This window comes from Phenylobacterium sp. (assembly GCF_041919955.1).
Lineage (GTDB): Bacteria > Pseudomonadota > Alphaproteobacteria > Caulobacterales > Caulobacteraceae > Phenylobacterium.
Map to the genome: position 1 here is coordinate 54023 of NZ_JAYRSU010000010.1, position 55205 is coordinate 109227.

Sequence of the window (55205 nt, forward strand, 5' to 3'; positions counted from 1 at the left end):
ACCTTCGGCGCCGCGGCCCTCTGGATCGCCGCGGCGGCCATGGCCAGCCTCGCCGCCGCGGCCTTCGGCCTGCGCATCGGCGGGGCCGCGGCCGCCTGACCCGGCCCTAGGTCCGCGGGACCAGGCCGTAGGCGACGACGTCGCAGACCGCTTCGGCGATCTGGCGCGGGCTCTGGGCGGCGTCGCGCGGCAGCCACTTGGGCAGCCACAGGAAGATCCCCGCCGAGACCTGGCCGACGAACACCGTGTCGCAAGGGCTTACCGAGCCGTCGGCCATGCCTTGGCGCAGGCTGCGGTTGGATGTCATGCGCAGCCGCTGGCTGGCGCGCTCGAAGGCCGCGCGGTCGTGGTCCGCCAGGGCGAGGCGTCCGGGCTGCAGCATCAGCGGCGAGGAAGGCCCGGCCTGGGCCTGGACGTTCAGATGCAGGGCGATCATCGCCCGCTCGAACCCGTCGCGCCCCTGGGCGACGGCGGTGTCCATGATCAGGTCGAACAGCTCGAAGGCGCGGCGGTAGCAGCGGGTGACCAGGTCGGCCTTGTCGTCGAAATAGTGATAGACCGCGCCCTTGGTCGCCCCGACCTCGGCTCCGATGTCGTCCAGCGAGGCGCCGTCGATGCCGCGCTGGTTGAACAGCCGCGAGGCCGCCGCGATCAGCTGGCCGATCTTGACCTCGTTGGTCTGGGCCCGGTCGAACGGATTGTAGGACCGCGCGGTCAGCGCCTCCATGTCGAGCGCGCAGAGCGGGACGTCGCGCGGGCCGGTCGAAAAGCCGTGCAGCATCAGGCCGTTGATCGCCGCGGCGATCCGGCGGCGGGCCGCGCGCCCGTCGCGATAGCCCAGCCACCCGGCCGACAGCCGGCCCCAGGAGATCATGCCCAGCAGCGACTGGGCGGTGATCTCGGCGTCGCACGCGCGGAAGGCGCCGCTTTGCGCGCCTGCCTCCAGCCAGCCGCGCAGGATCGCCACGTTGCGGCCCTGCATCTCGCGGATCACCGCGCGCTGCGCGTCGGGGAGGAAGTCGACGTCGCTCAGCACCGCCTGGGGCGGGCGCTCATAGGCGAGCTGGGCCTCCACGAAAGCCGTCAGCTTTACGGCCGGATCTGCGCTCGTCTCGTCGGCGGCGACCAGGTCGTCGGTCATCGCCTCGCAGGCGCGCTGATAGGCCCCGAACACCAGGTCCGTGCGGTCGGCGACGTAGTAGTACAGGGCGTTGCGCGACAGCCCGACCCGCTCGGCCACGTCGTTGATGACGATGCCGCCGGCGCCCATGGCGTTGATCTCGCGGGCGGCCTCCGCAAACAGCAGGTCGCGCTTGGCCGCGCGCTTGCGCGCCGGCTTGCCGCCAGCCCGCTCCCCGCTCGTCTGCTCCCCGCTCGCCGCCATCGGTCCTCCGCGCGTCCTCGCGCCTTATCGCGCCTTATCGCGAGTTATCGTCGTTCAGTACACCGCGCATACGCAAGTGTCGAAGTTTCTTGACGGCCTGGCTTGGTCGTGTCGTTATCCACGCAAACTCAAATGTCGAAAAACGGCGCGCAACGACGCCGCGACGAGAACGGGGAGCGAAACGATGCGGACTTCGATGCGGCCCAAGCATTTTCAGCCGACGTGGACGCCGGTTCGGCGAAGAAAATGCGTTGAACTCAAGGAATCCGGAGCGAAGTCCGATTCAATCGGATCGCGCTTCGCTCTAAGCCTGATGTGCGGCGCTGGGGCGGCAAGCCTGGTGCTGTGCGGCGGCGCGGCATGGGCGGCCGACACGGCCACGGTGGAGATCGAGGCGATCACCGTCACCGCCCAGAAGCGGACCCAGGACACGCTCGACGTCGGCCTGAACGTCGCCGTGGTCGGCGCCCAGGACCTTCAGGACCGCCGGGTCGGCCAGGTCAGCGACCTCGTCGCCTTCACGCCCAATGTCGACATCAAGGAAAACATGCCGGGGATCCTGCCGGTGGTGACCATCCGCGGCGTCGGCCTCAACGACTTCTCGGCGACCAACAATCCCAGCGCCGGGGTCTATGTCGACGAGGTCTATCTCAGCTCGCTGGCTCTGATGAACTTCGACCTCTTCGACCTGGAGCGGATGGAGGCGCTGAAGGGTCCGCAGGGTACGCTCTACGGCCGCAACTCAACGGCCGGCGCCATCAACATCGTCACCGCCAAGCCGAGCTTCGGCGGGCTCCAGGGCCGACTGGCCGCCGGCTATGGGAACTACAGGACCTCCGAGCTGGAGGGGATGATCAACATCCCCGTCTCCGACACCCTGGCCCTGCGTTTCGCCGGCAAGGGCGTGAAGCAGAGCGAGGGCTTCTTCGACAATCGCCTGATCGGCCGCGATATCGGCCGGCGCGAGGTCGGGCTGGTCCGCGGCCAGGCCCTCTGGGCGCCGACCGACAAGTTCGAGGCCCTGGTCAAGCTGGAGGTCCAGAAGTCGCGCTCCGAGGTCGGCGGGCCGGAATTCTTCGGCCTGCTGAAACCGCCCGGCGCCCCGGCCGGCCTGGTCTGCCCGGGCTCCTCCGGCTGCATGGACTTCAAGGGTTACACCGACACCGACGGCGACCCCTTCGCCGGCGAATGGTCGGTCGATCCGACCTATGACGTCGACCAGCGCGCGGCCACCGTGCGCCTGACCTACGACCTCGGCTGGGCCGATCTGACCTCGGTGACCGGCTATGTCGACTTCAAGCGCCAGTGGGGCGCCGACACCGACGGCGGCCCCTACCGCCAGACCGACTTCGTCGAGCGCGACAAGATCTCCCAGATCTCGCAGGAGCTGCGGCTCTCGGGTGCGACCGAGGCGACGGACTGGATCGTCGGCGTCTTCGCCTCCCGCGATCGGGTGCGGATGACCTATGACGGCTCGCTGCAGGACCTCTTCAACACCAAGCTCCTGACCTTCACCGACCAGACCTCCAAGTCGGCGGCGGTGTTCGGCAACCTCGAATGGCGCTTCGCCCCAACCCTCAGCCTGGTCACCGGCCTGCGCTACACCTGGGAGAAGAAGGCCAATGTCGGCGGCGACCTGGACCTGGTCAGCAATTGCCCCGCCAGCTTCCTCTCGCTGGTCCCCTGCGGCGCCGGTCCGGTGACGCTGGCCTATATCGACACCACCATCGACGACACCAACTGGTCCTGGAAGCTCGGCCTCAACTGGAAGCCCAACCCGACCACCCTGGTCTACGGTTCGATCAGCCAGGGGGTGAAGAGCGGCGGCTTCTTCTCGGGCGTGGCCACCACCACCGCCCAGCTCCAGCCCTACCAGCCCGAGACCCTGATCGACTACGAGGTCGGGGTGAAGCAGCGGCTCTCCAGCCTCGGCCTCTCCTGGTCGGGCAGCGTCTTCTACTACGACTATTCCGACGTGCAGACCTTCATCCGCGACACCTCGGGCGGCCTGCCGATCCAGCGCCTGGGCAATGTCGACGAGGCCAAGATCTACGGCCTCGACCTCGACGCCATGTGGTCGCCGCCCGACCTGCCGGGTCTCGAGCTGACCGCGGGCCTGGGTCTGCTGAAGACCGAGCTGGGCGCCTTCGCCTCCTCGAACGGTCCGGTGGCGAAGGGCAACAAGATGCCCGACGCCCCGGAGGTCAGCTTCATGGTCTCGGCCGCCTACAGCGTCGAGCTCGGGGAGAACACCACCGGCCGCTTCCAGATCGACGGCCGCTATGCCGACGATATGTTCAAGGACGCCATCAACGACCCGCTGATCGCCACGGCCAGCTATTGGGTCTGGAATGCTCGGGCGAGCCTCGCCCTGCCCAACGACTGGGAAGTGGCCGTCTGGGGCAAGAACCTCGCCGACGAGCAATACGTCACCCAGGGCGTCAACAACCTCCCCCTCGGCGTTGGCTTCCGCGTCTACGGCGCGCCGCGCACCTTCGGCTTCACCGTCTCCAAGGCTTTCCAATGAGCGTCTCGATCCACGGCTCGGCCGATCCGGCCTTCTCGGCCCTGGCCGACGCCTTCGCCGACAACTTCGCCGAGCGCGGCGACGTCGGAGCCTCGCTCGCCCTGGTGATCGACGGCCAAAGCGTCCTCGACCTGCACGGCGGCTGGCGCGACGCCGCCCGCACCCAGGCCTGGGCGGCGGACTCGGTGGTCAATGTCTGGTCGACCACCAAGGCGGTGAACGCCCTCTGCTTCTCCATGCTCGTCGACCGCGGCCTCTGCGCCTACGACGACCTCGTGGCCCGCTGGTGGCCCGAGTTCGGCGTCCACGGCAAGGACGGCGTCACCATCGCCATGCTGCTCTCCCATCAGGCGGGCCTGTGCAGTTTCCGCGATCCGGCGGTGGTGGAGGACTTCTACGACCTGCCCAGGGCCGCCGCGCGCCTGGCCGCCAGCGAGCCGCTCTGGCCGCCCGGTTCGCGCTCGGGCTACCACGCCATCTCGATCGGGGTGCTGGCCGGCGAGCTCTTCCGCCGCATCGAGGGGCGCAGCCTGACCGACTTCGTGGCCGCCGAACTGACGGGGCCGCTGGGCCTGCACCTCACCCTCGGCCTGCCGGTCTCGGAAGAGGGGCGTCGCGCCGAGATGATCGCCCCGCCGGAGCTGGCGACCTCGAACATGACCACCGACCTCAACCCTTCGCAGGCGGCGGCCTATCTCAACCCGGTGATCGAGCCGCTGCTGCCGAACACTGCGGCCTGGCGCGCCTGCGAGCTGGTCTCGGCCAACGGCTTTTCCAACGCCGCCTCCCTGGCGCGGCTGTTCGGCGCCTATGCGCGCGGCGACCTGGTTTCGCCGGCGACCCTCGCCCAGGCGACGGCGCAGCGGATCAGCGGCCTGGACGAGGTGCTGGGCGTTCCGGCCCGCTGGGCGGCCGGTTTCCTGCTCAACACCGACGGGCTCTACGGGCCTTCGCCGCGCGCCTTCGGCCATTCGGGCTGGGGTGGATCGTTCGTGGTGGTCGATCCCGACCGGCGCGCGGCGCTCGCCTATACGATGAACCGGATGGGAACCGACCTGGTCGGCGACCCGCGCGACGTCGCCCTGATCGCCGCCGCCTATGAAGGACTGGTCGCTCACGCGTGACCGATTGGGCGCCTTTCTGAAGCCTATCGGCAGGTTTTCGCCGGCCTGCCGATAGGCTCAACCGGCAGGTTTCGCGGGGCTTTTCGCCGTGGAGCCCGGGCGCGCCCGGAAAACGCCTTCGGGCCGGCCGCAACGCAAGAGCGACCACAGCCGGCAATTGCAGCTAACTCCCTTGAAAAAATTGACGGTTTCCGGCCGTGAGCGTAAGCTCCGCTGAAAAGTTCAGGGAGCGGAACGTGCTGGTCGGGTCACAGACTCGCCGCCTCATCCTCAGCCGGTTGGCGGCCGGCGGATTCCTCGTATCCGCGCCCGGATTGGCCTTCGGGCAGGTTCCTGAAAGTCCGGCTGCAGAACCTGACGATAGCCCGACGTCCGTCGCGCTTTCGCGGCAGGTCTTCGACCAGATCAGCGCCCCGGTGATGATCAACGGCAAGGGCCCCTTCCGCTTCATGGTCGACACCGGCGCCAACGTCTCCTGCGTCTCGCAAGGCCTGGCCGACGCGCTCGACCTGCCCCGCGGCCGCGACCTCCAGGTCCACACCATCGTCGGCAAGCGCAGCCGCCCCAGCGTGACCATCGACCAGCTCGACATCGGCACGCGCACCCGTCGCAAGGTCGAAGCGCCGGTCCTGCCGATGCAGGCCTTCGAGATCGACGGCGTGCTCGGGATCGACTGGCTGAAGGGGCAGCGGCTGGTGATGGGATTCGCTGGCGCCACCTTGGAAATCACCAAGTCCAGGCGCGAGGACAGCGCCAAGGGGCGGGTGGTGGTGCCGGCCCGCCGCAAGTCCGGTCAGCTGACCATCGTCGACGCCGATCTCAGCGGCCGCGATGTCAGCGCGATGATCGATTCCGGCTCGCAGTTCTCGCTCGGCAACGGCGCCCTGCGCCGCCTGATCGAGCAGGCCGACCCCTCGTCCCGCGGACGCGCGACCAAGGTGGGCCTGGTCTCCATCGCCGGCGAATCCTTCCAGGGCGACCAGCTCTATCTGCCGTTCCTGCGCCTCGGCGGCCTGACCCTGGGAAACGTGCCGGTGGTGTTCGCCGACATGCCGATCTTCAAGCTCTGGGAGCTGCACGAGACCCCGACCATCATGCTCGGCATCGACCTCCTGACCCAGTTCGAGACGGTGGCCGTCGACTTCGGCCGCTCCGCCGTGCGCTTCGATATCGCCAACGCCTAGAAGGGTTTGCGCGCGATCCCCGGATTGATGGTTTCGCCCCCTTTAACGCGGCGGCTTTTCGGCTAATGTCCCTAGTCCCTCCGGCGTAGGGGGCGGCGGCGCAAGTCAGCGTCGGCGCATGGAGAGATTCGGACCGGAACATGAAGCTTACGATCGAACGGGCGGCGCTGCTGAAGGCGCTGGGGCATGTGCAGAGCGCGGTGGAGCGCCGGAACACCATCCCGATCCTCTCGAACGTCCTGCTCTCCGCCGAGCGCGATCGCCTGACCTTCTCGGCCACCGATCTCGACATGGAGATCATCGACGAGGCCATGGCCCAGGTCGATCAGCCCGGCCAGATCACCGCGCCCGCTCACACCCTCTACGAGATCGTCCGCAAGCTGCCCGAGGGCGCGGACGTGTCGCTGTCCTTCACCGGCGAGGATCCGCGCCTGACGGTCGCGGCCGGCCGCTCGCGGTTCAACCTGCCGGTCCTGCCGGCGGGCGACTTCCCGGTGATGTCGTCCGAGGGGCTCTCCAGCCGCATCGGCGTCGACGTCAATGACCTGATCCGCCTGATCGACAAGACCCGGTTCGCGATCTCCACCGAGGAGACGCGCTACTATCTGAACGGCCTCTACCTGCACACCGTGGTCGAGGGTGGCGTCCAGAAGCTGCGCGCCGTGGCCACCGACGGCCACCGCCTGGCCCTGGCCGAGATGGCCGCGCCGGAAGGCGCCGCCGGCGCTCCGGGCGTCATCGTGCCGCGCAAGACCATCGGCGAGGCCCGCCGCCTGCTCGAGGACGCCGGCGAGAACGTCGACCTGCAGGTCAGCGCCCAGAAGATCCGCCTCGACTTCAACGGCGCGGCCCTGACCTCGAAGGTCATCGACGGCTCGTTCCCCGACTACAGCCGGGTGATCCCCAAGGACAACGACCGGGTCATGCTGGTCGACAACAAGCTGTTCGCCCAGGCCGTCGACCGCGTCGCCACGATCTCGGCCGAGAAGAGCCGCTCGGTCCGCGTGGCCATCGAGCCGGGCCGGATCATCCTGACGGTGCGCAACATGGAGGCGGGTCAAGCCGTCGAGGAGCTCGAGGTCGACTACGCCGGCGAGGCGTTCGAGCTCAGCTTCAACGCCCGCTACCTGCTGGACGTGACCGACCAGATCGCCGGCGGCACCGCCGAGTTCCGCTTCGGCGGCCCCAACGACCCGGCCCTGGTCCTCGACCCCGTCGACGCCGACGTCCAGTACGTGCTGATGCCGCTGCGGGTCTAGCGATCCGCAGGGTTAGGCGCCGGCCGGCGAAACCCGCTATGACGCGCCGGTGACGACCGCCTTCGCCCGCCTTTCGCTGACGGACTTCCGCTCGTACGAGCGGGCCGAGCTCGCCCTTGATGGGCGGCCGGTGTTCCTGGTCGGGCCGAACGGGGCGGGCAAGACCAACCTCCTAGAGGCGATCAGCCTGCTGACGCCTGGCCGCGGCCTGCGGGGAGCGGCGAGCGCCGAGCTCGGCCGTCGCCTGCCGGGCGAGGTTCAGGGGCGCGCCTGGGCGGTCGCCGCCGTGGTCGAGCGGGACGGCGAGCCGACCCGCATCGGCACGGGCGTCGAGACCCCGGGCGCGGCGCGGCGCAGCGTGCGCCTGGAGGGCGAGGCCGTGCCGCCCGGCCGTCTGGCCGACCACCAGCGCCAGGTCTGGCTGACCCCGGCCCAGGACCGGCTGTTCCTGGAGGGCGCCGGCGACCGGCGGCGGTTCTTCGACCGGCTGGTGTTCGCCGCCGAACCGGGCCACGCGGCCCACGCCAGCGCCTACGAGAAGTCCCAGCGCGAGCGCCTGCGGCTGCTGACCGACGGTCCGCCCGATCCGGCCTGGCTATCGGCCCTGGAGGCGCGCATGGCCGAGGCTGGGACCCTGCTGGCCGAGGCCCGCGCGCGCACCCTGGCGGCGCTGCAGGAGGAGATTGACGGGCGCGGCGACCGGCCGTTCCCCCTGGCGAAACTCTCGCTGACCGGCGACTGGGAGAGAATGGCGGCTCAAGGGGTCGAACTGGCCGAAATCGAGGCCCGGCTGGCCCGCGCTCTGCTCGCCGCGCGCGAGCGCGACGCCGCCGCCGGACGCTCCCTGACCGGCCCGCACAGGGGCGATCTGGCGGTGATCCACGCCGAAAAGGACCGTCCGGCCGCCGAATGTTCCACGGGCGAGCAGAAAGCCCTGATTTTGAACCTGGTTTTGGGCCAGGCGGCGCGTCTTTCGCGTGCAGAATCGGCGCCAAACCCTATATTATTGCTGGATGAAGTCGCAGCGCATCTGGACCGTCGCAGGCGGGCCGCGCTCTTCGACGAAATCGAGGCGCTCAAGCTGCAGGCGTTCCTGACCGGCACCGACGAGCATCTCTTCGAGGATTTGAAGGGCCGCGCCCAGGGCGTCCATGTGGACGCCTCGGGCCTGGCGATTCTGGACACCGAATGACCGACGAGACCCAAGGCGAGAACACCGGCCCGGAAACCAATGGCCAAGCCGAGTACGGCGCGGAATCCATCAAGGTCCTGAAGGGCCTCGACGCCGTGCGCAAGCGCCCCGGCATGTACATCGGCGACACCGACGACGGCTCGGGCCTGCACCACATGGTCTACGAGGTGGTCGACAACGCCATCGACGAGACCCTGGCCGGCTACGCCAGCCGCGTCGAGGTGATCCTGAACGCCGACGGCTCCTGCACCGTCACCGACGACGGGCGCGGCATTCCCGTCGGCATCCACGAGGGCGAAGGCGTGTCCGCTGCCGAGGTCATCATGACCCAGCTGCACGCCGGCGGTAAGTTCGACCAGAATTCCTACAAAGTGTCGGGCGGTCTGCACGGCGTGGGCGTCTCGGTGGTCAACGCGCTCTCGGATTGGCTGCGTCTGAAGATCTATCGCGACGGCAAGGCCCACGAGATGGAGTTCCGCCGCGGCGATGCGGTCTCGCCGCTGGTGATCACCGGCGATGCGCCCCTGCGTGCGAACGGCGAGCCGCTGTCCGGCACCGAGGTGACCTTCCTGCCCTCGACCGAGACGTTCTCGTTCATCGAATTCGACCGCAAGACGCTCGAGCACCGCCTGCGCGAGCTGGCCTTTCTGAACTCGGGCGTGACCATCTGGCTTAAGGATTTCCGCGAGGCCGAGCCGTTCGAGGAAGTGATGTCCTACGAGGGCGGCATCGAGGCCTTCGTGCGCCATCTCGACAAGGCCAAGACCCCGCTGGTCAAGACGCCGATCGTAGTCCGCGGCAAGAAGGACAACGTCGAGCTGGACCTGGCCCTGTGGTGGAACGACGGCTACCACGAGAACGTCCTCTGCTTCACGAACAACATCCCGCAGAAGGACGGCGGCACCCACCTGGCCGCGTTCCGCTCGGCCCTGACCCGCATCATCACCGGCTATGCCGAGAGCTCAGGGGCGACCAAGCGCGAGAAGGTCTCGCTGTCGGGCGAGGACGCCCGCGAAGGCCTGACCTGCGTGCTCTCCGTCAAGGTGCCGGACCCGAAGTTCTCGTCGCAGACCAAGGACAAGCTGGTCTCGTCCGAAGTGCGGCCGGCCGTCGAAAGCCTGGTCTCGGAAGGCATCTCGACCTGGTTCGAGGAGCACCCGAACGAAGCCAAGATGGTCGTCCAGAAGATCGCCGAGGCCGCCGCCGCCCGCGAGGCCGCGCGCAAGGCCCGCGAACTGACGCGCCGCAAGTCGGCGCTCGACATCACCTCTCTGCCCGGCAAGCTCGCCGACTGCTCCGAGAAGGATCCAGCCAAGTCCGAGATATTCCTGGTCGAGGGCGACTCCGCCGGCGGCTCGGCCAAGCAGGCGCGCAACCGTGAGAACCAGGCGATCCTGCCCCTGCGCGGCAAGATCCTGAACGTCGAGCGGGCCCGCTTCGACAAGATGCTGTCGTCCGACCAGGTCGGCACCCTGATCACCGCGCTCGGCGCCGGCATCGGCCGCGACGACTTCAACATCGACAAGCTGCGCTACCACAAGATCGTCATCATGACGGACGCCGACGTCGACGGCGCGCACATCCGGACCCTGCTGCTGACCTTCTTCTATCGGCAGATGCCGGAGGTGATCGAGCGCGGCTATCTCTATATCGCCCAGCCGCCGCTCTATAAGGCGACCAAGAACCGCCAGTCCCGGTACCTGAAGGACGATGCGGAGCTGGAAAGCTACCTGATGGACGAGGGCGTCGACGGCGCGGCCCTGGACCTCTCCAGCGGCGAGCGGCTGATCGGCGCGGACCTGCTGGCCCTGGTGCAGAGCGCTCGCGGGGCCAAGGCCAATATCGAGCGCCTCGCCACCCGCGCCCCGGCCTTCGCCATCGAGCAGGCGGCCATGGCTGGCCTGCTGCAGGATGGCGGCGGGGATCTGGCCAAGGCCGCGGCGCGGCTCGACCTCTATGCCGAGGAGGGCGACGGCGCCTGGGCCGGCGAGACCGCCGCCACCGGCGGCTACGCCTTCTCGCGCACCAAGCGCGGGGTGTCCGAACGCATCGTGCTGGACGACCTGCTGCTGCATGCGGCCGACGCCCGGCGTCTGTCGGAACGCGCGGCAGCCATGGCCGAGACCTTCGCCGGCATCGCCACCTTTACCCGCAAGGACAAGACCGCCACCGTGCGCGGCCCGCTGGACCTGTTCAACGCGGTGATGGAATCAGGCCGCCGGGGCCTGTCGATCCAGCGCTATAAGGGCCTGGGCGAAATGAACCCGGACCAGCTCTGGGAAACCACCCTCGACGCCGACGCCCGCACCCTGCTGCAGGTCAAGGTGACCCACGCCGACGACGCCGACGACATGTTCACCCGCCTGATGGGCGACCTGGTCGAGCCGCGCCGCGAGTTCATCCAGGAAAACGCCCTGGACGCCGAAGTCGACGTCTAAGGCGTCGAGGCAGGAAGCAGCGCCCCCGGGTCCGGCCCGGAGGCGCGCCAGCTTCAGGATGAGGCCTCAGGCGCCGGCAGGGCCCGCCATGCGACGACGCGAGCGGATCGCGCCGCCGGCCAGGCCGAAGCCCATGATCATCATCGCCCAGGTCGCCGGCTCCGGCACGCCGGTGCCGGTGATGGTCTTGTAGTAGCCGACCGTGTGGTTGTCGCTTTCATAGCCGCCCACTTCCGGCGACTCGCGGAAGACAACCTTGTCGAAGGTCGTTCCGTTCGTGCCGAAGAAGTTCACGAACACGTAGGGCTGGCCCGAGTTCTGGCCTTGGTAGGGCGCGTCAGGCTTGCCGAAATAGGCCGAGTTGCCGGAGACGGCGTTCAGCACGGTCTGCTGGCTGAAGGTGAAGATCTTCGAGGCGCCCGACCACAGCTCCAGAACGTTGCCGCCATCGAGCGCGGGCAGATAGTAGCCGAAATAGGTGACGCCGGCGGGGTTCTGGGTGCTGGTCAGCGCCAGGGAATAGCCGGATGAGCTGAAGGTCACGGCGTAGTTGCTGCCGCCCTGACCGCCGTACTGGCTGCCCGGGAGCACCTGGGTCGTGGCGCTGTAGACGCCGCTGACGACGCCGTTGCCGCCGAAGGTGGAGTTGAACCCGCCCGTGCCGGTGGCCCGGGAATCGAAGGTCTCGACCCCGCTGCCGCCGTCGAACGTTGCGGTGGTGTTGGTGACGCCGGGGGCTTCATAGGTGACCGTCACGCCGGCTTGGGCGCTTCCGGACATGAGAGCGGCCGCAGCGACGCCTGCGGCAAGTAGACCGAGCTTCATACCATCCTCGATAGCTGCTGGACGCGGCCACCCCCGCGTTCGTTGAACTCGGTTACCAAGATCTTTCCGGCCCAGCCGTCCACCAGAATCGTTCCGGAGGCGAAATTGGTTACAATCGCCGCCTTGCGGCGGGTCGCCGATGGGCGTTCAGCGCGTCGATCCAGCTTCCGCAGCAGCGGGGTCCGCCGCCGCGGTCGGCCGCGGGAACACGAAGGCGAGCGTCGCCAGCGCCGCCAGCGACATGGCGAGCGCCGCGCCGGGGATCGCCGGCACGCCGTAGGTGGCGAGCGCCAGACCGCCCATGGCCGAGCCCAGAGCCTGGCCGACCGAGATCACAGAGCCGTTGAGGGCCAGCGCCACCGGCGCGCCCTCCGTCATGGCGATCAGCCGCGCCTGAACGACCGGCGTGATCGAGAACAGCGCCGTGGCCGCCACGAAGATCCCCAGGGCGACCAGGGCCGCGCTCGGCCAGCCAGCGGGGACGACCTGATGGGTGGCGGCGAAATGGATGCTCATGGCGCTGGCCTGGATGGCGAAGCCGATCAGAATCCAGTTGCGCCCGAGGTCGAGGTTCGCCGCCCGCGCGCCCAGCCAGAGGCCCGCGATCGAGCCGAAGCCGATCATCGACTGGAATGCGCCGACACCGGCCCCGGTGACCCCCGCCCCGACGCGCACGATCGGTGCGATGTAGAGGTTCAGGGTCATGTTGGCGGCGAAGGCGAGAAAAGTGGTCAGGTAGAGCGGCCAGATCGCGCCGAACGACACCCTGCCGCCGGCTCGCGGCGGCGGAGCTGGCACGCGCGGCAGGAAGGCCAGCACGCCGGCCAGCGCGATCCCCGACAGGGTTGCGGCGGTCAGGAAGGTCGCGCGCCAGCCGAACAGGTCGCCGACTACGCTGCCGACCGGAATGCCGATGACGAAAGCCAGCGTCATGCCGCCCGACACCATGGCCAGGGCCGATCCGCGCTTCTCCGGCGGCGCCAGGGATGCGGCTGCGACGCTGGCCGCCGGACCCGATAGCGCTCCAGCCAGGCCCGCCAGGGCGCGCAGCACCAGCAGCACCTCGAAGTTGGGCGTGAGCGCGCAGGCCAGGTGCAGGGCCAGGCTGAGGCTCAGGCCCGCGATCACCATGATCCGCCGGTCGACGCGCCCGAACAGCCAGGCCGCCAGCGGCCCGAGCACGGCCGAGGTCAGGACGAAGGCGGTCTGGAGCTGTCCGGCGACCGCCGTGGCGACGCCCAGGTCGGCCGCAAGCGTCTCCAGCAGCCCGGCGAAGATGAAGGCGCCGGACCCGAACGCGAACGTCACCATGGTCAGGACATAGATGCGCGGGTTCATGCCGCACAGCTTAGCGGCGTGAGCATACCGCCTGCCAGAGACATTGACCGGAGTTTTTCTGGAGCGGCGCCCGGCCTTTCTGGAATCGCAGGTCAGATGCGTACTTGCGCACATCGGCTCCTTCCGCTGGGGAAGGGGGGCGGCATGGCGAGATAAAGAGAAGCTTCAGCGCGTCCGCTTCGCCTGCCGCGCGGCTATGGCGTCCAGCGCCGGCGAGCCGGCGGGCGCCGGCGCCGCGCCGCCGGAACCGACCGCGAGCAGCATATCGGCCTTGGCGTCATAGGCCGGCCATTGCGCGCGGCCCGCGCCGTTGGGATCGCCGGTGCGCGCGAAGGCGACCCAGTAGTCGCCGACCAAGCGGGCGGCGGCGGTGTCGGCCGGGCTGGGCGCAATCTCCGCCGCCGGCAGGGTGTCGAACACGAAGGGCAGGTCGCTGGCGTGTCCCGCGCCGGTCTGAGGCTTGCGCTTGGCCTCGGCCACATAGCCGAAACTGTAGAGCCAGGCCCTTTGCCCGGCGGCGGCGTGCAGCCGGGCCAGCTCGCGGGCCGGCTCGACGAAGGTGACGTCGCTGGCCAGCCGCGCCTCCAGGGCAGATTTCGAGCCATAGGCCGAGGTCAGGTCCTCGCCCGGCCCGCCGAGGTCCTTCAGCGGACCGGCGGCCATGGCCCCGCGCAGGAAGCCGGGGACCATGCCGAACTCGTCGCTGTTGGCCCCGACCAGATAGGGGACGTGGGCCTGCCGGCCGGCGGCGAAACCCTGGTCGGCGTCCTCCTTGACCAGCACGCCGTCGATCATCGGTCCGGAATAGGTCCCGGCCTCCATGTTCAGAAGGTCGAGCTTGCCCAGCAGCTTCTCGGCCGGGATGGCGCGCAGCGCCGCGGCGGTGGCGTCCTTGACGCCGGCCTTCTCGGTGAAAGCGACGCCGGAGGCCTCCGCCGATGGCTTGCCGGCGCGCTCGGCGGAGAGCGCGGGCAGCATGTCGCGGCCGCCGCCGGACTGGACGATCGCCTTATGGAACAGGCCACGGGCGGGGGCGGCCAGCATCAGCTGGTTCACCGATCCGCCGCCGGCCGACTCGCCGAAGAGGGTGACGTTGGCCGGATCGCCGCCGAAGGCCGCGATGTTGCGCTTCACCCATTCCAGGACGGCGATCTGGTCCATGAAGCCATAGTTGCCGGTGGGCGCGCCAGCCGCTTCCTGCGTCAGGGCCGGATGGGCGAAGAAGCCGAACCGTCCAAGGCGATAGTTGAAGGTAACCACCACGACGCCGCGCGCCGCCAGCTTCGATCCGTCGAAGATCGGCTGGCCGCCGGAGCCCATGACGAAGCCGCCGCCGTGGATCCAGACCATGACCGGGGCCTTGGCGGCCGTGCGCGGCGCCCAGACATTGAGGGTCAGGCAGTCCTCGCTGGTCGGCAGGGTGGACTGGGTCTTGTCCCAGGAGGGGCGGTTCTGGATGCAGTCGGAGCCGAACCGGTCGGCCTCACGCGCGCCGGTCCAGGGCGCCGGGGCGGCGGGCGGACGCCAGCGCAGGTCGCCGACCGGCGCGGCGGCGTAGGGCACGCCCTTGAAGCTGCGGATATCGCCGTCGAGCCGCCCGCGCAGCAGGCCGGAGTCGATGCGGGCTTCGGTCGCCTCGCCGGGGCTGGGGGTCTGGCCGACAGCCGGCTGCGCGCAGGCGCCGAGCAGGCTCGCCGCCATGAGGGCGCAAATCGCCCCCGACCTGTTTCGGCCAGCCTTCATCGGTGTTCTCCCTGCGATGCGAGTGCGGGATGCTACACGAGCGCCGGATGAAATCGAGATCGATTTTGAGCGATTATGAGCTGATTGCGCCATCGACGGCCGGGACGGTCCGGCCCGGGCCGCGCCGGCGGCGCTTCTGGGTCTTGGGATTGGCCCAGAACGTCCAGACCGCCAGCGAGCCGAGCAAGGCGAGCGACAGCCCCGAGGCGGTCATCACCAGACGGTAGGGCAGGCCGCCGACCTTGGCCGCGTGCAGCGGATACTCGAGGTTGGCGATGCGCAGCCCCAGCGGCAGGGCCTGGGCGTCGCGATGCTCGACCAGGGCGCCGGTGGCCGGATCGAACCATAGCATGGTGCGGCCGTTCGGCAGCCATTCGGCATGCTGGCGCAGGCGCACGGTGATCAGCCCGCCTGGCTTGCCGGGCAGGCCGATGGTGCGGATCTCCGCGTCCGGATAGAGCGCGCGGGCCTTGCCGAGCAGTGCAGCCCAGTCGAGGCCGGCCGTCAGCGGTCCGCCCTTGGCTTCCGGCGGCTTCTGGGCGGCGGTCATCTCGGCCGGCCGCGAGACGGGCGCCAGCAGTAGGTCCTCGACGGCCGGCAGGGTCATCATCGCGCCGGTCAGCATCGAGAGAAACAGGATCGGGGCGGCGATGACGCCCAGGTCGCGGTGCTGGCGGACAACGGCGTTGCGAGACAGATTCGCCGGCCAGAGGCGGAAGGCGAACAGCCGCCGCGCCGACCACCAGAGGATGACGCCGGTGATCACGAACACCAGTCCCGCCATGGCGAAAACCCCGGCCGCGATCGCGCCGGGATCGCCGCTGAGCAGGTAGTGGTGCAGGTCGAACAGCCAGACCTCCGGCCGCTCCCACTTGGACGACCAGGCGACGACGATCTCGCCAGCCTGGTCGGCATAGGCGCCGCCCGGGGCGTCCTTGCCGTAGTTCAGCCGGTGCAGGCCCATCCGCTCGCCGGCCAAGATGATCGAGCGCGGCGGGGCGGGCAGGGCGAAGATCGTCTCGACGGCGCGGGCGATGCTGGCCACGTCCTGGCGCTGGGCGTCGGCCGCGTGCGGCAGGGTCGCGCGCAGGAAGTCGTCCTTGTGGACCAGCAGGGCGCCGCTCAGGCCCAGCACCGCCAGGAAGAGGCCGACCAGGCCCCCGGCCCAGCGGTGCAGGACGCGCAGCAGGCCCATCAGAACTTCCGCTCGAGCCCGAGGGTGAAGGCCCGGCCACGGCCGGCGAAATAGCGCAGGTTGTCGGTCGCGTTGCCGGTGTCGGAGGCGTAGCTCACATAGGCCTCGTCCATCAGGTTCTGCACGCTGAAGAAAATGTCGGCGAAGCTCGCCTGATAGCGCACGGAGGCGTCGACCAGGGTGTAGCCCTCGAAGCTGTTGCGCGGGTCGGCGCCCTCGAAGCTGCGCTCCAGATAGGATTGAACCTGCAGGCGCGCGGCCAGTGGACCCTCCTGATAGGTCAGGGCGAAATTGATGCGGTCGGGCGAGATGTTCGCGCCGTCCAGGTCGATGTCCACGCTGCCGTCCCCGTTGCTGTCGGCGCGCCCCTTCAGCTTGGCGTAGCCGGCCGAGACGCTGACGCCGGGCACAGGCGTGCGGGCGGTGACGTTCAACTCCAGTCCCTCGATCTCGACCCGCTGGCGCTGCACGTCATAGACGGCCGTGGCCGGGTTCAGCACCAGAAGCTGGCCGAGCTTGGACTTGGACCAGAAATAGGCGGCGGTGGCCTCGATCGGCCCGTGCTTCCACTCCGCGCCGATCTCCTGGTTGTCCGAGACCACCGGGCTGATGTCGAGGAAGCTGTCGACGTCGACCCCGTTGCGGTTCACGGCCCGCAGGATGCGGCCGACGTCGGGCACGGTGTAGCCTTCGGCGTAGCTGGCGTAGAGGCGCAGGCCCTCGATCGGGGCCAGCACGATCCCGCCGTTGACCAGATTGGCGTCGAAGCTCGGCTCGCCGCCGCCCACCGCGCGGGAGCCATAGGCGGCGAGCGTCGTATAGTCGCCGACGGTCAGGGTGACCGACTCGCGCCGCACGCCGCCGGCCAGGTGCAGGCGGTCGTCGAACAGGGCCAGGTTGGCCTGGACGAACGGCGCCAGGCTCTGGAACTCGGTCGGCGGCACCCAGACACGGCCGGTCTGGATCAGGGTCTGGGCCGTGCGGTCCTTCATGGCGTCGAAGCCCAGCGTGCCGGTCAGGCCGGGCACGAACGGGATCTCGCGCTCGTAGCTGATCCGCGCGCCGAGCTTCTTCGACTGGTTCGACGATTGGTCGAACAGCGTGCCGATGGGGGCCAGGCGCACGTCCTGGAAGGTGGCGCTGCGGTCGCCGCCGAAGGTGTCGCGCGAGCGGTTGTAGAAGGCCTGGCCGGTCAGGCGTCCGCCGAGCAGGTCGTCGTCGGTGACCGACAGCGACAGGGTCTCGACGCGATTGGCGGCCGTGCGACCCTCGACGGGGCCGCGCACGCTGCTGGCCGGGCGATTCCTGGTCCGGTCGCCGGCCAGAGCGACATAGTCGCCGTCGCCCTTTAGCTCGAAGCGGTTGGCGATCAAGTCGACGCGCAGGCTCTCGTCGATCTGCCAGCCGAAGCGGGCGAACACCGAGGTGCTCTTTGAATCTTGGATCTCGCCCTGGGTGGTGTCGACCCCGACCCGGCGGCCCCAGCCGTCGTAGAAGGCGCCGCGCGCCTCGTAGGCGAGCCCCAGCGTGGCGTCGAAAGCCCCGCCACGCCAGGCGGCCAGACCTGCCGCTTTCCAGCCCAGGCCGTCGCCGTGCAGGCCGCCATCGCCGCTGACCTGGGCCAGGACCTTGCCGGAAACGCCATCGGCCTTGGGTGGGCCGACCGTCACCTGGTTGACCACCCCGCCGGTCGCGCCGATGCCCTGCAGGGCGTTGGAGCCGTAGATCAGCTCCACCCGCTCGATGAAGAACGGGTCGATGGTGTAGCCATCGCGCGAGCCGTCGCGGATCGGAGTGGACTGCGGGATGCCGTTGATGGCGAACAGCGGTGAGCGGCCGCGCAGCGACTCCCCCGAGCCCGACAGCTTCTGGCGCGTGGGCGAGAAGGACGGCGACAGGTTCGAGACCGCATCCACGATCGAGCCGCTGATGGCCACCTGCTGGGCCAGGTCCTCGGCGTCGACGATGTTGACGGTCAGCGGCAGGGCGCTGGCCGGCAGGGCGGTGCGCGCGGCGGTGATGACCAGTTCGGACACCTCGGTCGGGCCGCCGGCCAGGGCGGCGGTCTGGGCCGTGCTTGCGCTCGCCGCCGCCATGGTCGCCAGGCTCGCGCCTGCCGCCAGCCAAACTCTGCACGCCCGCGCGCCGCCGAACCCTATCGCCATCTGTACCCCGAAACTCGAAGAGAGATCGGCTCTATAGGCGAATGCGAATTATTCGCAATGAATTATCGTCACTGCGACACTATGGAGATCGCTGTTGCCTTCCGCGGGGATACCGGGCCATTTTAGATAAAACGGTATGTTTCGGGAGGTAGACATGGCGGACTCGGCTGAGCCGGCGGCGGCGGTCGGACTGGGTTTCGATCCCGACAAGCTTCGCGAAAAGTACCGTGCCGAGCGCGACAAGCGGCTGCGCGTCGACGGCAACGAGCAGTATGTCGAGATGAAGGGCCAGTTCGCCCACTACCTCGAAGATCCCTATGTCGAGCCGGGTTTCACTCGCGCGCCGCTGACCGACGAGGTCGAGGTGGTGGTGATCGGCGGCGGCTTTGGCGGGCTGCTCACCGGCGCGCGCCTGCGCGAAGCCGGGATCAAGGACATCCGTGTCATCGAGAAGGGCGGTGACTTCGGCGGCACCTGGTACTGGAACCGCTATCCCGGCGCGGCCTGCGACGTCGAAAGCTACGTCTACCTGCCGCTGCTTGAGGAGACCGGCTACATGCCGGTCGAGAAGTACACCCGCGCGCCCGAGATCCTCGCTCACTGCCGCGCCATCGCCCGGCAGTATGACCTCTACTCCAACGCCTGCATGCAGACCGAGGTCACCGGCCTGAAGTGGGATGAAGCGGCGCGCCGCTGGATCGTCTCGACCAACCGCGGCGACGCCATGAAGGCGCGGTTCGTCTGCATGGCCAACGGCCCGCTGCACCGGCCCAAGCTGCCTGGCATTCCGGGCGTGGAGAGTTTCAAGGGCCACACCTTCCACACCAGCCGCTGGGACTACGACTACACCGGTGGCGACTCGAACGGCGGCCTCACCGGCCTCGCCGACAAGCGGGTCGGGATCATCGGCACCGGGGCGACGGCTGTGCAGTGCGTGCCGCACCTGGGCCAGGGCGCCAAGGAGCTGTTCGTCTTCCAGCGCACCCCGTCCTCGATCGACGTGCGCAACAACCGCCCCACCGACCCGGAATGGGCTTCGAGCCTTCAGCCTGGCTGGCAGCAGGCGCGGATGGACAACTTCAACATCCTGGTGAGCGGCGGCTTCGCCGAAGAAGACCTGGTCGCCGACGGTTGGACCGACATCATCCGCAACCTCGGCATGATCGCGCGCAACAAGGCGGCGGGCGAGGGGGTGCAGGATCCGGCGGCCTTGGTCCAACTCGCCGATTTCCAGAAGATGGAGCAGATCCGCGCGCGCGTTGATGCGGTGATCTCAGACGCCGCGACCGCCGAGGCGCTGAAGCCCTATTACAACCAGTTCTGCAAGCGCCCCTGTTTCCACGACGGGTACCTCGACACCTTCAATCGGCCGAACGTCACGCTGGTGGACACGCAAGGCCGCGGAGTGGAGGCGATTACGGAAAAGGGCGTCGTGGTCGATGGCGTTGAGTACGAGCTGGACTGCCTGATCTTCGCCACCGGCTTCGAGGTGGGCACCTCGTACGCCCGCCGCGCGGGCTATGAGATCGAGGGGCGCGGCGGCCTGACCCTGACGCAGAAATGGGAAGACGGCGTCTCCACCCTGCACGGCCTGCACAGCCGTGACTTCCCCAACTGCTTCATCATGAGCAACGCCCAGTCCGGGTTCACGGTGAACTTCCCGCACATGATCAACGAGCAGGCCAAGCACATCGCCTACATCCTCCAGACCTGCGAGGAGCGCGGCGTGAGCGTGGTTGAGGCCTCGAAGGCGGCCGAAGAGGCCTGGGTGGAGGAAATCGTCTCCTCAGCCCTGCAGCGCGCCAAGTTCGCCGAGGAATGCACCCCCGGCTATTACAACAACGAGGGCAAGCCCTCGGCGCTGGCCGCCCGCAACGGCTCGTACGGCAAGGGGCCGGTCGCCTTCGTCAAGGTGCTTGAGCGTTGGCGCGCGGCCGGCGAACTGGAAGGGCTGGAGCTGGGCTGACGACGTCAGCCGGCCTTTTTGCGGAACAGCCACCAGGTCGGGTCGTCCAGACCGGTGGCGCGTTTCCAGAAGAAGCCGTAGTCGACCAACTCCAGGTCGGGGAAGCGGTCCATGTAGAGGCCGCCGAAGTCGTTCTTGAACAGCAGCCCTTCATGGCCGCGATAGGTGATGGTCTCGGGGCGTGGCGAGAAGTACTCCGAGCAGAGTACGTATTTCGACGAGACGCGATGGACTTCGTCCATGGTCGCGCCCAGGCGCTCGGGCTCGATATGGATCAGCACGCCCGAGGTGAAGGCCATCTCCACGGCGCCGTCGGGCAGGGGCAGCTCTTCTCCGAACCCCGCGAACAGCCGCTCGGGCGGCAGCACCTTGTCGGCCAGCACCCGCTCGCGCGCCGTGGCGTTGGGCTCGATCGCATAGAGCTCGGCGTCGAACAGCCGCGGCAGCGCGCGCAGATTGATCCCGATGTTGCAGCCGACCTCCAGGATCGAGCGGGGCGGGTCGCCCATGAACGCCTGGCCGACTCGGGCCCACATGGCCGTGCGCTCGCGCAGGGCTTGCTCCGAGGCGACATTGCGTCCGGCGTAGTCGTCGCCGAACTCGCCCGACCAGGCGGACTTCGGGTCTAGGGACGTGGCGGTCATTGTCGTTCCTGGCGATCGGGTCGATGTCTGAAGAGGTGGCCGACGATAGGGAGGCGAGCCTTTAGCGGCCGTTAACCGTCTCGCCGCCAAATCCAATCTTGAGTTGTTGTCTTTGATCCGGCTTTAGGCATGGTTGCGTCGCCGCGAGCGCGTGGTGATTTGGAGACCGAGGCGCACATGACCCCCGTCGAAGCCGAGCAGATCGTCGCCGAGCGGCCCTGTTGGTATCACCGCTTCGAGATCTTTCCGGGCGTCGTCACCCCCGGCGTCTATGATCCGTCCGGCACCCTGGAGCGCCTGGACCTGCCGGCCGACATGACCGGTTTGCGCGTGCTGGAGATCGGCCCGGCCGACGGCTACTTCACCAAGATGATGACCGCGCGCGGCGCGGAGGTGACCGCGGTCGACTACGCGGCCAAGGACTTCTACGGCTTCGGCACGATGGAGCGTCTCTCGGGCCGTTCGTTCAACTTCATCAACGCCAACATCTACAACATCGGCTCTCTCGGCCTGGAACCGTTCGACCTGGTGATTTGCCTTGGCGTTCTCTACCACCTGCCGGACATGCTCCGCGGGCTGTGGGGGCTGCGGCCGCTGGTCAAGGGCCGCTTCATCCTGGAGACCGCGGTCAGCCGCAAGCACGAGGACGAGCCTTTCGCCGAGTACCGGCCGGGCGTCAGCGACAATGGCGACTACACCAATTTCTGTCTCCGAACCCGCTGTGCTGCGAAAAGATGCTGAACGACTGCGCCTTCACCGTCGAAAAGGTCTGGGTCAACGGCGACCGGGGGATGTTCCACTGCGGTCTGGACCAGAGGGAACACGCCGACAAGAAGATGTCGGTCGCCTACTCGTTCCACCAGGTCTGACGCCTCAGGCGTCCATTGCGCGCAGCACCTGCAGTACGGCGACGCCGTAGCGCTCCAGCTTGCCCTCGCCGACGCCCGAGAGGGCCGCCAGATCGCGCAGGCCGGATGGCTTGCGGGTGGCGATCTCAGCCAGGGTGCGGTCGTGGAAGATGACATAGGGCGGCACGTGCTGGCGCGCGGCCTCGTCGCGCCGCCAAGCGCGCAGAGCCTCGAAGGTCGGCAGGTCGTGCGGCCCGACCGGCGCGGCGGCGGCGTCGCGCCCGCCCTTTCGGCGCGTGCTGCGCGAACGCGAGGCCGGGGTCGGCTCGGCTGGCTTGCGCAGCGACACCGGCCGCTCGCCGCGATAGACCGCCTTCACGCCCTCGCCGTCGCCCAGGCCGATCAGCGGGCGTCCGTCGTTGGGATCCTCTCTCAGCAGCCCGTCGAACAGCAGCTGGTCGATCAGGTCACGCCAGGCGACGGCGCTCAGTTCGCCGCCGATGCCGAAGGTGGTGAGCGCGGCCTCGAAGTCCGAGGGATCCTTGGTCTTGCCCAGCAGGTGATCGACGATGCGTCCGCGGCCGTAGCGGCCGCCCAGGCGATGCACGGCCGACAGCGCCATCTGGGCGGGTCGGCTGGCGTCAATGGTCTCCACCTCGCCCAGGCAAGCGTCGCACTGGCCGCAGGCCTGAACGCCCTCCTCGCCGAAATAGCGGCGTACGGCGGCGGCGCGGCAGGCCGTGCCGTCGAGCATGGCGTAGAGCTGGCGCACCTTGCGGGCCTGGACCTGCTTGACGCCGTCGTCGACGTCGCGGCTGTCGAGCCGGCGCAGCGCCCAGGCCATGTCGGCCGAGCCGTAGAGAGTGATGCCCTCGGCGGGGTCGCCGTCGCGGCCGGCGCGGCCGATCTCCTGCCAATAGGCTTCGACGGAGGCCGGCGGATCGGCGTGGATCACATAGCGGACGTCGGGCTTGTCGACCCCCATGCCGAAGGCGATGGTCGCGACCATCACCGCCTCGTCGGCCTCGAGGAACTTCTCCAGCCGTTCGGCCCGCACAGCCTTGTCGAGCCCGGCATGATAGGCCAGGGCCGGCGCCCCCTCGTCGCGCAGGGCCTGGGCCAGCTTGTCCACTCCGTCGCGCGAGCCGGCATAGACCACGCCCGAGCGGCCCGGCCGCGCCGCGACCAGCTCCAGCACCCGCTTATGGCCGCCGCCACGCTTGCGCTCGGCGCTGAGCGCCAGTTCGGGCCGCGCAAAGCTGGCGACGAACTCGCAACTGTCCTGCAAGCGCAGTTCGGCGCGGATGTCCTCGCGCGTGCGGGTGTCGGCGGTGGCGGTGACCGCTAGACGCGGCACGCCCGGGAAGATGTCGGCCAGGCGTCCCAGCATCCGGTATTCGGGCCGGAAGTCGTGTCCCCACTGACTGACGCAGTGGGCCTCGTCGATGGCGATCAGCGCCAGCGAGACCTGTGACAGCCGCTCCAGCATCCAGGGCTGCATCAGGCCTTCGGGCGAGACGTAGAGCAGATCCAGCTCGCCGCGCTCGATCTTCTCCCAGGTCTGGGCGCGCTCGGCCGGATCGCCGGTGGAATCGAGCTTGGCGGCGGCGACGCCCAGTTGTTGCAGGCCGGCCACCTGGTCGGTCATCAGTGCGATCAGCGGCGAGACCACCAGGCCGAGGCCGGGCCGCAGCATGGCGGGGATCTGGTAGCAGACGCTCTTGCCGCCGCCGGTCGGCAGCACGGCCATGGCGCTGCGCCCGGCCAGGATTTCGGCGATCACCTCGGCCTGGCGGCCGCGGAAGTCCGCATGGCCGAAGGTGCGGCGCAGGACCTCGCGCGCCCTGTCCAGGTCCGGCGCGTCGTCGAATGAAGGCAAGGGCGCGAGGGAGGCGGCCATCCCCCGCTTATGGCCTGCGTCGGCGGTCAGGGCCATGGGGAAAGGCGTCGCGCCGGACGCTTCACCGGGCCGCCTCGCGCCCTGACCGGCTATTCGGCGCCCGCCTGGGGCCGGCGCAGCAGCCCCTCCATCAAGGCTCGGAAGGCCGGAACCGCCTTGCGGGACGCCGAGGCGGCGTCAGGGGCGTTGGCGATCCACAGCGCAGCGTCGGTCGAGGCGCCGGAGACCAGCCGCGCGGCGACGTCGGCGTCAATGTCGTCCCTGACCACGCCATCCGCCTGCAGCTGCTGCAGATTGGCCCGGATCGCCGCGATGCAGCCGTCGGCGCTGGGCCAGCGTGAGGGATCGCCGAGGACGGCCGGACCGTCGCGCAGCAGGATCCGCTGAATCTCCGGTTCCAGCGCCATCTCCACGTATCCGACATTCTCCAGCACGAAGCCCTCCCAGGGGGTGGCGGCGGCGACGGAGATCGCCTTCAGCCGTTCGGCCATCTCCGCGTCGATCTGGCGAACCACAGCCTCCAGCAGGCCCTTCTTGTCGCCGAAGTGGTGGTAGAGCGCGCCACGCGTGAGTCCGGCCTCGGCCGTGAAGTCGTCCATCGAAGCGGCGGCGTAGCCCCGCTCGCCAAACGCCTTTCGTCCTGCGGCGATCAGCTTGGCGCGGGTTTCGGCGATCATCTCTGGGCGCGATCTTCGCGGCATCTGGGCTCCGGACGAAAAGTGACCGCGGGCAGTTGACATACGAGACGTATGTAACCACCTCGCTAACATACGCTGCGTATGTAGACCCTCGGGACATGCGCCGCCACCATCGAAAGGCCAGGGCCATGCCAAATCCCTATCGCGAGATTTTCCGGGCTCCCGGAACCAAGGGCTTCGCCGCCGCCGGCTTCGTGGCTCGGCTACCGATCGCGATGGCCCCTATCGGCATCGTCGCCATGCTGTCCCAGGCCCTCGGCGCGTACTGGCTTGCGGGGGCTGTCGCCGCCGTCTTTACGCTCACCAACGCTTTCGCCGCGCCGCAGATATCCCGCCTCGTCGACCGCTTCGGTCAGGCCCGGCTGCTGGCGCCGACTGCAGCGGTCTCCGTGCTGGCCTTCAGCGCCCTGATCCTCGCTTCCCGCCTGGACTGGCCGACCTGGACCCTGTTCGCATCCGCGTTCCTCGCGGCGGCCATGCCCAGCATCCCGGCCATGGTGCGTGCGCGCTGGACCGAGATCTTCCGCGACCGGCCCGAGCTGAACACCGCCTTCGCCTTCGAGTCCGTCGCCGACGAACTGGTCTACATCGCCGGGGCTTCGCTCTCGGTCGGCCTCAGCGTGGCGGTCTTCCCCGAAGCTGGGCTTCTCGCCTCCACCATTTTCCTGGCCGCCGGCATGACCGCATTCGTGCTTCAGCGCCGCACCGAGCCGAAGGTCCGGGCGACGGCCAGCCGGGTGCGTACGTCGGCCATCGCCCTGCGGCCGGTCCAGATCATCACCGCCGCCTTGATCTTCGTCGGCGCGATCTTCGCCACCGCCGAGGTCAGCACCGTCGCCCTCACGCGGGAGCTGGGCCAACCGGACGCCGCCAGCCTGGTGATCGGCGTCTACGCCCTCGGCTCCTTCATTGTCGGCCTGATCATCGGAGCCCTGAACCTGAAGGTTCCCCTGCAGCGTCAACTGCTGGCCGCGCTCGGCGTCGTCCTGCTGACTACCTTGCCGCTGCTGCTGGCGGGCAGCGTGCCCTTCCTGGCCGGCGCGATCTTCCTCAGCGGCGTGGCGATCTCGCCGACCTTCATCACCGCCTTTGGCCTGATTGAGCGGCGCGTGCCCCCGGAGGTGCTGACCGAGGGGGTGACCTGGGTGATGACCGGCATCGGCATAGGCATGGCCTTGGGGGCCTTCGTCTCCGGCCTGGTCGTCGACGCCTTCGGCCCCCGCAGCGGTTTCTGGGTGTCGGTGGTCGCGGCGAGCTCGGCCTTGTCGATCGTCGCCTTGGGTCAGCGCGTCCTGCGCCAGGCGCGGGTCGACGCCGGGCGCGCCGAACCCGTCCCCGCGGAGTGACCGCCCGGTGGTCTATTCCGCCGCCATCGCCGCAGGGGCGGCCTGGGCCCCGCGCAGCAGGCGGCCGGGTAGGGCGCCGGTGGGTTGGCCGTCGCGATAGGTGACCTCGCCGGCGACCAGGGTCGCCACATACCCCTCCGCCCGCTGGATCAGACGTCGCCCGCCGGCCGGCAGGTCGTAGGCGACGCTCGGGGCGCGCAGCGACAGGCGGTCGTAGTCGATGACGTTGAGGTCGGCGCGATAGCCCGGTGCGACCAGGCCGCGGTCGAGAAGGCCCAGGGTCAGGGCGGTGTCGCGGCTCTGCATCCGCACCATGGCTTCCAGCGGCAGCCGCGCGCCCCGGGTGCGGTCGCGTGTCCAGTGGGTCAGGTTCGAGGTCGGGAACGAGCCGTCGCAGATCATGCCCACATGGGCGCCGCCGTCCGACAGGCCCGGCACGGTGTTGGGGTCGCTCAGCATGGCGTGGGACGGATCGAGGCTGCCGTCCGCGTAGTTGAGGAACGGCAGGTAGAGCATGCCGCGCCCCTCGTTCGCGAGCATGTGGTCGAGGGCCAGTTCGGCCGGATCCATCCCACGGGCGTTGGCGAGGGCCAGCACGGTGCGGTCCGGCGTCTGCTCGTAGTCGGGGTTCTCGCCCATCAGGAACATGACCTTCCAGTTGCGGGTCATGTTGGCGGCGAAGGCGGGCGCCGCTTCGCCGCTGTCGGCCAGCAGCCGGGCGCGGAAATCGGGGTTGCGCAGGGCCGCCACCCGCCGGGCCAAGGGCTCCGCGGCGATCTCGCGGTAGGCCGGATGATGGCTGAAGGGGTTGAGCGTAAGCTCCAGCCCGAACAGCACCCCGACCGGCCGCCCGCACACCTGCGCCTTCATTGGCAGGCCCGCCTGGGCGGCCTGCCCCAACCGCTCCAGCAGCAGCCGCCACTGGTTGGGCTGGATGGGACTCTGCACCAGCGAAAAGGAGAGGGGGCGGCGCGAGCGCTCTACGATCCGCCGCAGCATGGCGAACTCGGCCTCCGGGTCGGCGAAGTCGGAGACGAACTGCAGCGCGCCCTTGCCGGCGGCCGCCAAGCCCATGGCGATGCCGGTCAGCTCGTCTTCCGAAGCCGTCAGGGTCGGGGTCGGCTGGCCGTCGCTGGTCCGGTGGTTCAGCGTGCGCGAGGTGGAAAAGCCCAGGGCGCCCGCCTCGACCGCCCCCTTGGCGATGGCGGCCATGGCGGCGATGTCCTCGGCGCTGGCCGGCTCGCGGTTGGCGCCGCGCTCGCCCATCACGAACACCCGCAGGGCCGCGTGCGGCAGTTGGGCGCCGATGTCGACGTCGAAGGCCCGCCCGGCCAGGCTGTCGAGATAGTCGGGAAAGCTCTCCCAGTTCCAGGGCAGGCCTTCGCTGAGCACCGGGAAGGGGATGTCCTCGACCCCCTCCATCAGCCGAACCAGCCTGTCGTGGTCCTGTGGGCGGCAGGGCGCGAAGCCGACGCCGCAATTGCCCATCACCACGGTGGTGACACCGTGCCAGGACGAGGGTTGCATGTGCGCGTCCCAAGTCGCCTGGCCGTCGTAATGGGTGTGGATATCGACGAAGCCCGGCGTCACCAGCTTGCCGCGGGCGTCGATCTCCTCGGCGTCATGCTCATCGACCTTGCCGACCGCAGCGATCCTGCCGTCCTTGACCGCGACGTCGGCCTCGAAAGGCGGGGCGCCTGATCCATCCGCCAGCGTTCCACCGCGGATCACCAGGTCATAGGCCCGTTCCATGGCGTCCTCCCGGTTGTTCAGGAAGGATTAGCCGCTCCTTGGCGCGGCGAGGTCAAGGGCGCCCCTACGGAAGGGTCAGCCGCCTTCCTTCGGCTTCTCCGCCGTCTTCGACGCACAGCCCTTGTAGGTGGTTCCGCCCAGGGCGACCTCGGCGGCCAGCGGGTACTTCAGGTCCGACATGCCGTCGGAGCAGCCAGCCCGCTCATGCAGGGTGATCTTGATCGGCTTGTCGCCGGCCTTGCTTTCCCACACCGCCGCGCCGCCGGCGATCGTCACCGTATTGGCCGGGAAGACGATGCTGGCGTCGGGCGTCTTGAAGCTGATCTGGGTCGCGCGGATCTCGACCGCCCAGAACGGCTCGGTCCCGTGGGCGTCGATGTCGCCCTGGAAGGCCGCGGGGATCGCTGGCGCGGGAGGCGGCGCGGCGGGCTGTTCTGCGGCCGGCGGCGCGTCGGCCGGCGGCTGGGCCACCGAACCGTCAGGCGCCTGGGGCTGGCAGGCGGCGAGCGCCAGGGCGGCGGCCGCGGGGATCAGTGCGCGCATCTTCGTCTCTCCGCTATCGGGTGTCGGCCGGGGCGGCCAGCCTGGCCGCGCAGCCACGCAGGGTCGTCTCTCCGAGCGTGACCACGGCCACATACGGATAGAGCAGGTCGGTGGTTCCGTCCCGGCACTCGCCCTCGTCGACCAGGGTGACGATGAAGGGCGTCTCGCCGGCGCTGGTCGACCAGACGCCTTGATCGTCCTCGCCGATGCGGCCGGGATTGGCGACGACAAGCGCCGGTTCGCCCTTGCGTTCCAGCGTGATCTGGGCGCGTCGGATCTGCACGGTCCAGTCGTCGCCGCGTGCGTCAAACTCGCCGACTGTTTCGGGCGGCGGGGGCGGGTCGTCATGCGCCTCGCGGGCCTGGCATCCGGCCAGTCCGAGGGCGAGTGCGGCGAAGAGCGCAGGTCTCATGATGGCGTCCTTTCGCGCGGCGGGTAGACTTGCCGCGCCATGAGTCGGGCCCGCACCTTTTACGAGTTTTTCGCCGGCGGCGGGATGGCCCGCATCGGATTGGGCGAAGCTTGGTCCTGCGCCTTCGCCAACGACTTCGATCCGTTGAAGGCGGCGACCTATCGCGCCAATTTCGCTGACGCCGGCGAGCACCTGCACGAGGGCGACGTGTGGGCGGTGGAGCCCTCGCGCCTGCCGCCGCGCGCCGACCTCGCCTGGGCTTCCTCGCCCTGCCAGGATTTCAGCCTCGCGGGAAGCCGGGCCGGCCTCGCGGGCGGCCGCTCCTCGGCCTTCTTCGGGTTCTGGCGGTTGATCCAGGCCCTGGGCCCGGCCGCGCCGCGCATCGTGGTGATCGAGAACGTGGTCGGCCTGCTCACCTCGCACGGCGGCGCCGACTTCACGGCCCTCTGCCGGGCCCTGGCGGACGAGGGCTACGTCTTCGGCGCGCTGGAGATCGATGCGGCGCATTTCGTCCCGCAGTCCCGGCCGCGGGTGTTCGTGGTGGCCAGTCGCCAGCCGCCGGCCCCGGGCCTGGTCGGCGCCAGCCCCTTCCACACCCGCGCCGTGCGTCAAGCGCGCGAGCGCCTGCCCGCCGACCTCGCCGCCCGCTGGGTGTGGTGGCGCGGAGAGGCGCCGCCGATCCGCAACACCGACCTCGCCAGCCTGCTGGAGCCGGACGCCGCCGTCACCTGGCATGGCGAGGACCGCACCCGCGCCCTGCTGGCGCTGATGGCGCCCCAGCACCTGGCCCGCATCGAAGCGGCCAAGGCGGCGGGGGGGCGCAAGGTTGGAGCGGTGTTCCGCCGGATGCGGATCGAGGACGGCGTGCGCGTGCAGCGGGCCGAGGTGCGGTTCGATGGCCTGGCCGGATGCTTGCGCACCCCGCGCGGCGGCTCTTCGCGCCAGACGCTGGTGGTGGTCGAGAACGGTCAGGTGCGCTCGCGCCTGATCTCGGCGCGCGAGGGCGCGAGGCTGATGGGCCTGCCCGACGGCTATCGCCTGCCAAAGGCGGCGACCGGCGCGCTGCACGTCATCGGCGATGGCGTGGCCGCCCCGGTGGTGCGCTGGCTGGCCGGTGAGATCCTGGAGCCGCTGCTGGCGGCCCCCCGTGCGGTGGCCGCCGAATAGCCAGGCTCGGCTTTCCGCCAGAAGAAGTACGCTTCCAAATCCGACCGGGGCGAATAGGTTAGCGCCACGCAAGCCAACCCACGACGGAAGGACCCCATGGCCGAAGCCCAATACGACGCCGCCCGCTACCAGCGCTCCGGCCGCGGCAAGATCTTCGACTCGGTCCTGGATCTGGTCGGCGACACTCCGATCGTGCGCCTGCCGCGCCTGACGGCGGCCCTGAAGCCCAAAGGCGAGGTCGTCGCCAAGCTGGAATTCTTCAACCCGCTGGCCTCGGTCAAGGACCGCATCGGCGTGGCCATGATCGAGTGGCTTGAAGCGACCGGACGGTTGAAGCCGGGCGGCTCGATCGTCGAGCCGACCAGCGGCAACACCGGTATCGCGCTCGCCTTCGTCGCCGCGGCGAAAGGCTATCCGATCACGTTGGTTATGCCCGAGAGCATGTCGATCGAGCGCCGCAAGATGCTGATCATCCTGGGCGCCAAGCTCGAACTGACGCCGGCCGAGCGCGGCATGGCCGGCGCTGTGGCGCGCGCCAAGGAACTGGTCGAGGCGACACCGGGCGCGGTCATGCCCCAGCAGTTCGATAACGAGGCCAATCCGCTTATCCACCGCGTATCGACCGCCGAGGAGATCTGGAACGACACCGCCGGCAAGGTCGACGCTGTCGTCTCCGGCGTCGGTACGGGCGGCACCATCACCGGCGTCGGCCAGGTGCTGAAGGCGCGCAAGCCCGGCCTGAAGATGGTCGCGGTGGAGCCGGAAGCTTCGCCGGTCCTGTCGGGCGGCCAGCCGGCGCCGCACAAGATTCAGGGCATCGGCGCAGGCTTCGTGCCCTCGATCCTCGATCGCGGCGTGATCGACGAGATCGTTCAGGTCTCCAACGACGACAGTTTCGCCATGGCGCGCCGCATCGCGAAGGAAGAGGGGATTCCGGTCGGCATCTCGTCGGGGGCGGCCCTTACGGCGGCGTTCGACCTGGCTTCGCGCGACGAATACGCCGGCAAGCTGATCGTCGCGATCATCCCCAGCTTCGCCGAGCGCTATCTCTCGACGGCGCTGTTCGAAGGCCTCTGAGTCCAGCCCATCGCATGAAGGTCGCCGTGGTCGGATGCGGCGTGGCCGGCATGGCCGCCGCCCGCGCGCTTGCGCGCCGCGGTCACGCGGTCATGCTGCTGGAGGCGTTCGACCAGCCGCGCCCGCTTGGCTCGGGCCTGCTGCTGCAGCCCTCGGGCCTGGCGGCGCTGCGGGCGCTCGGCCTGGAGGACGAGGTGATCGAGCGCGGCGCGCGGGTCGAGGCTCTCGATGGCCGCGACCTGGCGGGCCGGCGGATCATGGACATGCGCTACGGCGACTGGCGGCGGGACGCCTTCGGGGTCGGCGTGCATCGGGCGGCCCTGTTCGACGTGCTGCACGGGGGTTTGGGCGCGGTCGAGGTCCGCACCGGCGTCGAGGTGATCGGCTGGGAGGATGATGCGCGGCCCCTGCTGATCGATGCGGGCGGCGGACGCCATGGGCCGTTCGAGCTGGTGGTGGTCGCCGACGGCTCGGCCTCGCGCCTGCGCGGCCTGCTGCGGCCCAAGGCGCGGGCCCCAGTCTATCCTTGGGGCGCGGTCTGGGCCAATGCGCGCGACGTCGACGGCGCGTTCAGCAAGGCGCTGCGCCAGCGCTATGACCGCGCCTCGACCATGATGGGCGTGCTGCCGATCGGCCGGGGGTCGGACGGCGTGCATGATCTGGTCAGTTTCTTCTGGTCGCTGCCGGTGGCGGAGATGGACGAGTTCTTCGCCCGCGACCTGGACGACTGGCGGCGCCGTGTGCTGGGCATGTGGCCCGAGCTGGCCCCAGTCGTGGCGCAGTTCGACGACCCGCAGGCGTTCTCGCGGGCCACTTATCGCGACGTGCGGATCGGCCGCTGGTCGCAAGGTCGCTTCGTGCTGATCGGCGACGCCGCCCACGGGACCAGCCCGCAACTCGGCCAGGGCGCGAACATGGGCCTGATCGACGCTGTGGAGCTGGCCCAGCGCATGGACGGCGAGGTTCCGCGCGCCGTCCGCGGCTTCCAGGCCTCGCGCCGCCGCCACGCCGGGCTCTATCAGTTCATGTCGCGCTGGCTGACGCCGCTCTTCCAGTCGGGCGGCCGGATCGGGCCGTTCGTGCGCGACACGCTTTTTACGCCGCTGTCGAAGGCGCCGGGCGGGCGCTACATCGCCGCCCGGGTGCTGACCGGAACCCTGCGGCTCGGCTTCGGGCCGCGGAGCCTGCGGCCATGACTGACGTCTTCACTCCCGAAAAGCGGTCGGCGGTGATGCGCCGGGTGAAGGGCAGGAACACCTCGCCCGAGCTGAAGGTGCGAAAGGCGCTGACCGGCCTGGGCGTCCGCTACCGTCTGAACCGCAAGGACCTGCCCGGCTCGCCCGATATTGTCATGGCCGGACGTCGGCTGGCGATTTTCGTGCACGGCTGCTTCTGGCACGGCCACGACTGCGCGCGCGGGTCGCGCGTGCCCAAGGCCAACCGCGAGTACTGGACCGCCAAGGTCGCCCGAAACGTCGCCCGCGACGCGCGCACCGCGGCCGACCTGGCCGCCGCCGGCTGGCGCGTCGAGACCATCTGGGAATGCGACCTGAAGGACGCCGCGGCGCTGAAGGCGCGGCTGGAGCGGATGCTTAGCCGGTGAGCCTTGTCCTTCTCCCGCAAGGGGAGAAGGAAAGCCGGCTCGGATCCATACGCGACTATCCCGCCATACGGCGCGCCTCAGGCCACCGTCACTTCGGTTTTCACCGAATTGGCGATGAAGCATTCCTCGTGCGCCTGGTGATGCAGCTCCGCGAGTTGCTCCGCGTCCGGCGCGGCGCCGTCCCACTCGATCTGCGGCTTGAGGATCACCTTGGTCACCGCCAGGCGACCGGGGGCGATTTCCTCCATCGTACCGCTGGCGTGATCGCGGTAGCTGGTAGCCACGAAGCCCGCCAGCCGCGCCTTATGCAGGAAGGTCAGCATGTGGCAGTTGGAAAGGGCCGCGACGAACATCTCCTCGGGGTCGACCGCTTCTTCCACCGCCCATTTCCCCACGACGTGCGGCGAGGCCGAGGCCGGGACGATCAGCCCGCCGTCGAAGCTCAGGACGTGGCCGCGGCTGTAGCGGCCCTTGGCGAAGTCCTCGCCATCGCGAAGGCTCCAGGCGACGTCGGCGGTGTAGGCGGCCATGGGGGCTCCCTCCAGATGTGCGCGGAGCCCCCGATATAGGCGCGAAGGCCCAGCTTCAGAAGGCCTCGGCCGGAAGGGCCATCATCAATTCCGAACCGGTCTTCAGCTTGGCCAGATGCGCGCCGGCGTCGGGCAGCAGGCGCTCGACGAAATAACGACCGACCACCAGCTTGCTGGCATAAAACGGGTCGGTCTCGCCTGCCGCGATCTTCGCGCCCGCCGCCTTGGCGATCTGGGCCCACATGTAGGCCAGCGCCGTCAGGCCGAAGAGATGCATGTAGTCGGTCGAGGCCGCCCCGGCGTTGTCCGGATTGGCCAGGCCGTTCTGCATCAGCCACATGGTCGCGTCCTGCAGCTGGGCCTTGGCGCCGGCCAGGCCCTCGACGAAGGGCTTCAGCGCCTTGTCGCCGGCGTTCGCCTCCACGAAGGCGTCGATCTCGGCGAAGAAGGTCATCACCGCGCGGCCGCCCTGGGAGGCCAGCTTGCGGCCCACCAGGTCCAGCGCCTGGACGCCGTTGGTGCCCTCGTAGATCAGCGCGATGCGCACATCGCGCATGTACTGGCTGACCGGGAAGTGCTCGGTGAAGCCGGAGCCGCCATGCACCTGAACGGCGTTGGAGCAGACCTGCAGCCCCTTGTCGGTCAGGTAGCCCTTCACCACCGGGGTCATCAGCGCCATGTAGTCGGCGCCCTTCTGGCGCACTGCCTCGTCCGGGTGTGCGCGGGCGAGGTCGCCCTGCAGCGAGGTCCAGAACAGGAAGGCGCGGCCGCCTTCGATCAGGGCCTTGGAGTCCATCAGCATCCGGCGCACGTCCGGGTGGACGATGATCGGGTCGGCCGGGCCGTCCGGGTTTTTCGGGCCGGTCAGCGAGCGGCCCTGCAGGCGCTCCTTGGCGAAGGTCGCGGCAGCCTGATAGGCGGCCTCGGCCTGGGCCACGCCTTGCAGCCCGACCCCGATCCGCGCCTCGTTCATCATCACGAACATCAGTGACAGGCCCTTGTTCTCCTCGCCCACGAGCCAGCCGGTCGACTCCTCGTGGCGGATCACGCAGGTCGCGTTGCCGTGGATGCCCATCTTCTCTTCCAGGCCGTCGCAATAGACGTTGTTGCGCGCGCCCGGCTTGCCCTCGGCGTCGGGGATGAACTTCGGCACGATGAACAGGCTGATGCCGCGGGTGCCCTCCGGCGCGCCCTCGATCCGGGCGAGGACCAGATGGACGATGTTCTCGGCCATGTCGTGCTCGCCGCCCGAGATCCAGATCTTGCCGCCCGTGATCTTGTAGCTGCCGTCGGCCTGAGGAACCGCCTTGGTGCGCAGTAGACCCAGGTCCGTGCCGCAGTGCGGCTCGGTGAGGTTCATGGTTCCGCCCCATTGGCCGGAGGCCAGCTTGGGCAGATAGAGGTCCTTTTGCGCGTCTGAACCGCCGTTGAGGATCGCCGAATAGGCGCCGTGGGTCAGGCCGGGATACATCGAGAAGGCCATGTTGGCCGACGAGCTCATCTCTGAGAACGACAGGTTGACCACGTGCGGCAGGCCCTGGCCGCCATAGGCCGGCTCGGCGCCCAGCGCCGGCCAGCCGCCCTCGACGAGCTGAGCGTAGGCTTCCTTGAAGCCGCTCGGGGTCTTGACCGTGTGGTCGGGACTCCAGGTGCAGCCTTCCTTGTCGCCGATGGGGTTCAGCGGCGCCAGGACCTCGCCGGTGAAGCGGCCGGCCTCCTCGACGATCTGCTCGACGACGTCCATCGACGCGTCGGCGAAGGCCGGCAGGTTGGCGTACTTCTCGATCTCCAGCACGTCGCGCAGCAGGAAGATGTGGTCGCGTACGGGGGGCTGATAGGGCATGTCCGCTCCAATGACGGCGAGAAGGCCCGTCGGCGACGCCGCGGGCCCTTGAGAAAGAGGTTAGCTCGGTCGGCCGCTCACGGCGACGGCTGGTTACTTGGCGTGTTCCAGGTCGCCCAGGCGTTCACGCAACACCTGGTCGTAGTCGGCGGCGCGCGGAAGCAGGTCGGGCCGAGTCTGGGCGAGGTGCCGCTCCAGCGCGTCGCAGCCGCGGCGCAGCTCCTCGATGGCGTGGTCAATGTCGGCGCGCTGGGCCTCCAAGGCGACGATGCGCTCGCGGAACTTGACCAACGACTTGGCGTTCTGCATCGCCCCGCCGTCGTCCAACTCGTAGAGGTCGAGGATCTCGCGGATCTCGGCAAGAGCCAGGCCTACCCGCTTGCCGCGCAGAATGAGCTGCAGCCGCGCGCGGTCCTTGTAGGAATAGACCCGGTTCAGCCCGTCGCGCGCCGGCGACAGCAGACCCTTGTCCTCGTAGAAGCGCAGGGCCCGCGGCGTGCATTTGAACTCGATGCACAACTGCCGGATGGTGAAGGTGCGGTTGGGCCGGCGAAGGTCAGCGTGCATGCGGCGTCCTCCCCAGAGCTCGACGCGATCCCAGGTCGCTTCGGGCCCGACATTGAAAATCCCGAGCGTGAACCGATGGAACACCGGCTCCTCCATTGGCTGACACCGTAAGTCGATGCTTCCGTTTACGTCAAGGTGATCGCTGGTAACTTGAACGTGCGGCGCTCGTTTTCCAGGCGCTCCGTGCGACTGGCGAGAAACCGGGCCTCGCCCCCTGGACCTGCGCCCCCGCGCAACCTTAGCCTGCGCGCCGAAAGGGGCGTTCTCCATGGTTCGATTTGGTCTTTGGTCCGCAGCTTCGGCGGCGGCGCTGGCGGCGGCTTTGTCGCTCTCCCATCCGGCCCTGGCGGCGGCGCCACAGGATAAGCCTGTTTCGGCCACCGCCGGCGCGAGCCGACAGGACGGGCTGCTGCCGGTCTATGTGGACAAGGCCAAGGGCCGCATCCTGCTGTCGCTGCCGGCGCCCGACGCGCAGGGGGTCAGTGGGCGCTTCCTCTATGTCACGGCCTTGAAGACCGGTCTCGGTTCGGCTCCGGTCGGGCTTGACCGGGCGCGGATCGGCGACACCCAGGTGCTGGCCTTCCGCCGTATCGGCAGGAAGGTGATGGCCGAGTTCGAAAACCATCGCTTCCGGGCCGAAGGCGCGCCCGCCGACGAGCAGGCCGCCGCCCGCGACGCCTTCTCCACGTCGACCGTTTGGGCCGGCGAGGTGCTGGAGACCGCCCCGGACGGCCGCATCCTGGTCGACATCGGCAGTTTCCTTACCCGCGACGTCATCGGCGTCGCCGACTCGCTGAAGCAAGCCGGCGAGGCCGGCTACAAGCTGGTCTCCGACCTCTCGGCCGCCGACCCGGCCGCGGTGAAGGTGTTTCCTGAAAACCTGGAGTTCGAGGCGCGCCAGACCTTCACCTCCGACACCCCGGGGCCGGAGGTGCGCAACATCGCTCCCGACCCGAAGCTGATCACCCTGCAGGTCCGCCACAGCCTGGTGAAGCTGCCTGAACCCGGCTACGAGCCGCGCCGCTTCGATCCCCGCACGGGTACGTTTTCGACCACCGTCCTCGACTACGCCGCGCCGCTGGGTGAGGAGATCGTCTACCAGCTGGCCAACCGCTTCCGGCTGGAGAAGACCGATCCGGCCGCCGCCCGCTCGCCGGTCAAGAAGCCGATCGTCTTCTATGTCGACCGCGCCGCGCCCGAGCCGATCCGCACGGCCCTGGTCGAGGGTGCGTCGTGGTGGAGCCAGGCCTTCGACGCGGCCGGCTTCGTCGGCGGCTTCCAGGTGAAGGTCCTGCCCGAGGGCGCCGATCCGCTGGACGTGCGCTATAACGTCATCAACTGGGTCGACCGCGCCACCCGCGGCTGGTCCTACGGCCAGGCGGTCACCGACCCGCGCACCGGGGAGATCGTCAAGGGCTCGGTGCTGCTGGGCGCGCTGCGCGTACGTCAGGACATGCTGATCTTCGAGGGCCTCGTCGGCGCCCACATGAACAACAAGGGCGGGCCGAACGATCCGGTGCAGGTGGCGCTCGCGCGTCTGCGCCAGCTCTCCGCGCATGAGGTCGGCCACTCCATCGGCTTTGCGCACAACTTCGCCGGCTCGACCCAGGACCGCGCCTCGGTGATGGACTATCCGGCCCCGCGCATTCTCCTGAAGGACGGCCGCATCGACCTGTCTGACGCCTATGGCGTCGGGATCGGCGTCTGGGACAGGTTCACCGTCGACTGGCTCTATGGCGCCGATGGCGAGGTCGCCCTCCGCAAGGTCAAAGCGTCGGTGGACGCGGGCCAGCGCTATGTCACCGACGTCGATTCCCGGCCGATCGGGACCAGCCAACCCTGGGGCAGCCTGTGGGACGACGGCGCCGATCCGGTCGCCGAGCTGAACCGCATGATGGCGGTGCGCCGCGTCGCCATCGACCAGTTCGGCCTGGGCGCCCTGAAGCCGGGTGAGCCGGTGATCAATCTCAAGCGCAAGTACGTGCCGATCTACCTGCTGCACCGCTATCAGCTCGAGGCGGCCAGCAAGCTCGTGGGCGGGGTGGATTTCGCCTATTCGGTGATCGGCGACGGGCGCGAGACCTCGCCGCCGGTCCCGGCCGCCCAGCAGCGCGCCGCGCTCGCCGCCCTGCTGGCGACCCTGGCGCCAAAGGAACTGGATACGCCCGAGAGCCTGACGACCCTGCTGTCCTCGGCCCAGTCCGGCGATCCCGACCGCCAGTATGCGATCGAAATCTTCGGGACGGCCGGCGGGCCGGTGTTCGACCCGCTGGTCGCCGCCGAGGCGGCGGCCAGCCTGACCCTCGACAATCTGCTGGCTCCGGACCGGATGGCGCGGCTGGTCGACCAGCATCGCCGCGACCCGGGCCAGCTCGGAGCGGGTGAACTGCTTGACCGGCTGCTGGACACGGCTTTCGCACCGGCCGTCGGCCGCCAGGCCGAGATCGCCCGCCGTGTGCAGACGCGGCTGGTGCTGAACCTCGCCAACGCCGAGCGCGACCCCAAGCTGTCGCCCGCAGCGGCGTCCGAGATCACGGCGCGGCTCGCGGCGCTGCCGGCGCGGCTGAAGGGCGGGGCCGATCCGGCCGACAGGGCGCACCGCCAGCGGCTGGCCGCCCTGCTCGCCGACAAGAGCCTGCTGGCCGAATTGTCGGCGCCCAAGCTGCGGCCGCAGGTTCCGCCTGGCATGCCCATCGGCGACGGTGACTACGGGCGCCTGGACTGATCCAGGCGCCCGAGGGCGCTTCCGATCAGGCGGTCGGGAAGCCCTTGTCCCGCAGGTAGGCCTTCACGTCGACGTCGCGACCCATCAGGGTGCGATAGCCGACCGCGGGGTCGATCGAGTTGCCGACCGCCATGACGTTGTCGTGCAGCTTCTTGGCCATGGCCTTGTCGTACATGCCGCCGGGCGAAGCCTTGAAGGCGTCGACGACGTCGAGGGCAAGGGTCTCCGACCACAGATAGCTGTAGTAGCCGGCCGAATAGCCGTCGGATGCGAAGACGTGGCCGAACTGCGGGGTGCGGTGGCGCATGACCAGCTCGCTGGGCATGCCCAGCTTGGCCAGCTCGTCGCGCTCGAAGGCGTCCGGGTCGATGTCGGCGCCGCCCGCCAGGTGCAGCTTCATGTCGATCAGCGCCGAGGACAGGTACTCGGTGACGTCGAAGCCCTGGCGGAAGGTCTTGGCCTTTTCCAGCTTGTCGACCAGGGCCTGGGGGATCGGCTCGCCGGTCTTGTGGTGCAGCGCGTACTTCGACAGCACCTGCTTGGTCGGCAGCCAGTGCTCGTTGATCTGGCTGGGAAACTCGACGTAGTCGCGCGGCACCGCGGTGCCCGACAGCGAGGGGTAGTTCACGTCCGAGTTCAGGCCGTGGATGGCGTGGCCGAACTCGTGGAACATGGTCTCGGCGTCGTCCCACGAGATGAGCACCGGGTCACCGGGCGCGCCCTTCACGAAGTTCGAGTTGTTCGAGACGATGGTCGTGATCGGCTTGTCGAACTTCTCCTGGCGGCGATAGGCGTTCATCCAGGCGCCCGAGCGCTTGCCGGTGCGAGCGTAGGGGTCGAAGTACCAGAGGCCGATGTGCTTGCCGGCCTTCTTGACCTCCCAGACGCGGATGTCGGGGTGGGCGACCGGCACGCCCGAGATCTGGGCGAACTCGAAACCGTAGACCTGGCCGGCGGCCCAGAACATGCCCTCGCGCAGCTTCTCCAGCTGCATGTACGGCTTGATCTGGTTCATATCGAGGTCGTAGCGCGCGGCCCGCACCTTTTCGGCGTAGTAGCGGTAGTCCCACGGCTCGATCTTCAGGTTGGCGCGCTCCTTGTCGGCGACCGCCTGCATCTCGGCGACTTCTTCCTTCACCCGCGCGATCGCCGACGGCCAGACCCGGGTCATCAGCTCCATGGCCGCCTCGGGGGTCTTGGCCATGGCGTTCTCGAGCCGCCAGTGGGCGTGGGTCTTGAAGCCCAAGAGTTGGGCGCGCTCGTAGCGCAGCTTCAGGATCTTCTTGATGTTGGCGTTGTTGTCCTTGGCGTCGCCGTTGTCGCCGCGGCTGTAGTAGGTGCGCCAGACCTTCTCGCGCAGGTCGCGGCGGCTGGAATAGGTCAGGAACGGGTCCATCGAAGAGCGGGTGTTGAGGATCGCCCATTCGCCCTTCTTGCCGCGCTCGTCGGCGGCCGCGGCCGCGGCGGCGCGCACGTCGTCGGGCAGGCCGGCCAGTTCGCTCTCGCTGCGCAGGTAGAGGACGTAATCGGTCTCGTCCGCCAGCAGGTTCTGGCTGAAGCTGGTGAACAGGCCGGCCAGCTCCTGGTTGATCGCCGCCACGCGCTTCTTGGCGTCGGGCGACAGCTTGGCGCCGGCGCGGACGAACTGGTTCCAGTAGACCCAGGTCAGGCGCTGCTGCTCGGGGGTCAGCTTGGCGCGGTCGTTGTAGACGGCCTCGATACGCTTGAAGAGCTTCTCGTTTTGCAGGGTCGCGTCGCCATGAGCGGCGAGCTTCGGGTTCAGCACCTTTTCCTGCTCGCGCAGCTCGGGCGTCGACAGGGTCGAAGACCAGACGCCGCCGAAGGTGCTCACCCGATCCATCAGCGACCCGGAGCGTTCGAGTGCGGCTATGGTGTTGTCGAAGGTCGGCGCGGTGCGCGCATCGGCGATGGTGTCGATCTCGGCGCGCTCGGTCTTCATGGCCAGGTCGAAAGCGGCCGGGAAGTCGGCGACCTTCACCTTGTCGAACGCGGGAACGCCGCCATAGGGGCCGGTCCAGGGCGCGGTGATCGCATTCCCCGCGGCCTGAGCGAAGGACGTGACGGGCAGGGTCGAGGCGGCTGCGAGCGCGCCCGAGGCGGCCAGGAAGGTGCGCCGTTGCATGGAAGCTCCGAGAATGACTTGCGAATTGCGGCGGACCTTAGGGTCAAGCCGGCCGCACGTCACATGACGGGCTTGTAATGTGACGTCAGGAAGCGTCCGCCGCGTCCTGGATCTCCTGGGCCAGGGCCGCGCCGCGACGGCTGACGTCCATCGCCTGATCGTGAGGCAGGCCACAGGCGGTGAGCAGCAGGGCGATCACTTCGATCCCGTGCGCCGGGTCAGACAGCCCCATCAGCACGTCCCGCTGCAGCATGCGGCTGGTGCCGAAGATCAGGGTGCGGGCCGCGGCGGGGTCCATATTGCGGAAGTGGCCCTGGGCGACGCCGGCGCGGAACATCTCGTCCAGGCTGGCCTCCAGGGCGGGTGTGCGCTCCAGGCGCGAGCCGTCCAGGCGCAGCATCATCCAGCCCCAGGCCGCATCGCGGCTGACCGTGACCTGATAGCTGTGCAGGCGAGTGGCCAGGCGTTCGCAGGCGGGCATGGTCTTTGGCAGACGGGCGTCCAGGACCGCCGTCAGGGACGCAACGATCTTCAGCCGTACCGCATGCAGCAGGCTCTCGGCGGTGGGGAAGTAGTTGTAAAAGGTGCCGCGCGAGACCCCGGCCGCGGCGACGAAATCCTCGATCGAGCAGGCGTCGGGACCCTTCTCGCCGATCATGGCGACGGCGGCTTCGAGCAGGCGCTCGCGCGTCTGCGCCTTGCGCTGCTCGGCCGCCGCGGCCCGGGCCTCGAGATTGACCCGCATGGGACGCCGGGGGGTCAGGCGGCCTCGGGGAGGTATTGGCGCACCGCGTTGGCGGCGGCCAGGGACAGGGGGTCGCTCTGGCGCTCCAGCACCTCGATCTCGTGTTCGAGGGCGGCGACCATCTCGCGATGGGCGAGCGGGGAGAGTTCGAGCAGGGCGCGGGTGGCGGCGCGAGCCAGAGCCAGGGAGGTGGCGAGGTCGACGTCGACGCCGATGTGCCAGGTGGCGGTCGGTTGTTCGTCTGCGCGACCGGGATCGGGCGCGCGGGCGGGGTCCGGGGTTGGGGCGGGGAGGGCCATGGGGAGGGAGGTGTCCGAGTTGTCCAGGATGCAAAACGCAGTGCGGACGGCCTTCGGCTGGCCGTCCGCTGGAAGGTACGCACCATACTGCAACGCTTGAACTGACAGGTATGTCAGTCTGACAATTTTGTCAATTTGAAATTCCCGCGTTCGGCCAAACTTTCCCGCGAATGGACGGCGCTCGCGCCGGGGGCTACATCCGGGGCATGGCCATTGGCGTTTTCGATTCCGGCGTCGGCGGGCTCGCCGTCCATCGCGCTCTCGTGCGGCGGATGCCGCAGGCGGACTTCATCTATCTGGGCGATCAGGCGAACGCCCCCTATGGGGGGCGAACCGGCGAGGAGATCGTCGACCTGACCCGCGCCGGGTGCGAGCAGCTGTTCGAGGCCGGCTGCGACCTGGTGGTCCTGGCCTGCAACACCGCCTCGGCCATCGCGCTACGGCGCCTGCAGCAGACCTGGCTGCCGGGTTATCGCAAAGAGATCGGTCGGCCGGTCAACGTGCTGGGCATCATCGTCCCGACCATCGAGGCGGCCACCGGCATGCCGTGGGAGCACGAGGCCGAGCGGCGCGGCGACAAGGTCGAGAAGCTCGATATCCTGGCCGTGTTCTGCACGCCGGCCACCGCCCGCTCAAGGGTCTACGAGATCGAGATCGACAAGCGCCGTCAGGACGTGGCGGTGTTCGCCGAGCCTTGCCCCGACCTCGCCCGCATGATCGAGAACGGCGCAGGAGCGGTGGACCTGGCCAAGACGGTCGAGGGGCATGTCGCGGCAGTGACCACCCGCGTCGGCCGCGCCCCGGATCGGGCGATCCTCGGCTGCACCCACTACGAGATCATCGCCGACATTTTCCGCACCGCCTTGAAGCCCGGCACGCCGCTGATCCATCAGCCCGACGCCACCGCCGACGCGCTGGAGGCCTATCTCGCCAAGCACCCGGAATATCGCGCCGGGGAGGGTGGTTTGCGCCGCTTCCTGACCACCGGCGAGCCGGGCGCGCAGAACATGCTGGTTGAGACCTTCTGGGGAGGCCCGCTAAGCTTCGAAAAGGCTTAGGGAGGGCCAAGGCCATGAAAAACCTATGGATCGCCGCGGCGCTGTCGCTCGCGGCGGGCGCCGCGCACGCCGAGGTGGCCGAGCGCACGGACGCCGGCTTCCGCACCCGCAACGTCGTCGAGATCGCAGCGACCCCGCAGCGCGTCTACGCGGCGCTGGGCGAGATTGGCCGCTGGTGGGACGACGCGCACACCTATTCCGGCAAGGCCGCCAACATGTCGATCCGGCTGGAGCCCGGCGCCTGCTTTTGCGAGGCCCTGCCGGGAGGCGGCGGGGTGCGGCACGGGGTGGTGGCGCTGGCCTGGCCCGATCAGGGGACTCTGCGCCTCGAGGCGGTGCTCGGTCCGCTGCAGGACGAGGGCGCAGCCGGCGCCCTGACCTTCGTGATCAAGCCCAAGGGGAGCGGCGTCGAGGTCGTCCAGACCTACAATGTGGGAGGCCTGCGCCCGGCCTCGGCCAAGACCTTCGCCGATCCCGTGGACCAGGTCATCGGCACGCAGCTGAAGCGCCTGAAGGCATACGTGGAAGCCGGCAAGCCGGGGTGATCCGTCTTCATTTCTCCCTCCCCTTGATGGGGGACAGACCGCGAAGCGGTCAGGGTGGGGTTTTGCCAATTCAGCAATCCCCACCCGTCTCGCTGCTGCGCGCCGATCCACCCTCCCATGAAGGGAGGGAGAGGATTCACTCCCGCGCCGCGCGGGTCAGCGCTTCGTCCAGCCGCGCGCCTTCGACATAGGGCCCGAGATCCGCCGCCGCGCCGGCGCTCTGCACGGCGTCGGCCATCGGAGCGCCGATCCGCGTCTCGATAGGGATCACCCCGCTCCAGGCATCCCAGCCCTCGTCCTCGGCCATGCGGTTGACGCCGGCGGCGCGCTGCTTGGCGCTGGCCTCCTCAATGATCATCTCGACGACCGACATCTGGCGGATCTCGCTATCGCTGCCCGGCCGCAGCGTCGCCGAGCGGCTTGGATAGAGCCGATCTATGAAGGCGTTCATCGCCGCCCGCTGCGCCTCCAGCCCCTCGATCAGCCGCGCCCGCCCGAAAGCCATCACCGAGCGGTAATTCATCGAATGGGCGATGCCCGAACGCGCCAGCACCAAGCCGTCCACATGACTGACGGTGACGCAGACCGGCAGGCCGCTGGCCTGCGCCCGCACCATCCGGCTGGCGGCCGAGCCGTGCCAGTAGAGCTTGCGACCTTCCCGCCAGAAAGTGGTCGGGGTGACGAACGGCTGGCCGTCGATCACGTAGCCGACGTGGGCCAGGACCGCGGCGTCCAGGATCGCGAACACCTGCTGCTCGTCATAGGCGGCCCGATCGGGCTTGCGGCGCACGCGCGAGCGTGGGGTCGGGGCGAAGGCGTCGGTCATGCGGGGTCCTTTCAGGCGAAAGGCGTAACCGCCTAGCGGTCTGTCTTTGCAGTCCAATATGTGCCAATCTGCCAGTCCATTTTGCGAGGATGGCCGGATGAGCTGGGCCGACATCTATCCGTGGCGCAGCCCCGCGCCGGGCGAGCCGGTGATCCGCCAGATCTACGAGCAGGTCCGCGCGGCCATCGTCGAGGCGGCGCTGAAGCCGGGCCAGCGCCTGCCATCCAGCCGCGATTTCGCCGGACGGCTCGGGGTCGCCCGCGCCTCGGTCGTCGCCGCCTACGACCTGCTGCTGGCCGAGGGTTATGCGATCGGGCGCCCGGGCTCGGGCACCTATGTCTCGGGCGATCTTTCAGGCGTGGCCGAGCTGCGGCCCGCGCCTGCGCCTTCCCGCTCCGATCCGCCGCCGCTGCCCGAGCGCGCCCGCGATCTCGATGAGCTGCAATTCCCGCCTCCCCAGTCGGACCCGCGCCTGTTCGCCACCGGCCGCACTCTTCTGGACGCCCGCGCCCAGGACGCCTGGGGGCGTTCGGCGCGCCGCGCGCTGCGTACGCTCGACGCCGTCCATTTCGGCTATTCCGATCCGCGCGGCGAACGTGGCCTGCGCGCGGCTATCGCCGACTATCTGCGCGCCGCGCGCGGCGTGGTGTGCGAGCCCGATCAGGTCATCGTCACCGCCGGCGCCCAGCACGCGGTCGACATCGCGGCGCGGGTGCTGCTGAAGCCAGGCGACCGGGTCTGGATGGAGGATCCGGGCTATCCGGCGACCCGCCACGCCCTGCTCGCATCCCAGGCCGACGTCTTCCACGCCCCTGTCGACCGCTCGGGCCTGGTGGTCGCAGCAGGCGTCGAGGCCGCCCCGGACGCCAAGGTCGCGTTCGTCACGCCCTCGCACCAGTACCCGCTGGGGGTCACGCTCTCGATGGGGCGGCGGATGGAGCTGCTGGCCTGGGCCCGCGCGGCGCGCGCCTGGATCGTCGAGGACGACTACGCCTCGGAGTTCCGCTATTCGGGCCCGCCGTTGGAGTCGCTCCAGGGCCTCGATGGCGGCGAGCGGGTCATCTATGTCGGCACCCTGAACAAGGCGCTCTTTCCCGGCCTGCGCATGGGTTATGCGGTCGTGCCCAAGGCGCTATCCCTCGCCTTCGCCAATGCGCGCCAGCTGATGGACCGCCAGCCGCCGACCCTGACCCAGGCGATCGTGCTCGACTTCATGCGCGACGGGCAGTTCGCCGCCCACATCCGCCGCCGCCGCATCGCCTACAAGGCCCAGCGCGACGCCCTGGCGGACGCCCTGGAGGCGCGGCTCGGCCATCTGCTTGAGGTAGACCGGCCAGACCAGGGCATGACCCTGATCGCCTATCTGAAGGATGGCCGCTCGGACCTTGCGGTCGAGGCCATGGCCCAGGCGGGCGGGGTGTCTGTGCGGGCGATCAGTCGGCTCTATCACCAGGCGCCGCCGGCCCAGGGCCTGATGCTGGGGTTCTCCGGCTTCCCGGCGCGGACGATGGACGCCGGCGTCGCGCGGCTGGCCAAGGCGCTGGAGGGCCTTCCTCCCCCGTCGTGACGGAGGAGGAAAGGCAGGCTCAGGACGCGGCGGCGGCTTCGGCGGCCACCACGCGGCTGACCGCGTTGACGACGGCGCCGATGCGCAGGGCCGCCTGGATCGAGGTGTTCGGCACGCCGTGCTTCTTCAGTTCGCTTTCGTGGGCGTCCAGGCACATGCCGCAGCCGTTGACCGCCGAGACGGCGGTGGACCACAGCTCGAAGTCGACCTTGTCGACGCCTGGATTGGCCAGGATGTTCATCCGCAGCTTGGCCGGCAGGGTCCGGTATTCAGCGTTCGAGAGCAGGTGCAGCGAGCGGTAGTAGACGTTGTTCATGCCCATGATCGCGGCGGCGGCCTTGGCGGCGGTGGCGGCTTCGGCCGAAAGGCCCGCGGCGGCGGCCGCAGCGTCGATGGCCTTAATCACGGCCGGCGTGCCGACCGCATAGGCGGAGGCGACGAAGGTCCCCCACTTCTGCTGGTCGCTGAGCACGGTCTCGTTGGCCAGGCTCGACAGGTTGAGGCTGAGGTCCTTGGCGTAGGCGGGCAGGGACTCGCGCAGGGCGTCGAGCGACATGGCAATCTCCGGAAATCGAGGCGTGTGAAATCGCTCGCAGTCTGGGCGAGGCGCACACATGAACAAGGGAAAAGGGACCCGGGAGGCGCGGGGAGATCGCGCGCTCCCGGGCTTGGCGGCGTAGCGGGCGGCCTCAAGCTCGCAGAGGCCGCCGCTTCGGGGGCTGGAGGGGGACTACGCCGCCAGGGTTTCGCCGCCGACCGCGCGGTTGCACGGGCAGAGCTCGTCGGTTTGCAGCGCATCGAGGACGCGCAGGGTGTCGGCCGGAGCGCGGCCCACGTTCAGGTTGGTCACATAGACGTGCTGGATCACGTTGTGCGGGTCCACCACGAAGGTCGCACGCAGGGCCACGCCTTCTTCCTCGTTCAGCACGCCCAGAGCGCGGGCGAACTTGCCGCTGTTGTCGGCGAAGTTCCAGATGGCCAGGCTGTTCAGGTCCGGATGCTCACGGCGCCAGCCGAGCTTGGAGTGCTCGTTGTCGGTCGAGCCGCCGAGGACGACCGCGTCGCGCTCTTCGAACTGCGGGTTCAGGCGAGCGAACTCGGCGATCTCGGTCGGGCACACGAAGGTGAAGTCCTTCGGGTAGAAGAAGATGACCTTCCACTTGCCCGGGAACGACTCGTTGGTGACGGTTTCGAAGGCGCTCTCGCCGTTCTCTTCGTGACGGTTGAACTTCGGCTTCACGCCGACGACCTTGAATTCCGGAAGCTTTTCACCAACGCCGAGCATTACGTTCTCCAACTGATTGAAAGGTTCGGCCGAAGCCGTGGCGTGGAGATAGTGCTGCGGCGCACAAAAGGCCAATCGATACTTTCTGGATTTTGGATAGATAATTCCTATATTGGCGGCATGAGCCTCCCTACCCTTCGCCAGCTGCACTATCTCAAACTACTTGCCGAACACGGATCCTTCGGAAAGGCCGCCGAGGCGGCTCACGTCACCCAGCCGACGCTGTCGGCCGGCGTCCAGGAACTGGAGAAGATCCTTGGCGGTCCGGTGGTGGACCGCGCGCGATCCGGCGTCATCCTCACCCCGATCGGCGATGCGGCTCTGGCCAAGGCCGTGACCATCCTGAACGACGCCGAGGAACTGGTGCAGTCGGCCCGCAACGCTGGCCAGCCCTTGACCGGGCGATTCCGTCTGGGGGTCATCCCGACGGTTGCGCCGTTCCTGCTGCCCAAGGCCCTGCCGCTGCTGCGCAGCCGGTTTCCCAAGTTGCGGCTCTTCCTGCGCGAGGACCTGACCCACCGGCTGATCGCGCTTCTGAAGGCCGGCCAGCTGGATGCGGCCCTGATCGCCTTGCCCTACGACATGAGCGGCCTGGCCCACGCGCATGTCTCCAACGACGAACTGCTCGCCGCCCTGCCCGGCAACCATCCGTTGGCCGGCGAGCGCGACGCCCCGCCCTCCGCCCTGGAGCGCGACGACCTTATCCTGCTGGAGGACGGGCATTGCCTGCGCGACCATGCCCTGGCGGCCTGCGGCCTCAAGCCGCCGAAGTCGGGCGACGACGAGACCTTCGCGGCGACCTCCCTGCCGACCCTGGTCCAGATGGTCGGCTCGGGCCTGGGCGTCACGTTCCTGCCCGCCATGGCGGTGGCCGCCGGCCTGACGGAGACCGCTGACGTCGCGGTGCTGCCCCTGCGCGCCGATCATCCGAGCCGCGAAATCGTGGTCGCCTGGCGCTCAGGATCCAGCCGCGCCTCGGAAGGGCGGCTGCTGGCCGAGACGCTCCAGGGCGCCTAGCGACAGTCTAAGATATATCTTGACTGCCGATCCGCTCGCGATATATCTACATTATCGACATATCGAAATAGGATCGAAAATGCATCGACACTTCTGGAAACGTCACGAACATCGCAGTCGGGGGCCGTTCGGCGGTCACGGCGGCGAACACTGGGGCCGCCATGGCGGCGGCCGCGGACGCGGCGGACCCCGCATCGGCCGCCTGCTGGAGCACGGCGACCTGCGCTTCGTTATCCTTGCCTTGCTGAAGGAAAAGCCCAGCCACGGCTACGAGCTGATCCGCGCGCTCGAGGAACGCACCGGCGGCGCCTATCGCCCCAGCCCGGGCGCGATCTATCCGACCCTCTCCATGCTGGAGGACGAAGGCTTCGCCCGTCCGGCCGGCGAGGAAGGCGGACGCAAGGCCTTCGAGATCACCGAGGCCGGCCTCGATGCGCTGGAGCGGAACAAGACCGGCGTGGACGCGGTTTTCGCCAGGTTGGACGAGGCGGGCGAATCCTCGCCGCGGTCGTCGCCCCGTGTGGCTCGCGCCATGCAGAACCTGGCCATGGCGCTGCGCATGAGCCTGCAGGGCGAAAAGGCCGACGAGGCCAAGCTCGACGCCATCGTCGCGGCGATCGACGAAGCCGTCGCCAAGATCGAAAAGGCTTGAGCATGGACACGCTGATGAAGTCGAGCGCCACGGTCCTGACCGAGCACGGCCATCGCTACATGGTCCAGCTCTGCAAGCACTTCGGCCACAAGATCCCCACCGAGTGGAACGACCACGAGGGCAAGATCACCTTCGCCATGGGCGAGGTCGCGCTGCGCGTTGCGCCCGAGACCCTGATGCTGGTGGCCAGCGCGCCCGACGCCGAGGGCCTGGCCCGCGTCGAGCAGATCGCCGACAGCCACCTCAAGCGCTTCGCCTTCCGCGAGCCGGACCTGGCCGTCGACTGGCGCCGCGGCGCCTAGCCGCGCTGGACGTCGAGAGATGCTCCCTCTCTGGGGAGCTGTCAGCGAAGCTGGCTGAGGGGGACTTGGACTCCCGCGAGAGCAGTCCCCCTCCGTCTCGCCGCTTTGCGGCGATCCACCTCCCCAGCGGGGGAGCGTCAGTCCGACTTCAAAGCCGCTTTCACTTCGCGCCAGTCGATCAGTTTGAAGTTCTGGCGCGCGCGCGGTCCGCTTGAGGTCTCGCCGTCCGTGTCGGAATCGTCCTGCACCACCACCAGGCCCTCAGGGAAGGCGCCGACGCGCCCGCCCAGGGCGGCCAGGCCGTCGGTGCCGGTCACCGCGTCCACCCCGTTGCCGGGAATGACCGAGAAACGGCCGACATAGGCCGGCTCCGGGGCGTCCACCCGCCAGACGGCGAAAGCGCTGTCGCCCTGGCTGGAAGCCAGCAGGTAGGTCTTGCTGCCCTCGCGCAGCAGGGTCAGGCCCTCGACGTCCGGCTTGAGGATGTCGGACGGCGCGGGCGCCATCAGGTGGCGGGCCGCGCCGATCGGGTCGAGCGGGAAGCGCCATATCCCGTGGGCCTCCTCGGCGATGTAGAGCAGGCCAGCGACGTCGTCGACGACACAGCCTTCCGACTGCGAGCCGATAGGGAAGTCCCGCATCAGGGTTGCGGCCGGCTTGCCATCCTGGTCGCTGATCGCGAACTGGTGGATGTCGCCGTCCTTGCCGACCATCACCGCCACCATCTGGTCCTTCAGCCGGCCCATGCAGAAGCCATAGGGTTCGCTGACCTTCACGGGAACGCGGCCCCACAGCGTGACCTTCAGCGTATCGGGATCGAGCAGGTAGAAGGCCATGGCCCCCCGGCCGCGGTCGCTCGCGCCGACCAGCACCTGCGCCTTGCCGCCGACCATGAAGCCGTCCCTCAGGTCGACGTTGTTCAGCGGACCGTCGGCCAGGAACTGCAGATCCTTGCCGGCCAGGTCGTAGACATAGAGCCCGGCCTGCTTGTCGGTGCCGAAGATCACCCCGCGGGACGGATCGCGTGGATCGGCCCAGATCTCCGGGTCGTCCGCCGCGTCGCGCACGCGGGTGCCGACCGCCGCGGTCTCGCCGGCCGGTTTCACAGGCGCGCCGGTTCCCAGGGTCATGCCGGCGGAATCGGACACGCTCTCCGGGTCGACGCTCGCGCAGGCTCCAAGCAAGGAGATTGCCGCAGTTGTCGCAAAACCGATAAAAATTTGCCGATAAACCGTCACTGGCCCCGCTCCGCGCGCAAGTTATATGCCCTGCGCTGCAAATCATGCTGTGCGGGGTGCGGTCAACCGTCCCTGCTGTCGGGGGACCCCATGACGCGACTTTCTCTGCTTGCCTGCGCCGCCATTGCGCCGCTGGCGCTGGCCACGCCCGCCTTCGCCGACGACGCCACGCCCGTGGCCGAGTTGATCGTGACGGGCGAGATCGCCTTTCGCGACAGAACCGAGACGGTCGCCCCGACGCTGTCCTACGGCCTGGAGTACTTCCAGCGCTTCGAACCGCTGACGGCGGGCGACGCCATGAAGCGCGTGCCCAGCGTCGCCTTCCTGTCCGACGTGCTGGAAAGCGACGGCGCACGGTTGCGCGGCCTCGACCCCGGCTACACCCAGATCCTGATCAACGGCGAGCGCGTGCCCGGGGCGGGCCTCGACCGCTCGTTCTTCGTCGACCGCATCCCCGCCGAACTGATCGAGCGGATCGAGGTCGTGCGCTCGGCCAGCGCCAACCGCAGCGGCGACGCCGTGGCCGGCGCCCTCAACATCGTGCTGCGCGACGCCCAGACTCTGGACGGCGGCTATCTGCGCGCCGGCGCCATCCGCCTGGACGACGGCCGCGTGCGCGAGACGCTGGGCGGCGTCTGGTCGGGCCAGGTCGGCCCCGGCCGCCTGCTGGTCGGCGCCAGCCTGCAAGGCCGCCGCAACCCCAAGCTCAAGACCAGCTGGCGCTACGACGAGCCGGGCGCGGCCCTGAACGACATCGAGCTGCAGACCGACACCCGCAACGGCACCGACTATTCGTTCAACGCCGCCTACGAGGTCGAGGTGGGCGGCGGCGATCTGGAGCTGACCGGCCTCTTCGTGCGCACCGACCGCCGCGAGGACGAGGATTCGCGCGAATACCGCGCCGGCCGCGTCCAGCTCTCCGACTTGCTGACCTTCAACGACAACAACGTCGACATCACCACCGACAACTGGTCGCTGGGCGCGAAGTTCACGCGCGAGATGCTGGGCGGCAAGACCAAGTTCAAGCTCGGCGGTCACGTCCGTCAAGCTGGTGTAATTTTCTGGATGGCCTGAGGGCATGATCAGGCGGCTTTTGTGGTTATGCTGAGGATGGGATCGATCTCCTCCTTGTCGATCTGTGCGAATGCCTCGACCATCATGTAGCGGCTTGATGTCTGCCATTCGTCATTTTGCTCGAACAGTACGGCGCCGATCAAACGCGTGATGGATGCCTCATTGGGGAAGATCCCGACGACATCGGCGCGTCGCTTGACCTCCTTGTTCAGGCGTTCAATTGGGTTCGTGCTGTGCAGCTTGGTGCGATGCTGGCGCGGGAATGACATGTAGGCCAGCACGTCGTGCTCGCTGGCATCCATGAGATCAGCCAGTTTTGGCCAGCGCGGGCGCAGTTGCTCTGCGACCTTTCGCCAGGTTTCGCCGGCATGGGTGCGGTCGGGTTGATCGAAGGCCTGCCGGATGGCAGCGGCGACGACGGTATGCTGGCCACGCGAGACATGGGCCAGGGCGTTGCGCATCCAGTGGACGCGACAGCGTTGCCAGGTTGCTTCGAAGACCCGGGCGATGGCGGCTTTGAGCCCTGTATGCGCGTCGCTGATGACCAGTCTGACGCCTCCCAAGCCGCGAACACGCAGGGATCGAAGGAACTCGGTCCAGAATGTCTCGGCCTCGGACGGGCCGATACCGAGGCCGATGATCTCACGGCGTCCCTCGGTGTTGGCGGCCACGGCGATTATTGCCGCGACTGGTACGATCCTTCCGCCCTGGCGCACCTTCAGATAGGTGGCGTCAAGCCAGAGATAGGGCCATTCGCCGGTGAGCGGGCGGTTCAGGAACTCGCCGACACGTTCGTCGATGTCCTTGCACAGCTTCGACACCGTGCTCTTCGAAATGCCGCTCAGCCCCATGGCCTGCACCAGCTCATCGACGCGGCGGGTCGATACGCCACTGATCCACGCCTCCTGGATGACGGCCACCAGCGCCTGCTCCGAGGTCTTGCGCGCTTCGAGAAAGCCCGGGAAGTAACTGCCTTGACGCAGCTTGGGAACCCGCAGGTTCAGCGTGCCCAGACGGGTATCGAGAGCGCGCTCTCGATACCCGTTACGCCACGTCGTGCGTTCGCCGCTGCGCTCGTGCTTGCCAGCGCCGATCAGGCCTTCGACATCCGCCTCCATGATCAGCTGCAGGACGGCCTCGGCAATGCTGCGCAGAAAGTCTCCCTGATCGTGCTTGGCCAGAAGGTCGGACAGGTCCATGTTCGTCTTGGTCATCGGGGTCTCCATGTGGTCCGGGGTTGAAGTCGGCAAACTCCACCTCGACCATACACCTCGATGGCCACCCAGGATCACACCGTGGACGGCACTGAAATTACACCAGCTCCTCGGACGCTACCAGCTCGGCTACTCGGTGTTCGACGACAAGCAGGACGAGATCGAGGAGGAGTACGAGTACCTCCGCGACGCCAATCCGTACCCTGACGACGACCGCTTCACCGGCGACCTGGAGTTCCGCCGCCTGAAGGACAAGGAAATCTCCTTTTCCGTCTCGCACGAGCGCGAGCTGGGCTTCGCCGACCTGGAGTTCGGCCTGCAGGTGATCGACAAGACCCGCGACACCAACATCGTCACCGATCGCAACCGGGTGACCATTCCCAACCCGCCGGCCCCGCGCCCGACCCTGCCGGGCGTTTATGGTCCTTTCCTGCCCGTGCCGGGCGGGGTCAACAAGATCGACGAGACCCGCATCGACCCCTACCTGATGCTGTCGGGCGGCGAGGGTGCGCTGAAGTGGGAAGCGGGCCTGCGCTACGAGACCACCAAGAGCAAGATCGTCGACGCCACGGCCCCGGCCGCCAACCGTTCGGTTGAGAAGGACTATCAGTTCCTGCTGCCCTCGGCCCACCTGCGCTACAGCCTGACGCAGGACGACCGGATCAACGCCTCGGTGGCGCGCACCGTGCGCCGTCCGGGCTTCGGCCAGCTCTCCCCGGCCCTGCTGCTGGCCGAGTACGGCGACAACGATTTCGTCGGCAATCCGGACCTGAAGCCGGAAACCGCCTGGGGCCTCGACGTCGGATATGAGCGCCGGCTTGGCCGCCGCGGCGTCGCGGGCGTCAACGTCTTCTACCGCAAGGTCAGCGACCTGATCGAAGTCGCCAACACCGGCGCGGTCGGCAGCGAGGGCGCGGGAACCTTCGTGCTCACCGCCCGCAACGCCGGCGAAGGGTCGGTCTGGGGCGTCGAGTTCGACGTATCGACCCCGCTGACCCTGTTCGGCTGGGAGCACACCGGCGTCTTCCTCAACTACTCCTGGCTCGACAGCGACATCGACGACGACTTCGGTTCGCGCCGCTTCAACGACCAGTCGAAATACGTCCTCAACGTCGGCTTCATCCAGGACCTGCCCGACTGGGGCGCGGCGTTCGGCGCCACCTACCGCAAGCAGGGCGACGCCTTCGGCCGAATGGTCGGCGAGGAGGTCACCACCAGCTACGGCGCCGACCTCGAGGTCTTCGTCGAGAAACGCTTCGGCAAGAGCTTCGTCCTGCGCCTGACCGGCTCGAACCTGCTCGACGCCAAGAAGGAAGAGACCTTCAACAAGTTCACCACCCTGGCCGACCAGAAGACCCGCGACTTCGACGAGTACGAACTGGAATCGGAAAAGGCCGGCCCGGTGTTCCAGCTCGTCGGGCGCTACGCGTTCTAGGCGCTACAGCGCCTTGACGAAGTACAGCGCCAGGTCGTCGTCCACCGGCACGCTCTGGCCGGCGGCGACGTGGGCGTTGTTCCAGGCAATCCCGCGCCCGTCCGGCACGTAGCCGCGCAGCACATAGAGCCGCTGGGCCGCGCCGTAGTCGGGATAGAGGCCGACGCCGATGCCGGCGAGGGGCGAGCGCTCGGCGATCAGGGCTTCGGCGGCATCCATCAGCCGCGTCCCGATCCCGCGCCGGCGCACGTGCGGCAGGACGTTGAAGTCCCGCACCTCGGGAATCCCCGCCTCGGCGAAGGCGGGATAGGGCGAGACCCAGTCGACCGTGACATAGCCCGCGAACTCGCCGTCCAGCCGGGCGACCAGCACCGCCCGCGACCCGGCCGCCTGCTCGGCCAGGTACTGCTCGAACTGTGCGGCCGGCTTGCTCCAGCCGATCGCGGCGAAGGCCGCTTCGAAGCGGGCGGGATCGTCCCTCCGAAGCGGCCCGATCTCCAGCATCAGTCCATCAGCTTTTCGGCCAGATAGACGTAGTGGAACGCCCAGCGGCGGGCGTTCATCTCGGGGTCGGCGTCGTTGGAGTGGCCGCCGAAGGTGTTCTCGAAATAAAGGTAGGGATAGCCCAGCGCCTCCAGCTTGGCGGCGAACTTGCGGGCGTGGCCCGGATGCACCCGGTCGTCGCGCGTATTGGTGGTGATGTAGGGCTCGGGGTACTTCTGCCCCGCTTTCAGGTTCAGGTAGCCGTCGTACTTGGCGATGAAGGCGTGGTCTTCCGGTACGTCCGGATTGCCGTATTCACCGACCCACGAGGCCCCCGCGGACAGCTTGTGATAGCGCAGCATGTCGACCAACGGGCTTTCCACCACGACCGCGTTCCACAGCTCCGGATGCTGGGTCATCGAGACCGTGGTAAGCACCCCGCCGTTCGAGCGGCCGTAGATGCCCAAGCGGCGGGGCGAGGTGATCTTGCGCGCCGCCAGGTCGCGGGCGACCGCGGCGAAGTCGTCGAAGGCCAGCTGGCGCTTCTCGCGCAGCACCGACTGGTGCCAGGCCGGGCCGAACTCACCGCCGCCGCGGATGTTGGCGATGACATAGGCGCCGCCGCGCTCCAGCCAGATCTTGCCCATCTCGGGGATGTAGATCGGCGGCTTTGCGACCTGGAAGCCGCCATAGCCGTACATGATGGTCGGGGTGGAGCCGTCCAGCTTGGCGGCCTTCGGCATGACCACGAAATAGGGAATCTTCGTCCCGTCGGACGAGGTCGCCCAGTGCTGCTCGACCTTATCTTTGCTCGCATCGAAGCGGGCGGGCAGGGCCTTGACCTGCTTGGCCTGGCCGCTGGCGGCGTCGGCCAGCCACAGAGCGTTGGGAGTGAGGAAGCCCTCGGCGTAGACGAACAACTGGTCGTCCGTGCCCGAGGTGGAACCGATGCTTAGCGTGGCGTCCTTCGGCAGGTTTAGCCGCCGCGACGTCCACAAACCGGCCGAGAGGTTGGCCTTCACCGTCTTGGCGGCCGGGCCCATTCCGGCGCTGACGCCCTTGTAGTCATAGACGTCGATCGCGCCCTTCACGTCCTCCAGCAGCTCTACCACCAGCTTGCCCTTGGTGTCGGAGACCGACTGGATCGCCTGGCGCGGGCCGGGCTCGAACACCTTGAGCGCCGTCGCCTTGGCGGGGTCGCGCTTCAACTCGGCGACGTCGTACGAGACCAGGGCTCCCGTCTTGAAGCCGTTCCAGGCCTCCTGCAGGCTGAACACCGCCTGGCCGTCCACATAGGCCTCGAACTGGGCCTTCTTCGGCAGGGCGA

49 protein-coding genes (2 of these 49 running past the window's edge) are annotated in these 55205 nt (G+C 68.9%); 24 read left to right on the forward strand and 25 right to left on the reverse strand.

All coding sequences use genetic code 11. The features are described 5' to 3' along the window. Positions 1–99 carry the end of a YoaK family protein gene (locus ACE3T2_RS10455; protein ID WP_374657133.1) on the forward strand. Its footprint begins 525 nt before the window's first position, so the window shows 99 of its 624 coding nt (coding positions 526–624); its start codon lies beyond the left edge, outside the window; the stop codon is at positions 97–99. A gap of 7 nt (positions 100–106) precedes the next feature. Here ACE3T2_RS10455 and ACE3T2_RS10460 read toward each other — a convergent pair whose 3' ends face one another. Beyond that, positions 107–1384 (reverse strand): TetR/AcrR family transcriptional regulator, encoded by a 1278-nt coding sequence (locus ACE3T2_RS10460; RefSeq protein ID WP_374657065.1) that lies wholly within the window; start codon positions 1382–1384, stop codon positions 107–109. 313 nt (positions 1385–1697) lie between these two features. Here ACE3T2_RS10460 and ACE3T2_RS10465 point away from each other — a divergent pair, with 313 nt between their 5' ends. From ACE3T2_RS10465 to gyrB, 6 genes are all read left to right on the forward strand, one after another. Beyond that, positions 1698–3911: a TonB-dependent receptor gene (locus tag ACE3T2_RS10465; RefSeq protein ID WP_374657066.1), complete on the forward strand. Its 2214-nt coding sequence runs from the start codon at positions 1698–1700 to the stop codon at positions 3909–3911. Next, positions 3908–5035: a serine hydrolase domain-containing protein gene (locus ACE3T2_RS10470; RefSeq protein ID WP_374657067.1), complete on the forward strand. Its 1128-nt coding sequence runs from the start codon at positions 3908–3910 to the stop codon at positions 5033–5035. Before ACE3T2_RS10465 ends, ACE3T2_RS10470 begins: the two co-directional genes overlap by 4 nt. Before the next feature lie 236 nt (positions 5036–5271). Beyond that, positions 5272–6219, forward strand: coding sequence for a retroviral-like aspartic protease family protein (locus tag ACE3T2_RS10475; RefSeq protein ID WP_374657068.1), 948 nt, complete (start codon positions 5272–5274; stop codon positions 6217–6219). 140 nt (positions 6220–6359) lie between these two features. Then, entirely contained in the window at positions 6360–7478 is a 1119-nt protein-coding gene (dnaN, locus tag ACE3T2_RS10480) for a DNA polymerase III subunit beta (protein ID WP_374657069.1), read from the forward strand. A 49-nt stretch (positions 7479–7527) separates the two neighbouring features. Beyond that, positions 7528–8670, forward strand: a complete 1143-nt coding sequence (recF, locus tag ACE3T2_RS10485; protein WP_374657070.1) for a DNA replication/repair protein RecF — start codon at positions 7528–7530, stop codon at positions 8668–8670. After that, positions 8667–11108 (forward strand): DNA topoisomerase (ATP-hydrolyzing) subunit B, encoded by a 2442-nt coding sequence (gene gyrB / locus ACE3T2_RS10490; RefSeq protein ID WP_374657071.1) that lies wholly within the window; start codon positions 8667–8669, stop codon positions 11106–11108. The genes recF and gyrB overlap by 4 nt, the downstream gene beginning before the upstream one ends. A 66-nt stretch (positions 11109–11174) precedes the next feature. Here the strand turns inward: gyrB and ACE3T2_RS10495 are convergent, their stop codons facing one another. The 5 genes from ACE3T2_RS10495 to ACE3T2_RS10515 form a co-directional block, all read right to left on the reverse strand. Next, positions 11175–11888 carry a PEPxxWA-CTERM sorting domain-containing protein gene (locus ACE3T2_RS10495; RefSeq protein WP_374657072.1) on the reverse strand — a complete coding sequence of 238 codons (714 nt, stop codon included), beginning with the start codon at positions 11886–11888 and terminating at the stop codon, positions 11175–11177. A 192-nt stretch (positions 11889–12080) separates the two neighbouring features. Then, entirely contained in the window at positions 12081–13271 is a 1191-nt protein-coding gene (locus ACE3T2_RS10500) for an MFS transporter (protein ID WP_374657073.1), read from the reverse strand. Positions 13272–13436: 165 nt separating this feature from the next. Then, positions 13437–15014 (reverse strand): carboxylesterase/lipase family protein, encoded by a 1578-nt coding sequence (locus ACE3T2_RS10505; protein ID WP_374657074.1) that lies wholly within the window; start codon positions 15012–15014, stop codon positions 13437–13439. Positions 15015–15087: 73 nt separating this feature from the next. Next, a complete protein-coding gene (locus ACE3T2_RS10510; protein WP_374657075.1) occupies positions 15088–16209 on the reverse strand; it encodes a PepSY-associated TM helix domain-containing protein in 1122 nt (373 codons plus the stop codon). Continuing rightward, positions 16209–18374, reverse strand: coding sequence for a TonB-dependent receptor (locus ACE3T2_RS10515; protein WP_374657076.1), 2166 nt, complete (start codon positions 18372–18374; stop codon positions 16209–16211). Before ACE3T2_RS10515 ends, ACE3T2_RS10510 begins: the two co-directional genes overlap by 1 nt. Positions 18375–18528: 154 nt before the next feature. Here ACE3T2_RS10515 and ACE3T2_RS10520 point away from each other — a divergent pair, with 154 nt between their 5' ends. Beyond that, a complete protein-coding gene (locus ACE3T2_RS10520) occupies positions 18529–20340 on the forward strand; it encodes a flavin-containing monooxygenase (RefSeq protein ID WP_374657077.1) in 1812 nt (603 codons plus the stop codon). Positions 20341–20345: 5 nt separating this feature from the next. Here ACE3T2_RS10520 and ACE3T2_RS10525 read toward each other — a convergent pair whose 3' ends face one another. Next, on the reverse strand, positions 20346–20984 hold the full coding sequence (locus ACE3T2_RS10525) for a pseudaminic acid biosynthesis-associated methylase (RefSeq protein WP_374657078.1): 639 nt from the start codon (positions 20982–20984) through the stop codon (positions 20346–20348). A gap of 177 nt (positions 20985–21161) precedes the next feature. On the opposite strand from ACE3T2_RS10525, the gene ACE3T2_RS10530 reads away from it, so the two are divergent. Further along, a complete protein-coding gene (locus tag ACE3T2_RS10530; protein ID WP_374657079.1) occupies positions 21162–21725 on the forward strand; it encodes a class I SAM-dependent methyltransferase in 564 nt (187 codons plus the stop codon). Further along, positions 21719–21853: a hypothetical protein gene (locus tag ACE3T2_RS10535; RefSeq protein WP_374657080.1), complete on the forward strand. Its 135-nt coding sequence runs from the start codon at positions 21719–21721 to the stop codon at positions 21851–21853. The genes ACE3T2_RS10530 and ACE3T2_RS10535 overlap by 7 nt, the downstream gene beginning before the upstream one ends. Positions 21854–21857: 4 nt before the next feature. Here ACE3T2_RS10535 and recQ read toward each other — a convergent pair whose 3' ends face one another. Both recQ and ACE3T2_RS10545 read right to left on the reverse strand, forming a co-directional pair. After that, positions 21858–23732, reverse strand: a complete 1875-nt coding sequence (gene recQ / locus ACE3T2_RS10540) for a DNA helicase RecQ (RefSeq protein ID WP_374657081.1) — start codon at positions 23730–23732, stop codon at positions 21858–21860. A gap of 89 nt (positions 23733–23821) precedes the next feature. Beyond that, positions 23822–24433 carry a TetR/AcrR family transcriptional regulator gene (locus ACE3T2_RS10545; protein WP_374657082.1) on the reverse strand — a complete coding sequence of 204 codons (612 nt, stop codon included), beginning with the start codon at positions 24431–24433 and terminating at the stop codon, positions 23822–23824. 125 nt (positions 24434–24558) lie between these two features. Between ACE3T2_RS10545 and ACE3T2_RS10550 the strand changes: the two genes are divergently transcribed. After that, a complete protein-coding gene (locus tag ACE3T2_RS10550; RefSeq protein ID WP_374657083.1) occupies positions 24559–25776 on the forward strand; it encodes an MFS transporter in 1218 nt (405 codons plus the stop codon). Positions 25777–25788: 12 nt separating this feature from the next. On the opposite strand, the gene ACE3T2_RS10555 is transcribed toward ACE3T2_RS10550, so the two are convergent. The 3 genes from ACE3T2_RS10555 to ACE3T2_RS10565 form a co-directional block, all read right to left on the reverse strand. Beyond that, positions 25789–27528 (reverse strand): amidohydrolase family protein, encoded by a 1740-nt coding sequence (locus tag ACE3T2_RS10555; RefSeq protein WP_374657084.1) that lies wholly within the window; start codon positions 27526–27528, stop codon positions 25789–25791. A 75-nt stretch (positions 27529–27603) separates the two neighbouring features. Continuing rightward, positions 27604–28071 (reverse strand): COG3650 family protein, encoded by a 468-nt coding sequence (locus ACE3T2_RS10560; protein WP_374657085.1) that lies wholly within the window; start codon positions 28069–28071, stop codon positions 27604–27606. Positions 28072–28084: 13 nt separating this feature from the next. Then, entirely contained in the window at positions 28085–28483 is a 399-nt protein-coding gene (locus ACE3T2_RS10565; RefSeq protein WP_374657086.1) for a hypothetical protein, read from the reverse strand. Between the two features lie 39 nt (positions 28484–28522). On the opposite strand from ACE3T2_RS10565, the gene ACE3T2_RS10570 reads away from it, so the two are divergent. The 4 genes from ACE3T2_RS10570 to ACE3T2_RS10585 all read left to right on the forward strand — a co-directional run bounded on the left by ACE3T2_RS10570 (position 28523) and on the right by ACE3T2_RS10585 (position 32330). Then, complete coding sequence (locus ACE3T2_RS10570) at positions 28523–29650, forward strand: DNA cytosine methyltransferase (RefSeq protein ID WP_374657087.1); 1128 nt, start codon at positions 28523–28525, stop codon at positions 29648–29650. Between the two features lie 96 nt (positions 29651–29746). Continuing rightward, positions 29747–30727 (forward strand): cysteine synthase A, encoded by a 981-nt coding sequence (gene cysK, locus ACE3T2_RS10575; protein WP_374657088.1) that lies wholly within the window; start codon positions 29747–29749, stop codon positions 30725–30727. Between the two features lie 14 nt (positions 30728–30741). Beyond that, complete coding sequence (locus ACE3T2_RS10580; protein WP_374657089.1) at positions 30742–31923, forward strand: FAD-dependent oxidoreductase; 1182 nt, start codon at positions 30742–30744, stop codon at positions 31921–31923. Beyond that, complete coding sequence (locus ACE3T2_RS10585; RefSeq protein ID WP_374657090.1) at positions 31920–32330, forward strand: very short patch repair endonuclease; 411 nt, start codon at positions 31920–31922, stop codon at positions 32328–32330. The genes ACE3T2_RS10580 and ACE3T2_RS10585 overlap by 4 nt, the downstream gene beginning before the upstream one ends. Before the next feature lie 77 nt (positions 32331–32407). Here the strand turns inward: ACE3T2_RS10585 and ACE3T2_RS10590 are convergent, their stop codons facing one another. The 3 genes from ACE3T2_RS10590 to ACE3T2_RS10600 all read right to left on the reverse strand — a co-directional run bounded on the left by ACE3T2_RS10590 (position 32408) and on the right by ACE3T2_RS10600 (position 35270). Next, positions 32408–32860 carry an OsmC family protein gene (locus ACE3T2_RS10590; protein WP_374657091.1) on the reverse strand — a complete coding sequence of 151 codons (453 nt, stop codon included), beginning with the start codon at positions 32858–32860 and terminating at the stop codon, positions 32408–32410. Positions 32861–32915: 55 nt separating this feature from the next. After that, positions 32916–34703, reverse strand: coding sequence for an acyl-CoA dehydrogenase C-terminal domain-containing protein (locus tag ACE3T2_RS10595; protein WP_374657092.1), 1788 nt, complete (start codon positions 34701–34703; stop codon positions 32916–32918). Positions 34704–34796: 93 nt separating this feature from the next. Further along, positions 34797–35270 (reverse strand): MerR family DNA-binding transcriptional regulator, encoded by a 474-nt coding sequence (locus ACE3T2_RS10600; RefSeq protein WP_374657093.1) that lies wholly within the window; start codon positions 35268–35270, stop codon positions 34797–34799. Positions 35271–35538: 268 nt separating this feature from the next. Between ACE3T2_RS10600 and ACE3T2_RS10605 the strand changes: the two genes are divergently transcribed. Then, on the forward strand, positions 35539–37995 hold the full coding sequence (locus ACE3T2_RS10605) for a zinc-dependent metalloprotease (protein WP_374657094.1): 2457 nt from the start codon (positions 35539–35541) through the stop codon (positions 37993–37995). Positions 37996–38020: 25 nt separating this feature from the next. Here ACE3T2_RS10605 and ACE3T2_RS10610 read toward each other — a convergent pair whose 3' ends face one another. The 3 genes from ACE3T2_RS10610 to ACE3T2_RS10620 form a co-directional block, all read right to left on the reverse strand. Then, complete coding sequence (locus ACE3T2_RS10610) at positions 38021–40138, reverse strand: M3 family metallopeptidase (protein WP_374657095.1); 2118 nt, start codon at positions 40136–40138, stop codon at positions 38021–38023. An 85-nt stretch (positions 40139–40223) separates the two neighbouring features. Further along, positions 40224–40883 (reverse strand): TetR/AcrR family transcriptional regulator, encoded by a 660-nt coding sequence (locus ACE3T2_RS10615; RefSeq protein WP_374657096.1) that lies wholly within the window; start codon positions 40881–40883, stop codon positions 40224–40226. A 14-nt stretch (positions 40884–40897) separates the two neighbouring features. Then, the gene (locus ACE3T2_RS10620) at positions 40898–41182 is read right to left on the reverse strand and encodes a hypothetical protein (RefSeq protein ID WP_374657097.1); all 285 of its coding nucleotides are present in this window, start codon (positions 41180–41182) and stop codon (positions 40898–40900) included. A 206-nt stretch (positions 41183–41388) separates the two neighbouring features. On the opposite strand from ACE3T2_RS10620, the gene ACE3T2_RS10625 reads away from it, so the two are divergent. After that, positions 41389–42240, forward strand: coding sequence for a glutamate racemase (locus ACE3T2_RS10625; protein ID WP_374657098.1), 852 nt, complete (start codon positions 41389–41391; stop codon positions 42238–42240). A gap of 14 nt (positions 42241–42254) precedes the next feature. After that, positions 42255–42785 (forward strand): SRPBCC family protein, encoded by a 531-nt coding sequence (locus tag ACE3T2_RS10630; protein ID WP_374657099.1) that lies wholly within the window; start codon positions 42255–42257, stop codon positions 42783–42785. 136 nt (positions 42786–42921) lie between these two features. Here the strand turns inward: ACE3T2_RS10630 and ACE3T2_RS10635 are convergent, their stop codons facing one another. Then, entirely contained in the window at positions 42922–43611 is a 690-nt protein-coding gene (locus ACE3T2_RS10635) for a pyridoxamine 5'-phosphate oxidase family protein (protein WP_374657100.1), read from the reverse strand. A 97-nt stretch (positions 43612–43708) separates the two neighbouring features. On the opposite strand from ACE3T2_RS10635, the gene ACE3T2_RS10640 reads away from it, so the two are divergent. Further along, entirely contained in the window at positions 43709–45178 is a 1470-nt protein-coding gene (locus tag ACE3T2_RS10640) for a PLP-dependent aminotransferase family protein (protein WP_374657101.1), read from the forward strand. Between the two features lie 19 nt (positions 45179–45197). Here ACE3T2_RS10640 and ACE3T2_RS10645 read toward each other — a convergent pair whose 3' ends face one another. Beyond that, positions 45198–45734 (reverse strand): carboxymuconolactone decarboxylase family protein, encoded by a 537-nt coding sequence (locus tag ACE3T2_RS10645; protein WP_374657102.1) that lies wholly within the window; start codon positions 45732–45734, stop codon positions 45198–45200. 174 nt (positions 45735–45908) lie between these two features. Continuing rightward, positions 45909–46463: a peroxiredoxin gene (locus ACE3T2_RS10650; RefSeq protein WP_374657103.1), complete on the reverse strand. Its 555-nt coding sequence runs from the start codon at positions 46461–46463 to the stop codon at positions 45909–45911. Positions 46464–46583: 120 nt separating this feature from the next. On the opposite strand from ACE3T2_RS10650, the gene ACE3T2_RS10655 reads away from it, so the two are divergent. The 3 genes from ACE3T2_RS10655 (at position 46584) to ACE3T2_RS10665 (ending at position 48434) form a co-directional block, all read left to right on the forward strand. Next, complete coding sequence (locus ACE3T2_RS10655; RefSeq protein WP_374657104.1) at positions 46584–47480, forward strand: hydrogen peroxide-inducible genes activator; 897 nt, start codon at positions 46584–46586, stop codon at positions 47478–47480. A 79-nt stretch (positions 47481–47559) separates the two neighbouring features. Then, positions 47560–48132: a PadR family transcriptional regulator gene (locus ACE3T2_RS10660; RefSeq protein ID WP_374657105.1), complete on the forward strand. Its 573-nt coding sequence runs from the start codon at positions 47560–47562 to the stop codon at positions 48130–48132. Between the two features lie 2 nt (positions 48133–48134). Beyond that, positions 48135–48434: a DUF2218 domain-containing protein gene (locus ACE3T2_RS10665; RefSeq protein WP_374657106.1), complete on the forward strand. Its 300-nt coding sequence runs from the start codon at positions 48135–48137 to the stop codon at positions 48432–48434. Positions 48435–48571: 137 nt separating this feature from the next. Here the strand turns inward: ACE3T2_RS10665 and ACE3T2_RS10670 are convergent, their stop codons facing one another. Beyond that, positions 48572–49672: a phytase gene (locus ACE3T2_RS10670; RefSeq protein ID WP_374657107.1), complete on the reverse strand. Its 1101-nt coding sequence runs from the start codon at positions 49670–49672 to the stop codon at positions 48572–48574. 90 nt (positions 49673–49762) lie between these two features. On the opposite strand from ACE3T2_RS10670, the gene ACE3T2_RS10675 reads away from it, so the two are divergent. Then, entirely contained in the window at positions 49763–50746 is a 984-nt protein-coding gene (locus tag ACE3T2_RS10675) for a TonB-dependent receptor plug domain-containing protein (RefSeq protein WP_374657108.1), read from the forward strand. 8 nt (positions 50747–50754) lie between these two features. Here ACE3T2_RS10675 and ACE3T2_RS10680 read toward each other — a convergent pair whose 3' ends face one another. After that, positions 50755–51960, reverse strand: a complete 1206-nt coding sequence (locus tag ACE3T2_RS10680; RefSeq protein ID WP_168078113.1) for an IS256 family transposase — start codon at positions 51958–51960, stop codon at positions 50755–50757. Between ACE3T2_RS10680 and ACE3T2_RS10685 the strand changes: the two genes are divergently transcribed. Next, positions 51944–53395 (forward strand): TonB-dependent receptor plug domain-containing protein, encoded by a 1452-nt coding sequence (locus tag ACE3T2_RS10685; protein WP_374657109.1) that lies wholly within the window; start codon positions 51944–51946, stop codon positions 53393–53395. The two genes, ACE3T2_RS10680 and ACE3T2_RS10685, sit on opposite strands and share 17 nt — an antisense overlap. 3 nt (positions 53396–53398) lie before the next feature. Here ACE3T2_RS10685 and ACE3T2_RS10690 read toward each other — a convergent pair whose 3' ends face one another. Beyond that, positions 53399–53899, reverse strand: a complete 501-nt coding sequence (locus ACE3T2_RS10690) for an N-acetyltransferase family protein (RefSeq protein ID WP_374657110.1) — start codon at positions 53897–53899, stop codon at positions 53399–53401. After that, on the reverse strand, positions 53899–55205 hold the 3' portion of the coding sequence (locus ACE3T2_RS10695) for a prolyl oligopeptidase family protein (RefSeq protein WP_374657111.1). It continues 823 nt past the right edge of the window; the window shows 1307 of its 2130 coding nt (coding positions 824–2130); its start codon lies beyond the right edge, outside the window; the stop codon is at positions 53899–53901. Before ACE3T2_RS10695 ends, ACE3T2_RS10690 begins: the two co-directional genes overlap by 1 nt.

Excerpts from the sequence above, each read along its gene's own strand:
- ACE3T2_RS10460 (WP_374657065.1), bottom strand. The coding sequence starts at position 1,384 with ATGGCGGCGAGCGGGGAGCAGACGAGCGGGGAGCGGGCTGGCGGCAAG.
- ACE3T2_RS10465 (WP_374657066.1), top strand. The coding sequence starts at position 1,698 with ATGTGCGGCGCTGGGGCGGCAAGCCTGGTGCTGTGCGGCGGCGCGGCA.
- ACE3T2_RS10470 (WP_374657067.1), top strand. The coding sequence starts at position 3,908 with ATGAGCGTCTCGATCCACGGCTCGGCCGATCCGGCCTTCTCGGCCCTG.
- dnaN (WP_374657069.1), top strand. The coding sequence starts at position 6,360 with ATGAAGCTTACGATCGAACGGGCGGCGCTGCTGAAGGCGCTGGGGCAT.
- gyrB (WP_374657071.1), top strand. The coding sequence starts at position 8,667 with ATGACCGACGAGACCCAAGGCGAGAACACCGGCCCGGAAACCAATGGC.
- ACE3T2_RS10495 (WP_374657072.1), bottom strand. The coding sequence starts at position 11,888 with ATGTCCGGAAGCGCCCAAGCCGGCGTGACGGTCACCTATGAAGCCCCC.
- ACE3T2_RS10500 (WP_374657073.1), bottom strand. The coding sequence starts at position 13,271 with ATGAACCCGCGCATCTATGTCCTGACCATGGTGACGTTCGCGTTCGGG.
- ACE3T2_RS10505 (WP_374657074.1), bottom strand. The coding sequence starts at position 15,014 with ATGAAGGCTGGCCGAAACAGGTCGGGGGCGATTTGCGCCCTCATGGCG.
- ACE3T2_RS10510 (WP_374657075.1), bottom strand. The coding sequence starts at position 16,209 with ATGGGCCTGCTGCGCGTCCTGCACCGCTGGGCCGGGGGCCTGGTCGGC.
- ACE3T2_RS10515 (WP_374657076.1), bottom strand. The coding sequence starts at position 18,374 with ATGGCGATAGGGTTCGGCGGCGCGCGGGCGTGCAGAGTTTGGCTGGCG.
- ACE3T2_RS10520 (WP_374657077.1), top strand. The coding sequence starts at position 18,529 with ATGGCGGACTCGGCTGAGCCGGCGGCGGCGGTCGGACTGGGTTTCGAT.
- ACE3T2_RS10525 (WP_374657078.1), bottom strand. The coding sequence starts at position 20,984 with ATGACCGCCACGTCCCTAGACCCGAAGTCCGCCTGGTCGGGCGAGTTC.
- ACE3T2_RS10530 (WP_374657079.1), top strand. The coding sequence starts at position 21,162 with ATGACCCCCGTCGAAGCCGAGCAGATCGTCGCCGAGCGGCCCTGTTGG.
- ACE3T2_RS10535 (WP_374657080.1), top strand. The coding sequence starts at position 21,719 with ATGCTGAACGACTGCGCCTTCACCGTCGAAAAGGTCTGGGTCAACGGC.
- recQ (WP_374657081.1), bottom strand. The coding sequence starts at position 23,732 with ATGGCCGCCTCCCTCGCGCCCTTGCCTTCATTCGACGACGCGCCGGAC.
- ACE3T2_RS10545 (WP_374657082.1), bottom strand. The coding sequence starts at position 24,433 with ATGCCGCGAAGATCGCGCCCAGAGATGATCGCCGAAACCCGCGCCAAG.
- ACE3T2_RS10550 (WP_374657083.1), top strand. The coding sequence starts at position 24,559 with ATGCCAAATCCCTATCGCGAGATTTTCCGGGCTCCCGGAACCAAGGGC.
- ACE3T2_RS10555 (WP_374657084.1), bottom strand. The coding sequence starts at position 27,528 with ATGGAACGGGCCTATGACCTGGTGATCCGCGGTGGAACGCTGGCGGAT.
- ACE3T2_RS10560 (WP_374657085.1), bottom strand. The coding sequence starts at position 28,071 with ATGCGCGCACTGATCCCCGCGGCCGCCGCCCTGGCGCTCGCCGCCTGC.
- ACE3T2_RS10565 (WP_374657086.1), bottom strand. The coding sequence starts at position 28,483 with ATGAGACCTGCGCTCTTCGCCGCACTCGCCCTCGGACTGGCCGGATGC.
- ACE3T2_RS10570 (WP_374657087.1), top strand. The coding sequence starts at position 28,523 with ATGAGTCGGGCCCGCACCTTTTACGAGTTTTTCGCCGGCGGCGGGATG.
- cysK (WP_374657088.1), top strand. The coding sequence starts at position 29,747 with ATGGCCGAAGCCCAATACGACGCCGCCCGCTACCAGCGCTCCGGCCGC.
- ACE3T2_RS10580 (WP_374657089.1), top strand. The coding sequence starts at position 30,742 with ATGAAGGTCGCCGTGGTCGGATGCGGCGTGGCCGGCATGGCCGCCGCC.
- ACE3T2_RS10585 (WP_374657090.1), top strand. The coding sequence starts at position 31,920 with ATGACTGACGTCTTCACTCCCGAAAAGCGGTCGGCGGTGATGCGCCGG.
- ACE3T2_RS10590 (WP_374657091.1), bottom strand. The coding sequence starts at position 32,860 with ATGGCCGCCTACACCGCCGACGTCGCCTGGAGCCTTCGCGATGGCGAG.
- ACE3T2_RS10595 (WP_374657092.1), bottom strand. The coding sequence starts at position 34,703 with ATGCCCTATCAGCCCCCCGTACGCGACCACATCTTCCTGCTGCGCGAC.
- ACE3T2_RS10600 (WP_374657093.1), bottom strand. The coding sequence starts at position 35,270 with ATGCACGCTGACCTTCGCCGGCCCAACCGCACCTTCACCATCCGGCAG.
- ACE3T2_RS10605 (WP_374657094.1), top strand. The coding sequence starts at position 35,539 with ATGGTTCGATTTGGTCTTTGGTCCGCAGCTTCGGCGGCGGCGCTGGCG.
- ACE3T2_RS10610 (WP_374657095.1), bottom strand. The coding sequence starts at position 40,138 with ATGCAACGGCGCACCTTCCTGGCCGCCTCGGGCGCGCTCGCAGCCGCC.
- ACE3T2_RS10615 (WP_374657096.1), bottom strand. The coding sequence starts at position 40,883 with ATGCGGGTCAATCTCGAGGCCCGGGCCGCGGCGGCCGAGCAGCGCAAG.
- ACE3T2_RS10620 (WP_374657097.1), bottom strand. The coding sequence starts at position 41,182 with ATGGCCCTCCCCGCCCCAACCCCGGACCCCGCCCGCGCGCCCGATCCC.
- ACE3T2_RS10625 (WP_374657098.1), top strand. The coding sequence starts at position 41,389 with ATGGCCATTGGCGTTTTCGATTCCGGCGTCGGCGGGCTCGCCGTCCAT.
- ACE3T2_RS10630 (WP_374657099.1), top strand. The coding sequence starts at position 42,255 with ATGAAAAACCTATGGATCGCCGCGGCGCTGTCGCTCGCGGCGGGCGCC.
- ACE3T2_RS10635 (WP_374657100.1), bottom strand. The coding sequence starts at position 43,611 with ATGACCGACGCCTTCGCCCCGACCCCACGCTCGCGCGTGCGCCGCAAG.
- ACE3T2_RS10640 (WP_374657101.1), top strand. The coding sequence starts at position 43,709 with ATGAGCTGGGCCGACATCTATCCGTGGCGCAGCCCCGCGCCGGGCGAG.
- ACE3T2_RS10645 (WP_374657102.1), bottom strand. The coding sequence starts at position 45,734 with ATGTCGCTCGACGCCCTGCGCGAGTCCCTGCCCGCCTACGCCAAGGAC.
- ACE3T2_RS10650 (WP_374657103.1), bottom strand. The coding sequence starts at position 46,463 with ATGCTCGGCGTTGGTGAAAAGCTTCCGGAATTCAAGGTCGTCGGCGTG.
- ACE3T2_RS10655 (WP_374657104.1), top strand. The coding sequence starts at position 46,584 with ATGAGCCTCCCTACCCTTCGCCAGCTGCACTATCTCAAACTACTTGCC.
- ACE3T2_RS10660 (WP_374657105.1), top strand. The coding sequence starts at position 47,560 with ATGCATCGACACTTCTGGAAACGTCACGAACATCGCAGTCGGGGGCCG.
- ACE3T2_RS10665 (WP_374657106.1), top strand. The coding sequence starts at position 48,135 with ATGGACACGCTGATGAAGTCGAGCGCCACGGTCCTGACCGAGCACGGC.
- ACE3T2_RS10675 (WP_374657108.1), top strand. The coding sequence starts at position 49,763 with ATGACGCGACTTTCTCTGCTTGCCTGCGCCGCCATTGCGCCGCTGGCG.
- ACE3T2_RS10685 (WP_374657109.1), top strand. The coding sequence starts at position 51,944 with ATGTTCGTCTTGGTCATCGGGGTCTCCATGTGGTCCGGGGTTGAAGTC.
- ACE3T2_RS10680 (WP_168078113.1), bottom strand. The coding sequence starts at position 51,960 with ATGACCAAGACGAACATGGACCTGTCCGACCTTCTGGCCAAGCACGAT.
- ACE3T2_RS10690 (WP_374657110.1), bottom strand. The coding sequence starts at position 53,899 with ATGCTGGAGATCGGGCCGCTTCGGAGGGACGATCCCGCCCGCTTCGAA.